Below are 40,485 nucleotides of genomic sequence, written 5' to 3'. Positions count from 1 at the left end.
CGTACTTCTCTCGTTTTCTTATACAATATTTTTTAATGCTCTTTATACGTTTCTTCTAAAAAAAGAATAGATTGCTGAATTAACTCTTTTAAAACGTCAACATCAATATCTGCTACTTTATTTATGTATACACATGCTTTTCCTGTAGTATGTTTTCCAAAGTTCTTTAATAATTCTTCCCTTTTTGTATCACCTGGAGCAAAGTACAAACTAATTTTCGCTTTTCTTGGGGAAAAACCTACAAGTGGTGCATCGCCTTCGTGACCTGTTTTATACTTATAATGATACTTACCAAATCCAATAATACTAGGCCCCCACATTTTTGCCATATAACCCGTCACTTCAGTAAAAATATCTAATAATCTATATGCATCCTCACGTTTTTTGACGCTTTCTACATTCTCAATAAATTCAATTACATTATTATCTGTTTCTTTCGTCTTTAGTTCGTACATGAATACCATCTCTCCTTTTCTATATTTTAGGTTATCATATTATGATTTAATCTATTTCTAAATAAAAAAAGCAAGCAAAAGAGACATCTCTTCGCTTGCTTATTTATTTAGACTACTTCTTTGGTGAACTAAATAGTGATGTAACAAATAGCCCAGCTACAAAAGTAATAATACAAATAATGATTGTTCCCGTACCTGTTGGTATCCCTGGGAAAACCACAAAAAGTGAACCAAGAATTAAACCAAGAATTACAGCATACGTCATGTACGGGAAATTCTCTAGTACATAACTAATTGCTTTACTACTTACAATAAAGCCAATTATTACACCCGCTCCAATTACAGCAATAATAGGTATATTGAAATCTGATAGTGCAGCAATTGCAGTTGAATAGGCACCTAGTATTAACAAAATAAAAGAACCACTAATGCCTGGTAATAACATTGCCATACTACCAAGCCATCCAGCAAAAAACAATCCAATTGTCGAACTAACCGTTAAGGTCGTAATTGGCTCAGATTCTTGTGGCTTTATAAATGCTAGAGATGCTAGTAAAACTCCGACAATCAGTAAAACAATAAAATGCTTCCCAGAAAAATGCGTTTTCACTTTCGCTTGCTTTGCAATAAAAGGTAACACACCAATAATTAATCCCATGAAAAAGAATTGAGTTGGTTCATAATGATGTTCTAATAAGTAATCAATTACACGACTAAATAATAGTAATGTGATTCCCATTCCTATTGCTAAAGGCATTAAGAATCCGATATGTTTCTTCCATTCACGGCTAAAAAACCCGCTAATTGATCGTAGTAATTTATCATATATGCCTAAAATAAAGGCAATTGTACCACCGCTAACACCAGGAATTAAATCGCTAATTCCCATTAAGATGCCACGATATATATTTCTCCATTCCACTATAACCTTCCTACCTCCTACTTCTACATCGCATTTTATTATGCATGCTCACAATTATAGTTTATTATCCTACAAAAGCAATAAAAAAACACACTCTAAATGATATCATTTAAAGTGTGTTTTCAACGAAGTTTTCTTTATTTCAATATAGTTATTATTTTTCTTCCATAGGTTTAGAACGTTTAATGAAAAATGCCAAAATAATCGCTACTACCATAATACCTACAGAAACTAAGAAAGAGTCATTAATACCCTCAATAGTTGCTTGTGTGATAATATGCTGTTTCATTTCAGCAGCTGCACTAGCTGTTGGCTGAGCAGTTAGATGACTCATTGCTGTTTCAGCTAAATCTTTTGCGTGCGTTTCTGTTCTATTTGACATAATTGTAACAAGTAATGCGCCACCAATCGCTCCTGATACTTGCTGTAATGTACTATTCATTGCCGTACCATGAGGCGTATATTTTAATGGTAACTGGTTAAGACCATTTGTCATAATCGGCATCATAACCATAGACATACCAAACATACGGAAAGTATACATTGTTATTAATGTTGCATAAGTAGTAGTTTCCGACAATTGACTAAAGAAATAACTTGTAATAATCGTAATTAAAATACCAATCAAAGCAAGTATTCTTGCCCCAAACTTATCAAATAGCTTACCAGTAATCGGAGACATAATCCCCATAACTAGGGCACCAGGTAACATTAATAAACCCGAATGCAAAGGTGAAATCCCTCTTATATTTTGCAAATAAATCGGCATTAAAATCATTGCTGAGAACATAGCCATATTCAATGTAATAGAAATACCGGATGAAAGTGCGAACATTGGATATTTATATACTCTGAAATCCAACATAGGTTTTTCTAATTGGAACTGGCGTAAAATAAATAATATTAAGGCAATTACACCTACAATGATTGTGCCATATACTTCAGGTGCACCCCATCCTTTATTACCAGCTGTACTAAATCCATAAAGAATACCACCAAAACCAATGCTTGATAGAATAATAGAAAGAACATCCAATTTAATCACAATTTTTTCTTTCTTATCATGCAATTTAACTAAAGCCAAAATAAAGACAAGTATAGCAATCGGTGAAATAATATGGAATAGCATTGGCCAATCATAATGCTCGATAACCCAACCTGATAGAGTTGGACCAATTGCTGGTGCAAAAATCATTACTAAACCAAACATCCCCATTGCTGATCCACGTTTGTCAACCGGAAATGATGTTAACATTACATTCATCAATAATGGCATCATAATTGCAGCGCCTGAAGCTTGAATCATTCTAGCCAATAATAAAATCCAAAATGCAGGTGCAAAACCACCTAAAAGTGTTCCAATTGCAAACAATCCTGTTGCAGTTAAAAATAATTGTCTAGCTGAAAATCTTTGAATAAGAAAGGCTGTCGATGGTATCATAATACCATTTACTAGCATATATCCATTCGTAAGCCACTGTACAGTTGATGGAGTTACATCAAATTCTTTCATAATAGACGGTAACGCAATGTTTAATAACGTATTACTTAATAACGCTACAAAGGCACCAATCATTAAAATAATTAAAACCCCATATTGAGGTTTAGGTTGTTGACCCGCTAACTTTGCTTCCATGAAAATCGCCTCCTGATGTGTATTACCATTAATAAACCGATATGTACCACGGTATATTCTTCTTAAACCTTTTAAAAAAGTCTAGTAAATGACAAAATAGTAATTGAACTAACCGTACGATAAATGAACACGGTGTTTACTATTAATCGAGAAGTCTATTATAATATAAGTAGAAATAATTGCAATAAACAAAAATCATTCAAATGTCATATACTCAACAGTACAAAGAATATTGTTGAATAACTTTTCAAAAAAAGAAAAAAGGTTGTGATTCTATGAAAAAACTTGCTAATGACCGAAGAGTTATCCGTACCAAGAAATTGCTCAGAAATTCACTAACTGAACTGATGAACGAGAAAAGCTTTGACGAAATAAAAGTTAGTGATATCACTGAAAAAGCTGATATTAATAGAGGTACGTTTTATCTACACTACCACGATAAGTATGATTTACTCGAACAAAACGAAAATGAAATTATCGAAGAAATCAAACAAATCAGAAGTAAAAAAGGGCCACGGAAAGAGGGTATTACCTCTAAAAGAGTGCTAGATCAACCATTTCCCTTTATGACTAAATTATTCGAATATATACAAGATAACGCTGATTTCATGAAGGTTATATTAGGACCTAAAGCTGGTACATCATTTCAAATAAAACTAAAAGAAGTAATGAGAGCTAATATGGCAAGTAATATATTGACTCATTTAAAAGAAGAGCATTTGCTCGTTCCTATCGAATATTTATCCGCCTATGCCGTATCCGCACAACTAGGCGTTATACAACACTGGTTAGACTCGGGTATGAAAGAAACACCTGAAGAAGTCTCGCTCATTATTTCTAGATTAGTATTTAATGATCCATATATATTAATTAAACATGAAGCCCATTAAATATTAATGAAAGAAGGCTGTTCCAAAAGAAATCTATCATCTCTTTTGGAATGCCTTTTTTTCATTAACTTTCTTTATCAACAGTACACGAAATATATCAATCCACTCATCTTTTATTCTCTAGCACTACTGTTGTATCCGCAAATAAGTCATGCAGACCTTGCTTCTTAGGGAGAATACCGACAAGCGCATACGTAATCCAAACTGTTTTACTAATGAAACGGCCAATAAACTCTCGGAATACAATTGTGCTCCACGTCAATGAATCTTGCTTTAAGCTTACCACCTTTAAACCAAACACCATTTTCCCTAGCGTCTGTTTAAAGAATTTCGTCATAAGAACAAAGTATAAGAAAAACACAACCGCATAACCAATATTATATGGAGAGAAGATTGCTATACCACTATAAGGCGAAACATCTAATGCAGCAAATAACGGTTTAACAATCATTCTGTTTATACTACTAATAACAATTAAATCAACTATATACGCCCAAAATCGCATCCAGAAGCCAGCGAAATGAAATTGTACGGCATCATTAGATATATTCGATACTACTTCCTTTGATTGGATTTCCTCTACATTCCGGTCCATTTGTTGTTCAGGGATCTGTTCATTTTGTACATCTACATTATCATTTGTAACTTCAGATTGTTGGTCTTTTTGATCTGTCATCTTTTCTCCCTCCCTACTCTGCATACAAATACATTAATCTAGGAGAATTAGGTTGCGAAACAACTTTCATAATACTTGAAAGGTCTAATTTCTCACCAAGTAGTTTTTGTGTAGTCATGGAGAATAATGATCCAAATCCTATATTATCTGTGTAACGCACAACTGATGCATCTTCATTTTTGATTGCTTTCTTCATTGCATCTGTAACATCTTCTAAATAACCAAACTCATCCACTAATCCTATTTCTTTCGCTTGACGACCATTATAGATTCTACCATCAGCAATTTTTCTTACTTGTGCTTCAGTCATCCCTCTACCTTCAGCAATAATTCGAACAAACTCACTATATGAACTATCAATCATATTTTGCAGAATTTTTCTTTCTTCAGCTGTCATTTCACGATTTCCAGACATAATGTCCTTATACGGGCCACTCTTAATCGTAACGGTTTCGATTCCAACTTTTTCAGCCAATTTCTCATAATTATAACCTTGCATAATAACGCCTAGTGAACCTGTTAAAGTTTCAGGATTTGCATATATTTTATCTGCCGGTGCCGAAATATAATAACCGCCAGATGCCGCTGTAGCTCCCATAGATACGTAAACTGGTTTCTTCGTTTCATTTTTCAATTCTTGAATCTTATCGTAAATCTCTGCACTTTCAACAACACCACCACCTGGTGAATTCACTCGAATAACTACACCTGCAACGCTATCGTCCTCTTTCACCATTTCTAACTTATTCATAAATGATCGGTGATTATACCCAACCGTTCCAAACAATGATGAGGCATCAGAAGAATCTGAAATAACACCATCAACATCTAAAACAGCAATTTTGTTTAATGGATTACCTTCTTCAATTACCTCCTCAGCAAATTCTCCACCAGCCATTGAGAAAAATTCATCAAGAGAATTAAAGTCATCATCGCTACTAAAAATAGCCCACGATGCTAAACTTGTAAAAATTGAAAAAACAAATAATCCAGCTGCAATACCCAAGGCAGCCCATCTCTTTCCATTCATATATGTATTTCCTCCTTTTTCTTGCTTCGTATTATATACGTGCAAAAGTTCAAAAAGCTTCAATAAAATGTTAAGATATAGATAAAATTAACTGTAATACATACTTCAAGGAGTGAAACTATGACAAATCGTCGAAATATTTTCTTTTATCACAATAATAGCCCTAAATTATTTGAAGTTATGAACTCTCTCTATGAATTAGCAAGAAAGTACGACTTCAATATTGTTGAAGACAGTAAAGACGCTTCTATTATTACAAGCGTTGGTGATGACGGAACCTTTCTTCAAGCTGTCCGAAAGACAGGATTCAGAGATGATTGCTTATACGCTGGTATTTCAACTACTGACAAACTAAATATGTATTGTGATTTTTCTATCCTTGATCCTGATAAAATTATAGAAGCCATTACCAATAAACAAATCGAAGTTCGCAAATATCCAACTATTGAAGCTTCACTAGACAATCATTCACCGTTTCTTTGTTTAAATGAACTAAGCATCCGCTCTTCTATTATTAAAGCATTTGTATTAGAAGTATTCATTGATGATTTCCATTTCGAAACCTTTCACGGAGATGGAATGATTATTTCAACACCTACAGGAAGTACAGCGTACAATAAATCCATACATGGTGCAATTGTTGATCCAAAGCTTCCTTGTTATCAAATAAGTGAACTCGCTTCCATAAATAATAACACATACAGAACATTAGGCTCACCATTTATACTAAGCGGCGAGCACAAGCTTACACTTCGTATTGGTGATACACGTAATGGTTATCCAATCGTTGGTATGGATAATGAAGCTCTTAGTATTGCTAATGTTGACAAGGTTCACGTGAAATTAGGAAGTAGAGTTATTAAAACAGTAAAACTTAAAGATAATTCTTTCTGGCAAAAAGTCCAAAGAACTTTTTTATAATGTAACTATACCCAAAATTATATACATAACACCTTACATTTATTTCAACCATCACTTGCTCTTACTTTTATACGCTCAAAATTGGAAGCGTCTAGAAATAAGAGCCTTTTCTTTTTAATCCTCCACACTGCAAAATAAATTTTTAAAAATGTCATTTGTTCATACATTCACAACTAATATACAGTGATATAATAATCTCTTGTTTACTATTGTTGGAGGAGATTTTATGGAATATTCTTTTTTAAGTATCATTCCCCCTATCATCATTATTGCTTTGGTGATTTTCACCAGAAAAATAGTGCTATCTTTAGGGATTGGTATTGGTATTGCTGCTATTATTATCGAACAAGGCAATATTTTCCAGGCGATAAAAACTATTCTACAAGCCATTTTTAATTTATTTTATAGTGATGGCGAATGGAGTTCAGGAAATTTATATGTACTTTCTTTCTTATTACTACTCGGTGCCTTAACAGGATTAATTTCAGCTCTTGGAGGAAACCGCGCTTTTGGTAATTGGATTGGTCGTCGTATACGCACAAAACGAGGCGCACAGCTTATGACCACAACTTGCGGAGTATCGTTATTTCCAGACGATGTTTTTAGTATGTTTGTGACAAGCCAAATTACAGGGCCAGTTATTGACTATGCAAAAGTACCTCGTACAAAATTAGCTTATCTTATACATTCAACCTCCGATCCGACATGCGTCATTTGTCCACTTTCCAGTTGGGGCGCATATATAATAGGTATTCTAACAAGTATTTTTGCAGCTTTACAAATTACAGACAATCCACTTATTGCATTTTTAATTATTGCAACTACTAATTTCTATGCATTGTCTACACTAATTTTTGTGTTCTCATCAGCTGCTTTTGATATTAATATTGGTAAAATGAAAAAACAGGTTGCCATTAATCAGCAACAAATCATACCTACTAGTACAATGAAAGGTACAGTTTGGGATTTAATTATTCCGATTGGAACATTAATCATCGGTGCTATCACAACAATGATTATTACTGGTTATATACATAGTGATACACCAACAATTATGGCTATTTTCTCAAACAGCCAAGTGAGTTTATCACTCGTTATAGGAGCAGGTTTAGCCACTTTCATCAGCTTCTTATTATATACACGCCAAGTAATAGCAAAAAAACAACACTTTAAACAGGTTGGCTCTATCTTAAAAAGAGGAATGAAGACAACAATACCAGCTGTTGAAATTTTGCTTTACGCTTGGGTTTTATCTAACTTTATCGATCAATTAGAAACAGGTGCTTATTTAGCAAGCTTAATTGAAAATATTACGCTACCACCTTCATTTTTACCGTTAATATTCTTTTTACTAACCGGAGCTATGGCATTTGCAACAGGAACATCATGGGGCACTTTCGCCATCATGCTACCTATCGCCGCTCAAATAGCTGAAGCTACTGACCCTTCATTAATGTTTTTCTTAATGAGTGCCGTGCTTTCAGGCTCTTTATTTGGAGACCATACTTCGCCAGTTTCAGATACTACAACGGTTGCTTCTGCAGCAGCAGGATGCTCCCAAATTGATCATGTTGTAACGCAACTTCCATACGCATTAATTTGTGCAAGCATTACAGCTATTTCATTCTTACTATTAGGAATTTCAGGTATGAGATGGATTCCATACGTATTCATAATCTTAACCATTGGTTTACTTATTTATTATTTCAAAAGAAAAACGGACTGTTCGAAAAGTGATTTTTAATCACTTTTCGAACGCCCGTTTTACAATTCAGCTTAATATTTCTCTAAAATAAAAATACTTTTCCTCAACACAAACTAGGCTCCATACCTCTCCTGATCAAAATTCTTCTTAATCCGTGTGCTCTTACGCAACTGAGACATCGAGTATAACACGAGAGCACTCCATATAAATAAAAACGCCACTAAATGTACCTTCGTAAACTCTTCGTGATACATAAATACACCAACTAATAAAGAAATAGTCGGAGCAATGTATTGTAAAAAGCCAAGCATAGAAAGTGGCATTTTCTTAGCACCCATTGCAAATAGCAAAAGTGGTAATGCTGTTGCAACCCCTCCACCAATCATTAATACAAATTCTTGACCTGACAAGCTAATGGATTCATGATGAAAAAACAAGTACACAAAATAACCGATCGCTATAGGAGTCACCATCATCGTTTCTAAAGTTAAGCCAATCGTAGCATCAGCATTGATTAATACTTTCGCTAAGCCATACAGACCAAACGTAATAGCTAACATTAATGAAATCCATGGAAAACTACCTAAATAAAACGTTAAGATAGCTACCCCGATTCCTGCCAAACAGACAGAAATAACCTGAATGTTACTTAATTTTTCTTTTAATACGGTAACACCTAATAACACACTTATTAAAGGATTAATATAATAGCCTAAACTTGTATCCAAAATTCTTCCGGCATTAACCGCCCAGATAAATATCCCCCAGTTCGCACTCACCAACAATGATGCAATGAACAATGCGAATAACTTCTTTTTATTTTTCGCAATTTCTTTCACATAATTAATAAATGATGCCCATTTTCGTGAAATCAACAATAATATAATCATAAAAACAAATGACCACAGTACGCGATGCCCCAATATTTGCGTAGAACTCACATGTTGCAAGAGTTTCCAATATATCGGAATAAATCCCCACATCACATAGGACAACGCACCGTAAAAAATACCTTCATACTGAACTTTCGTATTCATTTTACAACCGCCTATTTACAGAATATTCTCTTATCATATCATGAAATATAAAAAAACATGACCATTCCTTTCTAATAGATGAATTCATATCTCTATTCCACTACCTAAATCAAACAAAAAAAGCCAAATATCAGTTAGCGATAACATGAAATTTCTTTCGTATTACTAACTAATATTCAGCCTATATGCTAAAATAACTATTTTATTGTTTAATCGTTTGTTGTCTTAGCTCAATACGACGAATTTTCCCTGAAGTTGTTTTCGGTAATTCTTCAATAAATTCAATTGCTCTTGGATATTTATAAGGAGCCGTTAAATCCTTAACATGTTGTTGCAGATTCGGAATCAATTGTGGATCATTACTATCAATTCCATCCTTCAATACAACAAATGCTTTTACAATATGACCACGCACTTCATCAGGCCAAGCAACTACCGCACATTCTTTAACAGAAGCATGTTTAACTAGCGCATCTTCTACTTCAAATGGTCCAATTGTATAACCCGAACTAATGATAATATCATCACTACGCCCTTCAAACCAGAAGTAACCATCTTCATCCTTTTTCGCACGGTCACCAGTAATATAATAATTACCACGGAATTGTTTAGCCGTACGTTCTGGATCATTCAAATATTCTTTAAATAACGCAGGACTATCAACATGAACAGCGATGTCTCCGACAATACCTTCTTCACAAGGAATACCTTCATCATCAACTATTTCAACGATATTTCCTGGCGTTGGTTTCCCCATTGAGCCAGGTTTTAATTCCATACCTTTCGTAACACCTAGCAATAATGTATTTTCTGTTTGTCCATAGCCATCCCGAACGTCGATATTAAACTCTCTTCGGAAAGTATCAATTACTTCCTTATTTAGCGGTTCACCTGCTGATACAGCACTATGAAGCTCCTTTAATTTATAGTCCGATAAATTATCTACCTTCGCCATAATACGATATTCAGTCGGCGTACAGCATAATACATTTACCTTATATTCATCTAACAATGATAAATATTTATTCGGTTCAAATTTACCGTTGTAAACAAACCCTGTTACTCCCGTACCTAATACAGATAAGAATGGGCTCCAAATCCACTTTTGCCATCCTGGAGCTGCTGTTGCCCATACAATATCATTATCAGCAATACCTAACCAATGTTCTGGTGCTGTTTTCAAATGCGCATATGCCCAACCATGTGTATGTACAACACCTTTTGGATTGCCAGTAGTACCTGATGTATATGCAAGAAATGCCATGTCATCTCTTGTTGTATCAGCTGTTTCCAGCTCATCACTAGCTTGTCCCATTTTATCTTCTAAATTATACCACCCTTCTACACTTCCACCTACGCTAAATTTCGCAAGTTGACTCGCTTCAGGTACAGCATTAATTTCACTAACAAAATCTTTATAACAAACAATTGCTTTAACATTTCCATGATTAATTCGATATTGTAAATCTTTTGCTTTTAGCATTTCCGAACTTGGAATGACAACGATACCCGCTTTAAGAGCACCTAAATAGACTTGATAGGCTTCTATTAGTCTTGGAATGATTACTAAGACTGTATCACCTTTTTGTAATCCTTCTCCCAAGAAAACGTTTCCAACTTTGTTTGAACCTTTAATTAAATCACTATATGTGATTTGTTTTTTCTCCCCTTGTTCATTTTCCCAAAGTATAGCTATTTTTCCTTCTTCGCCTTGGTTCTTTTCTACCTCATTCATTAAATTGTACTTTAATGGCGCAATCATATCTTCTCTATTCATCTAAATTCCTCCCCCAAGAAATTACAATACTTTTTAATTATACTAAATTTTTTCAATATTGAGTATATTTTCATTAATTTTATTATTCTTGATTAAGTGTATTTTTTTAGAAGTTTATTCATTATTTCGCTTGTCTATCCAAATACATACACTTAACTCTTTGTATAAACATAAAGAAAAAAAGAAGAGGCTGCCGAAAAGGGATACTTTCCGGACAGCCTCTGTAGCCATATTATTCAATTATTTTTGGTAGCCACCTAATTGTTGTTCAGCCATTTGAACAAGACGCTTAGTAATCTCACCACCAACAGATCCGTTAGCACGAGCAGTTGCATCTGGTCCAAGTTGTACGCCAAACTCAGTAGCGATTTCATACTTCATTGAATCAAGAGCGTTTTGAACTCCTGGTACTAGAAGTTGGTTTGAACTATTGTTTGCCATGTGTTTTTCACCTCCTTGTGAGTATAGATTGTGTAAAAACACATGGCTATATACAAAAGTTCATTTGGTAATTGTTCACATTAAATTTTAATTTTAAAATAAATCTTCTTCGACATGTTGATTCACTTTTCGCTTACGACGAATAAGTACTTCCTCTGTTTGTTCAACAGCTCGTTCAATCAATTCCTCGAAATCAATATGACTTTCATATTGATTCACTTTGTCACGGCGAGGCATTGTTTTAGGATTAACTGGTGTAAATACCGTACAGCAATCTTCAAATGGACGATTTGAAATTTCTAATGTACCAATTTCCTGAGCCATACTAATAATTTCATTTTTGTCCATTGTGATTAAAGGACGAATAATAGGTGTATTTGTCACTTCATTAATTGCATACATGCTGTGTAATGTTTGGCTAGCAACCTGCCCTAAGCTTTCACCTGTAATAATTGCTAATGCTTCTCTCTTCTTCGTAATGCGATCAGCTACTTGTAGCATTAATCTTCTAGTTGTAGTCATAGAATAGTTTTCTGGAATTTGTTGTTGAATGACCTTTTGAATTTCCGTAAACGGAACAATATGAACAAGCATATGTCCTGCAGTCTCCGCTAACACCTCAGCCAAATCAATAACTTTTTGCTTTGAACGTTCACTTGTAAAAGGTGGGCTATAGAAATGAATACATTCTATTTCTAGGCCTCTTTTCATTGCCTGGAAGCCTGCTACAGGACTATCAATACCTCCTGAAAGCATCAATGTTGCTTTCCCATTTGAGTGTAGCGGCATACCACCTGCTCCTTGAATAACTTCGCCTGTTAAATAAACCGCTTCTTTTCTAATTTCCACGATTAAATTCAAATCTGGATTTTTCACATTTACTTTTAATCCATTTTCTTGATTATGCCAAAGAACATGTCCACCAACCGCATGGTTTATTTCATTTGTATCCATTGGGAAGTTTTTATCTGCTCGCTTTGTCGTTACTTTAAATGTTGCAATTTCTCTTGAAAGGCCCTTTACATACTGTAAAGCTGCATCTTTAATAGCATCGATATCCTTCTCAACAATCATAACAGGGCTAAACGATTGAATACCGAATACTTTAACTAATTTTTCAGAAACCGGCTTATAATCAACATCATTTAGAATGATATACATGCGATCTCTTGTAGATTGTACTTCTAATCCTTTGAACTCTCTTGTAGCGTATTTTACACTTCTTTTTAACTTTGTGATAAAGCCTTTTCTGTTCTTACCTTTTGTAGACAATTCTCCAAAACGTATCATAATTTGATCGTATTTCATTTTATTTACCTCATAACTTCTTCTAGTTTTTCAAGGACGTTTTTTAAAGAAATAATAAATTCCTTCGCCTCATTTATATCATTCTCATATGACAAACTAATACGAATACTACTTGAAGCCAGTGATTCATCTTGTGTCATAGCGAGTATTACTTCACTAACTGCTTTTCGCTTAGAGGAACACGCACTCGTAGTCGATACATAAATATCTTTGTCCTCTAAGGCATGTACTAATACCTCTGATTTAATCTTTGGAACAGAAAAATTTAAAATATGTGGAGCACAATGATGAGTTGGTGTATTTACAACAACACCTTTCATTTTCTCAAGCTCACTTCGTAAATACTCCTGAGTTTGCTTCATCTGTTGTTTTTCAGTATGTGTTGTTTCATACGTTAATCTCAGCGCTTTTGCTAATGAAACAGCACCAGCTACATTTTCTGTCCCACTACGAAGTCGTCTTTCTTGACTACCTCCTGAGAAGAGAGGAGAAAGATTTATGCCTTCGCGAACGAACAAGACACCAGTACCTTTTAATCCATGAAACTTATGTCCTGAAATCGTACATAAATCAATATTACTTGCTTTCAGTTGTAATGGAACTTTTCCAACACCTTGTACATAATCCACATGGAAGAATACTTTAGGAAATTCTCGAAGCATGTTACCAATATCTTCTATTGGCTGAATCGTTCCTATTTCATTATTCACATGCATAATTGAAACAAGAATTGTATCTTTTCGAATGGCATCAATAACATCTTTGGCACGAACCCTTCCAGATTCATTAACTGGCACATACGTTACTTCAAATCCAAGTGTCACTAATTGTTCACACGCTTCTATAACAGAAGGATGTTCAATTGAGGATACAACTAAATGCTTACCACGCGACCTAAAGCTCATAGCTATTCCTTTTATTGCCATATTATTCCCTTCTGTACCGCCCGATGTAAAATAAATTTCTTGCTCTTTTACATCTAAAATTTGCGCTACCTGTTTTCGAGCTTGACTTAATAATTGCTCTGCAGTAGCTCCTATTCCATGTAAGGACGAAGGATTACCGAAATATTTCGTAGAGACTATAGTAAAAGAATCAATAGCTTCTTTTCTAGGTAATGTTGTTGCACTGTTATCAAAATAAATCATGTTTACACCGTCCAATATATGCTATATGCAAATCTAAATTTTATCATATTTACCACAAAAAATTAACATACTTTTATTTACCATTTTAAAACATAAAAATACTTTTGCAAAATAATATATTTTTATGTACAATTTATGAAAGTGAAAGGTTGAACAAAGGAAAAGCTATCACTATTAGTGTTTTAATATAACGAATTTTTTGATTATTCACTTATTCAACAAAAATTCGCTATTGTGTCTTATTGTTGTAATAATTCAAAAAATTCAATTTTATGCATCAGGAGGAAACAAAATGAACAATGAATTCTCGAACAAACAAATATTCGCTATCGGATTAATGCTATTCGCATTATTCTTAGGAGCAGGTAATATTATTTTCCCCCCATTTTTAGGGCAACAAGCTGGTTCAAACATTTGGATTGCCGTAGCTGGTTTCCTAGTAACTGGTGTAGGACTACCGCTACTAGCTGTTATCGCAGTAGGTAAAGTTGGCAACCTACAAACGCTGGCTGGTCGCGTACACCCTGTCTTTGGTATTGTATTTACAATTATTATTTATTTAGCAATCGGACCTTTCTTTGGGATTCCTAGAACAGCAACTGTAACTTTTGAAGTAGGCGTTCTCCCATTCTTAAGTGAATCTGCTGCACAATCATTTTTACCATTAGCTATTCTTTCAGTAATATTCTTTGGTGTTTCAGCTTGGCTTGCTTTAAACCCTACTAAACTAGTAGATAGAATTGGTAAGATTATTACACCTATTCTTCTAACTGTATTAGTCATTTTAGTAGGTAAAAGTTTCTTGAGCCCACTTGGACCTATTTCTAACCCTGCAGAAGCTTACGAAACACATTCATTCTTTAACGGCTTTATCGAAGGATACTTAACTATGGATACAATCGGTGGTTTAGTATTTGGTATCGTTATTATTTCAGCCATTAAAGGACTTGGTATTACAAAGAAAGAAGCAGTTACAAGTGCTGTTGCAAAAGCTGGTATTATTGCAGCAATCGGATTAGCTTTAGTTTACTTATCATTAACATACATCGGCGCAACAAGTGTTAACGAAGTAGGTATGCTAGATAATGGTGGAGCCATTTTATCAGCTTCAACTAAAATTCTATTTGGTAACGTAGGATCTATCATTTTAGCTTTAACTATTACACTTGCATGTTTAACAACATCTGTAGGATTAATTTCATCTTGTGCTCAGTATTTCTCACAACAAGTACCTGCATTTTCTTACAAAGCCATTGTATTTATTCTAGCAATCTTTAGCACAATCATTGCAAACTTTGGCTTATCAAAATTAATCTCTATATCTTTACCAGTTTTAAGCTTTATTTATCCTTTAGCAATTACACTAATCGTTGTTTCTTTCTTCCATAAGTATTTTAATGGATATTCTGCAGTTTATGCAGGCTCTATGCTTGCAGCTGGAATTTTCAGCCTAATAGATGCTCTTACAGCAGCTGGCTTCAACCTTGGTGGAATTACAGAAATCACATCTCTATTACCTTTATCAGCACAAGGAATCGGTTGGCTTTTCCCAGCACTAATCGGTGCATTAATCGGATTCGCTTATGGTAAAGCTACTGAAAAGGTGTCACAAACAGATCGTTCAATGGTAGATATCGATATAGATTAATACTTAAGAAAAGCGCAAGCGCCCGTTTTGCGACGTATAGATTGGAGCACTTCGACTGAGATAAAGTCAACACGAAGAGGCGGTAGCCTTTTTCGTGTTGACTTATCGTAGGGAGATGTCCGAAATCTATACGTCGCTGGGTGATGGAGCTAGACACCGCACAACAAAAGAAGCAGTCATAATCAAACTTGTTAAGAACTGATTATGACTGCTTCTTTTGTTATATGTATTTTTCCGATTCAACTCGTTCAAATGATAAGAAAAGACCATCCCATATAGTCGGTAGCTTCGACTTACGAGACAGCCTCATCATTTCATTCACCTAGTTAATCGATATTCAATTCAACTTTTATATTTTTGATACTACCAGGTTCCATTTTTTCTAATACCGCAGCCGCTTCTTCAAGTGCTTCACCAAATTCATATGATCTGAACTTATTTTCCGCTTCTTGCAAAGCACTCTCAACAGAAGGGTAACGACTTCGATAACGATTTGCATATTGGATAACCTTTTCAGCAAGTAGCATTTGTTCAATTAACTCCCGCGTTAAATCCGTGAATTCATCAACTATTTCATTTGCTTTCTTCAAGAAAATCTGAACAGCAGTCATATCTAACGGTTTTTCTTCTAGCTTTTCATTTACATCTTTTAAAGCTTGTTGTGCTTCATTTAGAAAGCTTGCATACTCACTAGGAACACCAGGCATATTACTCTGAGTAATTTCTTTACTCGCTTGTATTAGTTTTTGACGTAGTTCTTTTATGCGATCACGTGCGACTAACTCATCCTTACGAAGAGCATGTAACTTACGAGCAAAAGCCTCTTGCTCTTTCTTCACTTTTTCGATTTGTTGTTCTACCTCTTTTAAACTTTCACTAAGAATGCTATACCCTAAATCATGCTGTTCAATTTTCAATTGCAGCTGTTCACATTGCTTAGTAATTGTAGCAATTTTCTTTTCTAATTGACGATGAACTTTCATTTCCGAATCCGATATATGATAACTATTTTGTATAGTGGAGATTTCTAACATCAACTTATCATTTTCGTATTTCATAACAGCCGCTTCTTCAGTTATTGCTTCTCTATGTTTGTTCACATATTGTCTCGATATCACTTCTTCTTCAAATAACTCATATAACACCGAAACTTTGTCTTTGAACTCTTCCATTTCCTTCTCAACTTCAATAACCTCTGATTTATCTAGCCTTTCAATAAAAGAAGCGAGCTGTTTTTCCATTTCTTCAATCGTTTTGGGAAAGTCAAAATGATTTAGTATGTATTCTTTCTCTAGCATCTCTTTGTAGCCTTCTTTTAGCTCTGACAATTGATTTGGTAAAGTAGTCATACATTCCATTAATAAAGTTGGGATTGACTCCATTTTATTAAGAATATCCTTCATAGATGCTTTACACTTTAAAACATATTCGCGTGCTTGAAGATAGTTCCCTTTTCCTGTAACTTCTTCATAAACTGAAATACTTTCAGCTATTTCTTCTAGTTGATGTTCTATTTGATCTGCAGCCTTACCATATGTATGTCTATGCGCCAAAAGTTGTTTCTTCGCAACTCGATAATTTTCTTGTAATTCTTTCATTTCCACACGATTCTTTTCTTCGCTACCTACTAGATCATTCAACTCATCGATGATACGATCAATATCATTTTCAATTCTTTTTAATTCTTGTGAAATTTTCCTTTGAACTTCCTTAGAGCTACTAAAACGATACTTATCAATAAATTCCTCAGCATCAAATAGCATTCCTTCTATTTCAGGAAGCTGAACCGTTACAATTTCATCCCATTCATTTCGCCATTTCTCAAACATCTCTTCAGTTTCACCATTCATATTTAGCTGTTTGACTTTCGATAACTCATCCAGAACAGGGCGATTCATCACATTCAATTTCCATTCTTCTAACTTATCAATATCTTTGTATCGCTTTTTTTTAAAAAAGAATCCAATAACAAAAAAAGCAAGAACTAAAACTAAACCTCCTAAAATAAACTCCACTTAAATAAAGCCTCCTGTCTGAACTATATATGTATAAATTCATTAAAAATCAATTCATTAAATTTAAAATCTAAATGTATACAAAAAGATTTTAAAAAATATCATTCATTTCTCTCAAACTTCTCTCAAAAATATGTTCATAGTACCATTCGCCAAAAACAGCCAAAAATCCCCTTTATTTTCGAAAAAAAAGAAGAAAAATGCTCTTTTTATTGATTTTATGATACCATGTAAACAATCATTTTTGACTAGTTATTTAAACTTTCCAACAAAATTCACTTATATTTTTTTATTGAGAGGAGAATTAACAAAATGCTAGCAGATGGACATATCCATACACCGTTTTGCCCACACGGATCATCCGATTCTTTTGAGGAATATATAGAGTGGTTCATTAAAAATAATGTAGAAGAAATATCATTTACAGAACATGCTCCACTACCAAACGATTTCGACGATACAACACCAACAAAAGATAGCGCGATGACCACAACTCAATTAACAGAATATATAGAACAATTAAAGAAACTCCAACAAAAGTACAAAAAACAAATTAAAATTAATATTGGTCTTGAAGTGGATTATATAGAAGGATACGACACAAGCATCACTTCATTCCTACAAGATGTAGGACCACTATTGGATGATAGTATTTTATCTGTTCATTTCATTAAGGATAATGACAACTACTATTGTATCGACTATAGTGATGATTATTTTAATAAAATGATTCAAATATTCGGGTCTGTATCAAATATTTATGAAAAATATTATGACACCGTAAAACAATCAATTAAAGCAGATTTAGGTCCCTTTAAACCAAAAAGAATCGGCCATATTACATTAGCGCATAAGTTTCAATTAAAATACCCTCCTGAACGTAACTTTAAACATCAGGAAGAAGCCTTACTTTCATTAGTAAGACATCACCAACTAGCACTCGATTATAACGGAGCCGGTATCGCTAAGAAATATTGTGCGGAACCCTACCCTCCAGAATATCTTGTAAAAAGAGCAATGGAGTTAGGAATTCCACTCGTATACGGTAGTGATGCACATTGTGCCAAAGATCTCGGACAAGGATTTAAATATCTCTATAATAATGCCAATCTAGTAAAACCATCTAGCTTGTAACGCCTACTTTAGATTGTAGAAGTGATTGATTTAAGAAGTCCATGCATTGTTCCTTATATTGCTCAATATAATATTGTTCTTGAGGCAATATATGTAATAATTGTTTAGCATAATCGACATGCGTAAAAGGAGCTGTTAACAGACCTTTTATAACTAGAATGAACGATTGAATACTTACTTTTCGAAATACATTGGTTTTTATACCTTGTTCAATCACATATTGAAGATAATAACGTTCTTTTGCCATATAAGTAGATAATACTTCACGATTCAGCATTGTATCTCTAGACATTTCTCGAGTAATAAAACGAGCAGCTAGAAAATTGTCACCTTGAAATTGAACTAAGTTGGATATAATGGATTTCATGCAAGAATCAGCTTTTGAATATTCCATTTCTTGCACAGCATTTTCTATAATTGCAGTATAACGTTCAAAATAATCTATAAAGCAGTATTCAAGCAAACCATTTTTATTCTTAAAATAATAAGCAATATTGGCGGAATTTATTTTAGCTTTTTGTGCTATATCACGAATAGATGTTCCATCATAACCATTTGTCTGAAATAAAAGTAGGGCCGCTTCAACAATCGCTTGTTTTGTTTTATTCTTATTTTTTTCCGTTTTCATCGCAATCACCTAACTTTTCATTTTTTGAAAGTATTCGTCGAAAATCTAAACTTTCCTTTAAAATAGTTTCGACACCTTAAGACAGCTCGAAAATAAACGAAAAAAATCGTGATGAATACAATAAAAGAAAGGAGTATCTTGATGTATAAAGTCGAAAATTACTCAGGTACATTAGAGGAAAAATACACATATTACAATCCGAAATCGTCATTCCTATCTTTAAAAACAATGAACTTATCGGTGTATTAGATATCGATAGCCCTGAATTAAACTACTTTTCAAAGGAAGAAGGTCAACTTTTACAGAATGTTGTAAAAGTTTTGGAAGAGCATATTAAATAACGACATAAAAAAAAACGTAGCACAGACCAATATCAAGGTTTGCACTACGTTTTTTTCAAAATGCTACTATATATTTCCTCTAAAATATCAATCAGTAAAAAAAGCGTAAAAGACTTATTCCACTAATCCAAGTACAACTTTATTTTTCCCAGTATTCTTCGCTTCATAAAGAGCAGAATCTGCACGTTTGAATAAATCTTTTGTAGTATCTTCTTGCGCATTGTTCCAGTATGATACACCACAGGAAATACTGATTTGGGGCATTGTTTCCAATTGAACTTTACTTCGAATACGTTCTGCAATGACCTCACCAACTGTTAAGGTCACCCGTGGCAAGTAGATTGCAAGCTCTTCGCCCCCCCACCTTGCACCAATATCCGTTCCTCGAATATTCTTCTGAATAATCGAAGAGACTTGAACCAATATCTCATCTCCAACTTGATGTCCATACGTATCATTAACCTTCTTGAAGTTATCGATATCAATTAAAATAAATGTACCTTCTTTTTCTGTATTCATAGATTCGTGTAGTTTTTTATCTAAATAACTTCTAGAGTACAATCTAGTTAAATGATCAGTTACAACCATTTTCTCTAATTCCTCACGCAAAATAGAATTTGTAAAAGCTAAGGTAGAATGGTGAATCAACGATTGTAATAATTTAAAGGCTTCAAAAGAAAAATAATATGCCTCACTATGCATCACTACTGCAAATCCTTTAACCACTCCACTCTGTACCATCGGAACTGCCATTACGGAACGATATAAAAACGATTCAGCACCTTTTAATTGTAAATCCCCTAAAAACAAAGATTCTTTTCGATCAATAATGGTTTCTTTAATATAACGGATATATATCCAAGCCTGCTGTTTCTTAAAAAAGTCCGAACTCCCTTGAAGAATTTCAACTTCGCCATTCTCCTCATATAAAACAAAACCAATTTCCTCAGCATTAAATGACTTGCTAATTTGATTTTTCATATATGTTATTGTTTCTGTTAAACGTAAGTTTGAATTTAATTGGTGTGAAGTTTCATTTATAAGTTGCAAATCGGCTATTAGCCGTTTAGATTGTGAATACAACTGAGCATTTTCAATCGCACTTCCAGCAGTATTAGCCAGTAAAGTAATAAACTCGATTTCCCCTTTTGGGAATATCATCATACATGGTGATGTTACTTGTAGAACACCATATACTCCTTGTTTCCCCTTCAAAGGTGCATATAAAACAGATTTTTGTTCAAGTATTAAATCTTCAAATTGAGCAGTTCCTGTAACATAAGCCTGCATTACCGATATATTTTCACTATCGTATTCCAAGTCTTTTATAGGGAGATCATTATGGTGATTATTATCATGTGATAAAAGTAAATAATAAGTAAAATTCGGAAATACTTCCCTAAGCGTATAAATAATTTCCCTGAGAACCTCATCCATATTCATAGATGAATGAAACTTTTCTGTTACTCTGAAAAGCTGTTTATATCGTTTTTCTTCAGCCACTATTCTAGAAATATTTGATACTGTCTGTATTAAACGTGTACATTCGGTTGAGAGAGCTTTATAAAAAGAAGAATCTTGAGGCATTAACGAATTTTGCTTATTTTCCATCATAGCAAGAAGACCTATTACTTGTTCATTTCTTTTCAGCGGAATAAGTAATTCATATTCTTCAAATTCACTTAACGGAAAATTCCGATAAAACAAATCATTATTCTGTATCTCTTTCATGTGTGCTTCACATATTTTAATGTAATCTACATTATTTTCATTCTTATTATGATTCGTCGATACTTTACAATATAATCGTTGCTTCTTTTCATTATATTGATAGAAAGTAATTTCTTTAGCCTCTAATCCTTGTATGAGTTGATTTAATATTTGTTGTACTACCTGTTCATATTGTAAATTTTCTTGTTCCATTTCTAAACATTGAATAGTAATACTTTTTAACTCACATAATAAAAAATATTTTTCTTGATCCATTCCCATCATCCCTATAAATTGTTGCAATCCCGTACTCATTTTATTTAAACTTGTAAAAGATAATTTATTTTTCACACAACGTACATCTTCCAATTGCTTAATTATATGATAACTTTTTATTGTTTATAGTAAAAAATACATACAATTTCTAATCTAATTATACCTTTTTTTTCTAAAAAAATCCCGAATAATTTATGTCCTTTTAACTATTTTTAGTGATAAACATAAATACTTCCCTTTAAAACAATTGATTTTGGCATAATTCTTGTCTTATCCTCCATACTTTCAGTTTCTACATACATAGAAAATCGTGACACCCTTGACATTACATTTCCTACATTATATAATGTCACTTGTGTAAAATATGCGGCTTGTGCAAACAGATTGTGAACACATTTTGTTCCTCATATAAGAGGTGTATCTTGTAACCCTTGGCTGCGAGGGCGAGGATACATGAAAACAAAATGGTCATGGTCATCGTTTTCACTACTGTTTTTATTTTACAAAATAAAAACAAAAAGAGGAGGAGTCATTCATGGCTCGTTATACAGGTCCAAGCTGGAAATTATCTCGTCGTCTTGGTATTTCATTATCAGGAACAGGTAAAGAATTAGAAAAACGCCCTTACGCTCCTGGACAACATGGTCCAAACCAACGTAAGAAATTAACTGAATATGGTCTTCAGTTACAAGAAAAACAAAAACTTCGTCATATGTATGGAGTTAACGAACGTCAATTCCGTACTATGTTTGATAGAGCGGCTAAAATGAAACAAGGTATCCTTGGTGAGAACTTCATGGCATTACTTGAGTCTCGTCTTGATAACGTTGTTTACCGTTTAGGTTTAGCACGTACTCGTCGTCAAGCTCGTCAATTAGTTAACCACGGTCACATCCTTGTTGATGGAAAACGCGTTGATATTCCTTCATACAAAGTATTACCTGGTCAAGTAATTGCAGTTCGTGAAAAATCACGTAACCTTGACATCATCAAAGAAGCTATCGAAGTGAACAACTTCACTCCAGATTACGTTACTTTTGATGCTGAAAAATTAGAAGGTACTTTCACTCGTTTACCAGAACGTTCTGAAATGCCAGCTGAAATTAACGAAGCACTTATCGTTGAGTGGTACTCTCGTTAGTTTATTGAAAAAACCATCTGCTTATGCGGATGGTTTTTCTATTTGATTCAGATTCACCTATATATAATTACTCGAATAAATCACATTCTCTTTTCAAGTGACTATATGTCTTCCAATACGAAAGAATTAATGGTAAAAATAAAAGAACTACAGCCCAATTGATAACAGAAATATATGCCAAAGATTTCACCATAATAAAAAAGCTGCCGACAAAGCCGACAGCTAGTAAAAAGTAATTTACTCTTATTAATATTGAATTAACGTATACTTCTTCTTACCACGACGAATAATTGTAAATTGGTCTTCTACACGATCATTTTGTGATAAAACATATTGTACGTCTGTTACTTTATCACCATTGATGCTAATTGCACCATTTGTAATATCTTCACGCGCTTGACGCTTAGATGGGGAAATCTTAGCATTTACAATCAAATCAACTAAAGTGATTTCTGCTCCATCTTCATGCTTGTATGACGGAACATCTTTAAAACCTTGCATAATTTCAGCGGCTGTTAAGCTCTTAATGTCTCCACTAAACAATGCTTGAGAAATGTTAATCGCTGTATCAAGAGCTTCTTGTCCATGAACTAAACGTGTCATTTCTTCCGCTAATGTTTTTTGTGCTTTACGTAAATGTGGTTCTGTTTGAACCGATTCTTCAAGAGCTTCAATTTCTTCTTTAGATAAGAACGTAAAGATTTTTAAATATTTAACTACATCTTGGTCAGCTGTATTAATCCAGAATTGATAGAACTCGTATGGTGTTGTCTTTTCAGCATCTAACCAAACTGCTCCACTTTCTGTTTTACCAAATTTCGTACCATCCGATTTTGTTACTAATGGAATCGTAAATCCAAATCCTTTTGCACCTTCACCTTGTACTTTACGAATCATTTCTAAACCAGTTGTAATGTTACCCCATTGGTCACTACCACCAATTTGAACTTTACAGTTGTAGTTTTCATATAAGTGATTGAAATCAATTGCTTGAAGAATTGTGTACGTAAATTCAGTGAATGAAATACCAGCTTCTAGTCTTGAAGAAACGATATCTTTCGAAAGCATATAGTTAATACCAATATGCTTTCCATAATCACGAAGGAAGGAAATCATATCTAAAGAACCAATCCAGTCATAGTTATTTGTCATGACTGCACCATTTTCTCCTTCAAAATTAAAAATACGCTCTAATTGCTTCTTCAAGCATTCTACGTTATGTTGAATTTTCTCAATAGATTGTAATTGACGCTCTTGTGTTTTACCACTTGGATCACCAATCATACCAGTTGCTCCACCAACAAGAATAATTGGTCTATGACCAGCTTCTTGGAAGCGACGTAATGTTAAGAAAGGTAATAAATGCCCAATATGCATACTATCAGCAGTTGGGTCAACTCCACAATATAAAGAAGTCATTTCTTTCTTTAATTGCTCTTTAAAACCTTCTTCATCTGTTTGTTGATATATAATGCCTCTCCATTGTAAATCTTGTAATAAATCCATACTGCTTACCTCCTGTGAAAAATCTTTTTTTAAAATACAAAAACGCCCCTTCAATATATGAAGGGGCGAAATAATCGCGGTACCACCCAACTTGAGGATTACAAATGACAATCCTCCACTCAAAGAAAATAACGGCTCCGTAAACCGTTCACTACTACTGACTGTATAAACAGCGTTCCTAGCAAATGCTCGAGGTAGTAATTCATGCGTTTATATGTTCCGGTTTTCACCAACCACCGGCTCTCTAAATACAGTGATAAACACACTACTAAGCACCTGTCATCGCAACTATATGAATCATATTCGTAAATCTCCCTGTATTCTATTATATCACCAATCAAAAGTCAATGTTCCCCCACTTTAAACATAAACCGCAACATGAATAGACATTTACCATGAAGTAATTTATTAAAATAATTCAATCCTTCGCTATTTACCTAGTGGATTATGATATAATAAATTCTGAATTTCAGGGGGTTAAAAATAATGAAAGAAACTAAAAAGCCGAATACACTATCACAATTCTTCAACAGGCTTCGAGACCCAAAGAAAAAGCGAACTTTTCGCATTACTTATCATGTAATTTGGAACTTAATCCTTTTATTTATCATTTTGGGTGGCATTGGTGCAGCTTTTGCTGGCGGTATCGGAGCAGGCTATTTCGCTTCCCTCGTCAAGGATGAACCTATTCGTTCGAAAGAGGAATTGTCGAAGGACATTTACAACTACGAAGAAACATCAGAGCTATACTTCGCAAATAACGTATATCTAGGAAAGCTTCGTACAGACCTAGAGCGTGAAGAAGTTCCTTTAGAGGAAATGTCGAAGTACTTACGAAATGCTGTAATTGCAACTGAGGACGAGTATTTTTATAAGCACGATGGTGTCGTGCCAAAAGCTGTCTTCCGTGCAGTTTTTCAAGAAATGACAAATTCAGCTGTTCAATCAGGTGGTAGTACATTAACACAGCAACTTATTAAGCAACAGGTGTTAACAAATGAAGTTTCATTTCAAAGAAAAGCTAATGAAATTTTACTAGCTTTACGTCTTGAAAAATTCTTCGATAAAGATGATATTCTTGAAGCTTACCTAAATATTTCTCCATTTGGAAGAAACTCTTCAGGTAGAAACATTGCAGGTGTTCAAGCTGCAGCAGAAGGAATCTTTGGTGTTGATGCAAAGGATTTAAACCTTGCACAATCTGCTTATATAGCTGGTTTACCTCAAAGCCCATTTGGATATACTCCGTTTACTAATCAAGGTAAACTAAAAGAAAATCTTGAGCCTGGATTGAACCGTCAGAAGATTGTACTTTCAAGAATGTATAGCGGTGGTTTCATAACAGAGAAAGAATATAATGAAGCTCTTGACTATGATGTAACAAAGGATTTCACTAACGCATTACCACCCGCATTTGAGAAATATCCATTCTTAACAACAGAGGTTGAGCAGCGTTCTATACAAATCCTCTCAGCCCATCTAGCGAAAGAAGATGGATATACAGAAGCGGATTTGAAAAAAGACAAAAATCTAGGTAACAAATATGTTGCGAAAGCAGATAAAGCTATTCGTCAAAACGGTTATAAAATTCATACTACAATTAATAAAGATATGTATGATGCTATGGATAATGTGACTAAGAATTTCTCTTATTATGGACCTACCAGACAAAGAGAAGTGACTGATCCTGAAACAAAAGAAACAAAAACAGTTCCAATGCCTGTTGAAACAGGTTCCATGTTAATTGAAAACAAAACAGGGAAAATATTAAGCTTTGTTGGAGGACGCGATTTCAATCGTATGCAACTTAACCATGCGACAGGCGCTTATCGTTCAAACGGCTCTACGATGAAACCTCTATTAGTTTATGCACCAGCAATAGAACTAGGGACGTTAGCTCCTGGTACATTAGCTATAGATGGTCCAATTAATATACATGGTTGGCAACCTAAAAACTATGGAGGCGGCTATAGTGGGTTAACAAGTGCTCGTAAAGCATTGAAATATTCACAAAATACACCTGCCGCACAGTTCTATATGGATATCATTAATCAACGACCAGCTAAGTTCCTTGAGAAAATGGGATTCACTTCATTAACACCAGGTGATTATGAGAATCCAGCTGCATCCATTGGTTCTTTAGGCAAAGGGGTAACAGTCGAAGAAAATACAAATGCCTATGCTACATTGGCTAATAATGGCCAATTCGTCGACGCTTATATGATTGAAAAGATTGAAACAAAAAAAGGTGAAATCGTCTATCAACATAAATCAGAGCCAGTTAAGGTATTTTCACCAACAACAGCTTACTTAACAATCGACATGATGCGTGACGTCGTTAATAGCGGTACAGCTGCATCAGTACGCGGACGCTTAAACTTCTATTCTGACTTCGCTGGTAAAACCGGGACAGGTAACCATTATAGTGATGCCTGGTTTGTAGCTTCGAATCCAAACGTTACACTTGGAGTATGGAATGGTTATGATTTAGAAAAGTCACTAGACATTGGTGGCGGTTTAAGCTACAGCAAACGAAATCAATATTTATGGGCAGATTACATGAATGCCTTGTATAAAGTTGACAAAGAATTAATTGGAACTAAGAAACGATTCCAAAGCCCTGGAGGTTTCGGAAGTCGCTCATACGCTTCCATGTATAATTTACCAAGTGATTTATTAGCTGCGGCGGGGATTAGCTCTTCTGATTTATTCCCATCCAACTATTCTGCGAAACTAGGAAATGCTACAACAGCAAATGGAAAATTTGTTGTCATTGGAGGTAAACGCTATTTAGCACTCCCAACAACTCCTGCTGAATTTACTGAATCAGGAGCGATACTATCACCTGATTTCGTTAAATTAATTGGTAGCCGTTGGCTCATAAGCAATAGCATAGATTTAGGTGGTTCTAATAGTGGTGCTGAACAGCTAAGTGACAATGGAAGAGCACCATATGCTTTATCGATTACAGCTTCAGGTAATACGATTTCATGGAATGGCCATGGAGATGGCGATGTTATTGGATATCGAGTGTACAAGGATAATAGAAAAGTAGCTTCGATAAAAGTTGGACAAGCACTAACCTTCTCTGGAGGAGCAGGTTCTTATATCGTAAAAGCAGTTGATATCGCTGGTAACGAGTCTCCTGCATCGAATGTCGTTACAATAGGTGGAGGAAAAACAGAAACGACACCACCAACTACTGATTCGACAAAACCCGATTCAAAACCAGGTACAGATACAAATCCGGGAACTGGTACAAAACCAAACCCGAATCCTGGTACAGGTACGAAACCGGATCCAAACCCAGGAACAAAGCCGGATCCGAATCCGAATCCGAATCCGAACCCACCAACAACTCCGGACCAAAAACCGGAGGAAAAACCTGAAACACCACCAACTCCACCAACTCCACCAGCTACACAAAATGGAACTGGTGGAGCTTAAAAAAAGAAGAGGTCGACAATGTCGACCTCTTCTTTTTTACTTCAATTAATCTTCAAGCGTAGATAAATCTCCAGTTGGTAAATCAAGCTCCCAAGCTTTCAATACTCTTCGCATGATTTTTCCGCTTCGTGTCTTTGGAAGTTTATCTTTAAATTCAATCTCTCTAGGAGCAGCATGAGCAGCCAGTCCATTTCTTACAAAGAGACGAATTTCTTCAATAAGTTCATCACTTGCTTCGTAGCCATCACGTAAAGCAATGAATGCTTTAATAATTTCTCCACGAACAGGATCAGGCTTTCCGATTACACCAGCTTCTGCAATTGCTGGATGCTCTACTAATTTACTCTCTACTTCAAAAGGACCTACACGCTCACCAGCCGTCATAATTACATCATCAATTCGACCTTGGAACCAAAAATAGCCATCTTCATCCATATAAGCAGAATCGCCAGATACATACCAATCACCAGGCATGAAATATGATTCATATTTCTCAGGATTATTCCAAATTTGGTTCATCATAGATGGCCAACCTTTTTTGATTGCCAAGTTACCCATTCTATAAGGTGGTAACTCAACTCCTTGGTCATCAACGATTGCAGCAACAACACCTGGAATTGGTTTGCCCATCGAACCTGGTTTAATTTCCATACAAGGATAATTACAGATTAACTGAGCACCTGTCTCTGTCATCCACCAAGTATCATGGATACGAAGATCGAATACTTTCATTCCCCAACGAACCACTTCAGGGTTCAATGGTTCACCAACACTTAAAATATGACGTAACGTACTTAAATCAAACTTCTTAACAACTTCATCACCAGCACCCATCAACATTCTAAATGAAGTAGGAGCGCTATACCAAACTGTTACACCGTACTCTTCAATTGTTTGATACCAAGCTTCTGGTTTAAAACGTCCACCAACTACAACATTAGAAACTCCATTTAACCATGGACCAAATATGCCATAAGAAGTACCAGTTACCCAACCTGGGTCAGCAGTACACCAATATACATCACTTTCTTTCAAATCCAATACCCATTTTGCTGTTTGATAATGTTGGATCATAGCATTATGTACATGCAATACTCCTTTTGGCTTTCCAGTTGATCCTGATGTGTAGTGTAATAATAAGCCATCATTACGGTCTACCCACTGAATATTTAATTTGTTGCTCGCAACTTGAAAATGTTTATTGTAGTCAATTACTTTACCTGCTTCGCTAACATTTTCACCGATAACTAAGACATGCTTTAAAGCAGGAAGCTCATCAACAGGAATTCTAGGTAATAACTCTGGGGTAGTAATGATTGTTTTCGCTTCACTATCTTCTAAGCGATCTCGAACTGCACCTTCCATGAAAGCTTCGAAAAGTGGTCCAACGATTGCTCCTAATTTAACAGCACCTAGTAATGCAAAATATAATTCAGGAGAACGAGGCATAAAGATAAATACTCTATCACCTTTTTCAACACCTGTAACACTCTTTAATACATTACCAGCTTTATTCGATTGTTCCTTCATTTCTTTAAAAGTATACTTTTCATTTCTGTCTGCATTTCTGTAATATAAGGCCACTTGGTTCTTTTTAACACCTTCTGCATGGCGGTCAATTGCTTCATAGGCCATATTAACTTGTCCAGTCTCATGCCAAGAGAAGTTCTTTTCTACCTGTGCCCAATCAAACTCCCTATACATCTCTTCATAGCTCTGTAAATTAAAATCCCCTTGAATTACTGATAGCGCTTCCACTTTCATCTGTCCATCCCCTTTTTTACAAGTTACAAATATATTATAAACTATTTATTATATATTCTCAATTTTTAAAAAAATAAACAAAATGGTATTTTTCTACCATTTCCTCCATTTATCATCCATTTTTCCAATGTTCACACAAAATATAATAATAATTCTTTATTTTGTATTTTTTTGTGCAATAATTAGAAAGATGAAATTGATAAGGCGGTGAAAGGATGGATCACAGGAAAACGTACAACGCAAAAGAATTTGAAACTGCGCAAGGTACTATTGTGATTGAAGGTCCCGTGTTACCAGAAAACCTAGAAAGATATGAATTCCATGAAGGTCTAGTTGCTTTTCGTCCTCCCCAACAACAACATAAAGCAATCGTTGAAATAGCCAAATTACCTGAGGGACGAATCATTGTTGCAAGGAAAGACAATGTTATCGTTGGATATGTAACTTATTTATATCCAGATGAGTTAGAAAGATGGTCTGAAGGTAAAATGGATGATTTAATAGAGTTGGGGGCAATTGAAGTTATTTCTGATTATCGTGGCAGTGGAGTAGGAAAGAACATGCTTCGCGTTGCTATGATGGATGATGCAATGGAAGACTATATTATCATTACTACAGAATATTACTGGCATTGGGACCTGAAAGGTACAGGTCTGAATGTATGGGAATATAGAAAAATTATGGAAAAAATGATGCAAGCTGGTGGACTTGAATATTTTGCCACAGATGATCCTGAGATCTGCTCACATCCAGCTAACTGTTTAATGGCGCGCATTGGTTCCAGGGTGCACGCTGATTCCGTAGAAAAGTTTGACCAGTTACGTTTTATGAATCGCTTTATGTACTAGATTGAACTAGCAATCAGTCAATCTAGATTCATATATAACTTTACTTCATGTGTTACCTAGTTTACTAAGAACTTCATTTTAAGGAGGCTATTCTTTTGATACTAGAAGAAATCATGAGTCAAGATGTTATTACTTTAACAGAGCAAGATTCCATAAAAAAAGCCATCGAAGTTATGAGAGAACACAAAATTAGACATATCCCTATCGTGAACGATCAATATCATTGTACTGGGTTAGTATCCAACCAAGACATTCGAGATGCAACACCATCCATTTTTCAAACGAATGAACACACGGAAATTCTTCAGAAACCATTACGTTCTATTATGAAAACAAATTTAATTACGGGGCACCCGCTTGATTTCGTTGAAGATGTGGCTGTTGTATTTTACGAGAATAAAATTGGCTGCATGCCTGTTTTAACTGACAAAAAACTAGTTGGAATTATTTCAGAGACTGATTTACTCCACACTTTTGTTGAATTAACCGGTTCTAATCAACCTGGTTCCCAAATTCAAGTGAGGGTACCTAACAAAACAGGTATGCTAAGTGATGTATCAGCGATTTTCAAAGCACAGAGAGTAAATATCCAAAGTGTTCTTGTCTATCCTGACCACTCTGATAAGGATTTTAAAATCCTTGCTATACGAGTACAAACGATGAACCCACTTCCCGTTGTCTCAAGTCTTAAAGGACATGGATATACTGTCCTCTGGCCTAAGGAACCGGAGTTTATATCATGAAAAAAGCAGTCTTCGTTTATTCAGATGAAATGTTAAAATATAAATTTAATGATAATCATCCTTTCAATCAATTACGACTTAAACTAACATTAGACTTACTTCAAATGAGTAATGCCATAAGTGATGAAGATATCATAAAACCTCGTATAGCAACAGATGAAGAACTTTGCTTGATTCATGATCCCAACTATGTTGACGCTGTTAAACTTGCTAGTGAAGGATTATTGTCTGAAGAACGGGCTGAAAACTATGGGCTAGGTACAGAAGATACACCCGCTTTCCCTAATATGCATGAAGCAAGTGCGATGTTGGTTGGTGGAACTTTAGCTGCTGTAGATGCAGTTATGACCGGAAAAGCAGAACACGCCTTAAGCTTAGGTGGTGGTCTTCATCACAGCTTTAGAGGTAAAGCTTCAGGATTTTGCGTATATAACGACAATTCTATTGCTATTAAATATTTACAAAAACATTATAATGCCAGAGTTCTCTATGTAGATACAGATGCACATCACGGTGATGGAGTACAGTGGTCCTTCTATGATGATGATCAAGCTTGTACATTCTCTATTCATGAAACAGGGAGATACTTATTTCCAGGTACAGGGAATATTAATGAACGCGGACAGGGAAAAGGATATGGCTATTCTTTTAATATTCCAATCGATGCTTTTACAGAAGATGAATCCTTTCTTCACGCCTATGAAACAGCATTTAAAGAAATTGTGGAATTTTTCAAACCTGATATTATTTTGACGCAAAACGGTGCAGACGCTCACTACCTTGACCCCCTCACACATTTATCTGCAACTATGAATATATACGAACGCATTCCAAAACTTGCACATGAACTTGCACACAAATACTGTAACGGACGTTGGGTTGCTGTCGGTGGTGGAGGCTACGATATTTGGCGAGTAGTTCCCCGAGCCTGGGCAAGAATTTGGTTAGAAATGACTGAATTATCAAATATAAAAGGGGATCTTCCAACCAATTGGATTGAAAAATGGCAATCTAAATCTCCTGTTACACTTCCAAATAGATGGCATGATCCTACACATATGTATGAACCCATTCCACGTAAGGCTGAAATAACTGAAAAGAATGCACAAATGCTAGAAAAAGCACTTTATCCAATCCGCTCAAGTAGAAAAACGGTTGATAAATAAAACGTAAAGAGGCGTATGAAAAGTAATTATACAATCACTTTTCATACGCCTCTTTTCTCATTTTATTCTTCTATCTTCTTAGTTGACTGACGTTCTTCAATTCTATGTGGAAGAACAACAATGTCATCACTAACTGATTCTTTATTCATTAATTTAGTAAGCAATCGCATTGCAACTGCACCAATATCATATAATGGTTGAACAATAGTAGTAATTTGTGGTCTAACCATTAGTGTTAATTTCGTATTATCGAAACTAATGACTTCTATATCATCTGGTACATTGAAGCCTTTATCTTGAATACCATGAACAACACCTACTGCCATTTCATCAGCCCCTACCAACACAGAAGTTGGTCGATCTGCTAATTCAAGTAAACGATCTGCCGCTTCAATTCCTGAATCATAAGAGAAATCTCCCTCGATTATATAATCTTCATTGTAAGCAATGTTATGCTCTTCTAAAGCTCTCTTATAACCAGCAATTTTCTTAATATTAATCGGTTCTTCAAAATTACCTAATACTAATGAAATCTTTGAATGCCCACGGTCAATAAAGCTCTTTACACTGTCATATGCCGCTGCTTCATAATCAATATTTACTGATGAAATTTGCTGACTATTTTCTAGTGAACCCGCAAGTACGATTGGTACAGGTGATTTTTTGAACTCACTAACATGCTCTTCAGTAATATTCGCACCCATGAAAATAAGACCATCTACTTGTTTCCCTAGCATTGTATTTAAGAGGTGTAACTCTTTGTCTTTATTCTCATCGGAGTTACTTAAAATAATATTATATTTATACATTGTTGCAATATCTTCTATTCCTCTAGCTAATTCAGCAAAAAAGATATTTGAAATGTCAGGAATAATAACCCCTACTGTTGTTGTTTTCTTACTAGCTAACCCTCTTGCAACGGCATTAGGACGATATCCTAATCGGTCAATTACTTCCATTACCTTTTTTCTAGTAGCTGGCTTAACATTCGGGTTTCCATTTACGACACGTGAAACCGTCGCCATAGAGACATTCGCTTCTCTTGCTACATCGTATATCGTTATGTTATTCATTACATTTGGCACTCCTTCAATTATTAAAATGGATTCTTTATTGTACGTTATAAAACTATATGAAATATGAAATTTTATACTTATTCATCATTTGCATTGCTCAAAATTACACAAAGAAAAGAACATAAACACATTGTAAATACTACTCTAATAATACTTTATATTACGATAAGGTGCAGATAACTGCAATGTTGTTTGTATAAATTTTTCCTTAAGTTATAATTTCTATCCTATTATATAATACCATTTCATCCCTACTAACTGACAGATTTTTCTGCAAGATAATTTAGTTAAAGGTACTATAAACTACTTTTAAGGATAAGTCCATCTATTCTCTCACTTATTTTTTACATTATATGTATTTTATTCAAAAAAACCGGCACCAGTCTTTTTGGATTGATGTTTATGCTCCCCGATTTACTCCCAATCGAAAAAGAGCTATGCGGTAGAAATAAGACGAGTTGTTCTTGAAAACCCACTAAAAAAGGGTTATCTCCTCTTAATAAGAGATAACCCTCAATTTAACAGATACTTATTGCTTCACTGTCACTTTCAACTGATTTTGGATGTTTTTCCAGAAAGAATCGAATTCTTGGAAGTCCATTTGTTGAGCTGAATCTGAAAGAGCTACACTTGGATCTGGATGAACCTCAGCCATTACACCATCCGCTCCAATAGCTAATGCTGCTTTAGCAGCTGGAAGTAATAAATCTTTACGTCCTGTAGAATGTGTCACGTCAACAAGAACTGGTAAATGTGTTTCTTGTTTTAGAATAGGTACAGCCGTAATATCTAGCGTATTTCTTGTCGCTTTCTCGTATGTGCGAATGCCTCGCTCACATAGAATAATATTGCCATTACCTTGAGACATAATGTATTCTGCTGCGTGGATAAACTCATCAATTGTAGCTGATAAACCACGTTTTAGAAGTACTGGTTTATCTACCGCACCAGCAGCTTTTAATAATTCGAAGTTATGCATATTACGTGCACCGATTTGAATAACATCAATGTAATCTAATGACTTTTCAATGTCGGATGGACTAACAATTTCAGTAATAACAGATAAACCGAACTCATCACTTACTCGTTTAAGAATTTGCAGACCTTCAAGCCCTAAACCTTGGAAATCATACGGAGATGTTCTTGGTTTGTATGCTCCACCTCTGATGAATTTCAATCCTTTAGCCTTTAATTCTTGTGCAACTGCCGCTACTTGCTCATACGATTCTACAGCACAAGGACCAAATATCATTGTAGGCGTTCCATTTCCTATTTGCTCATTATTAATTGTAATAATCGTATCTTCTGGTTTTCTCTTTCTAGAAACTAGTAATGCTTTCTTCTGATCATCTTTTTGAAGATCCAAACTCATTTTAAAGATTTCTTTAAAAATATGTTTGATAATGCTGTTATCTAAAGGACCTTGATTGTTCTCTTCAATAAGGTCTAACATAGCACGTTCTCTTAAAGGATCATATTTATTTACACCTTGCTTCTCTTTCACACGACCAATTTCTTGTACAACTGTAGCTCTTTCGTTAATAAGCTCTAATAAAGAAAGGTTAATATTATCTAGCTTGTCACGTAACTCATTCAGTTCGTTGTTGCTCATGTCCCACCCATTCCCTTCGAATATGTTTTTAATCTATGCATTAAAGTGTACTTTGATAATGTCAAAGGACCATTAATCCAACAACTTTAATGACTTTAGTATTTATAATACATTCTAATATAATTAGAAGTTATTATAAATCAATTTAAACTAAATGTCACGAAAAAACTTTAATAATTAAACGCTTTTAAGTGCTAAAGCAAAATATTTTTTCCAAATAGAACGAAAATTAAAGTATTATTAAAGTATATCTGAATTTAATATAGATACAAGAAATTTTTCGATATTTTCAGAATATATTTAAAGGTAATCTTTCATAAATAGTACAAGAAAAAGAAGGTGTTTAGATTGCAAGAGAAATTATTTGCATTAGATATAGGAACACGCTCAGTAGTTGGCATTATCCTAGAAAAATCGGAAAATAATTATCATGTTACTGACATTTTATCAATTGAACATACAGAAAGAGCAATGCTAGATGGACAAATTCACGATGTTCTCTCCGTATCTCAAATCATAGCTGAAATAAAAGAAAAAATGGAAATCGATCACGGTCCTTTAAAGAGCGTTTGTGTAGCTGCTGCAGGTAGAGCGTTAAAAACTGAACGGGCATCAGTCTCTGTTGCTATTAAAGGCAAGCCAATGATTAATAAACAGGATATTCTTCACCTTGAGCTAACAGCCGTCCAACAAGCTCAAACATTTGTTGCTGAGAAATATAACAACGAAAGAAGTTTTGATTATTATTGTGTAGGCTACTCTGTTTTATACTATCGTTTAGATGGAGTAGAAATAGGAAGCTTAATTGATCAAAGTGGAGAGGAAGCATCAGTAGAAATTATTGCAACATTTCTTCCTAAAGTAGTTGTTGAATCACTAATTGCAGCACTTAAGCGAGCAGACTTGGAAATGCAAGCACTTACTCTCGAACCTATAGCTGCAATAAATGTCCTTATTCCCCCTTCTATGCGTAGGTTAAATGTTGCTCTCATTGATATCGGGGCTGGAACATCCGACATTGCTCTAACAGATTCTGGAACCGTTATTGCGTACGGGATGGTACCGATTGCTGGTGATGAAATTACAGAAGCAATAAGTGATGCTCTTCTGCTCGATTTTCCTTTAGCCGAAAATACGAAACGACAAATAAATACGGAAGATACTATTACAGTTACAGATATATTAGGCTTTGAAGAGGAGATATCTAAGGAAGACATAGTTGAAAAGATATATCCTGCTTTAACGAAGCTAGCAGAATCAATCAGTACAGAGATTTTACAACTCAATAACAATCATTCACCTAAAGCGGTAATGCTAGTTGGTGGAGGTAGTCTTACGCCAGAGCTACCAAAGCTGCTTGCAGCTAATTTAAGTCTTCCAATTAACAGAGTAGCTGTTAGAGGAATAGATGCTATTCAAAACTTAACAATTGATTCTAAAATTCCAAAAGGACCCGAACTTGTGACACCAATTGGTATAGCATTAGCTGCACAAAAAAACCCTATTCAATATTTAACGGTTACTGTCAATAATATAGCAGTTCGTTTATTTGATATGAAACGCTTAACAATTGGAGATTGTTTGCTAGCCACAGGAATGAAAGTCAATAAATTATACGGTAAACCAGGAATGGCTACTATGGTTAATGTAAATGGGCAAAGTATTACCGTTCCAGGTATACACGGAGGAGCACCAACTATACTACTAAACGATCAACCCGCCTCATTAGACGATGAAATAGAAGCTAACGATCGAATTACTGTAGAACGCGGAAACGACGGAACACAACCTACCGTTTACATTAAAGACTTATTAGATGATATTCCAATAAAATCAGTCATTATCAACCAAACAAAATACGTTATTGAAGCCGTTATAAAGAAAAATGGGCAAATTGTAACAAACGAGGAAGAAGTACACGATCGTGATGAAATCATTTGCAAATTACCTGAAACAGTGGATGCATTACTGAAAGCATTAGGGCTTACTCCATTACTTTCCCAATTACAAGCCTTCACCGTTTACTTAAATGATAAAGCATATTCCTTGAATAAATATAGTGGTAAGGTAATCAAAAATGGAGTAGAAGCACGCTTATCTTCTCCGTTTGATGATGGGGATACCATTCAAATAGAACGTGCTACTGCACCAACACTTCAAGAGGTTGCTAACAGTCTAAATCTCGTCTTAACTCATTCGATTCCAGTAACATTTAACGGAAATCGAATTACCTTGAAGAAGACCGTTACAGAAGTATATCGAGGAGATTATCTCTTACAAGAAAAAGACATTCTTAAATATGGGGAAAAATTAAGGATTGTGCATAATAAGATACAACCATTTATTTTCCAAGATTTATTCCGTCATGTTGACATTGACTTGCCTAAAGTAGCAAATAGCCGATTTATTCTTGTGAAAAATAATAAAGAAATTGGTTTCCATGAAGAAATAGAACCTGGCGATGATCTACGTATAATGTGGCCAGCCTATGGAAATAAAACACAATAACTACGCAAACACAGAAGCCCTTCATATAAGTTAATATGAAGGGCTTCTTCTTTTATTTCTCTTCCAATACTTTTGTAAGTGCTGATTGTGTAATATTCCAATGTGAATCATGCCATGCAACATCACCGTTTTTAAATAGAATTGCTTGAGGCGATGCATGTTTAACATGAAAGTCTTGTGCAATTATATTAGAAAGCTCTCTGTCTTCTTGCACTACTAAATATACTGATGGGAATTCAGGGTGGCTTTCAGTAAATTTAGTGAATTCAGCATATGCTGCACCACTAACAGGACAAGTGGAGCTATGCTTAAATAAAACAATGGCTTCTTCTTTCAAGTATTCACGTAACTGTTCTTTATCATGTATATGTTCCAATGTCATTATTACCTCGCCCTTTCTTTATGATTTCACAAATAAGCGGTGAAGTCATCTTAACACTTCACCGCTTAAAAATCCAATATTTACCCTGTAGTTCTTTATTATTGTTTTAATTTATTTTCTGTTTCTGTTAGGGCATTTTCTGCTTCTTCTAACTTTTGCTTCACATGACTTTCATTAATAGCAATATAATCCGTAGTTGATGATGCTGCTTCAGAAGATGCCGTATTTGCACTAACTGTTTGTGGAACTTCTTTACGTTGTAACTTCTTCACGTTTTCTTTAAGAGTTTCCGTTTGTTTAGCAACAGTCTCTCCAAGAGTGCTTGTTTTAGCCTTCGCTACTTCTGTTAATTCAGCGCCTTTTTCCATTGCAGCTTTACGTATTTTTTCTGTCTTTTGAGATAACATCTTCGCGCTATCATTTAAATCATAACGAAGTTCTTTTCCTGATTTAGGAGCAAGGAATAGAGCAGTAGCTGCACCAACAATTCCTCCAATTAATGCACCAATCATAAAATCTTTAGAATTAATAGAGTCGCGATTATTATCATTTTTTGCACTATCTCTTGAAAGGTCTTTTTGGTATTCATTTGAATTCATATTGATCTCCTCTTTCCTATTTATATTGAAAAATTAGCCTCGTGAACGTAAATTTCTTCTTGCTTTCTTTTCTGGTTTTTCATTTTCTTCATAAGCTGCATCTGAAGTTGCTTGTGATTTTCTTTCAGACCTTTTCTTCCACATATCTCGCAGTTCAAAAAATGCATTTCCCCACTGCACAGCTTGAGCAATCTTATCTTGGTTTTCTACCAGTTCATTTTCAACTTTCGTTGTCACATTCTGTAATGAATTATTAAAACCCTTTACAGTTGTTCCAACCTCTTTAACCGCATCCACTACAGAATTTAAATTTTCCGATTTCTTCTGTAAATCCTCTGCTAAAGCATTTGTTTTATGTAATAGAAGAGTCGATTCAGTAGTAAGCCCTTGCAGTTGTTTCTCTAAACCAGTGAGTGTATGTGACACACTATCAAGCGTTACTTGAAGTGATTTTAACGTTTTTGTTAAATAAATGACTAAAATAAAAAACGCAATGGCCGCAACAGCTGCACTCAAATAAAGAATTATTTCCATCTTTACACCTCCGCACTTGCACTTTCTAGATAAATACCCTTATTCATCCATTATAAACTATTCTACACGGAAAGCTTTAAAAAAAGTAGTTTGTTTATCTTTTCTTTACGAAAAAAATCCACTACTAAAATTTTTTCAAAAATTCGGTTACAATAATAATGACTCTTTCATAAAACAAAACATTAAACCAATAGGAGGTTATGAAAAACATGAGAGATCCTAGAATAAGTAAATTAGCAAGTAATCTCATTAATTATTCCTTGAAACTAAGAAAAGGTGAAAAAGTACTAATTGAAAACTTCGGTATTCAGCGTGAATTAGTGAAGGCTATCATTGAAGAAGCTTATAAAGTCGGAGCATATCCTTTTGTGTCATTGAAGGACCATCAAATTGATCGTGCTCTTTTAATGGGTGCCGAGCAAGAACAATATGACATGATGGCTACTTTCGAGGCAACAGTTATGAAGGAGATGGATGCTTACATCGGTCTTCGATCTGGTGATAACATTAATGAACTAGCAGATGTACCAGCAGAACGAATGAAGATTCAAGGAGATACTGTAGGCAAAAAAGTACATAGTGAAATTCGAGTTCCTAAAACAAAATGGGTTGTAATGCGTTATCCTAATAGTGCCATGGCTCAACTTGCCAAAATGAGCACTGAAGCTTTTGAAGATTTCTATTTCAACGTATGTAATTTAGATTACAGCAAAATGAGTAAAGCAATGGACAATCTTGTTGAACTTATGAATAAAACTGACAAAGTACGATTAACTGGACCAGGTACAGACCTTTCTTTCTCTATCAAAGATATACCTGCTATTAAATGTGCAGGAGAAATGAACATTCCAGATGGTGAAGTATTTACAGCTCCAGTTAAAGATTCTGTTAACGGAATCATTACATATAACACACCATCACCATATCAAGGTTTTACATTTGAAAATGTGCAGCTAACATTTAAAGACGGAAAAATCGTTGATGCCAAAGCAAATGATACTGAACGTATTAATAAAATCTTCGATACGGATGAAGGTTCTCGTTATGTAGGTGAATTTGCAATTGGCGTAAATCCATATATTCTACACCCAATGCAAGATATACTTTTCGATGAAAAAATAGATGGTAGCTTCCACTTCACTCCTGGTCAATGCTATGATGAAGCTTTCAATGGTAATTCATCTAATATTCACTGGGATATGGTTAATATTCAAAGACCTGAATATGGTGGAGGAGAAATTTACTTCGACGATGTTCTAATCCGTAAAGATGGTCTATTTGTACTACCTGAGCTTGAAAGCTTGAATCCAGAAAATCTAAAATAAATAGAAAAACCGTCACCGATCTTTTTTGATTGATGTTTATACTCCTTGATTTACTTCCAATCAAACAGAGCTATGCGACAGAAATAAGACGAGCATAACAGGTGTAAGGTTAGACAATGCTCAAATAATAAAAAAA

At 34.7% G+C, this 40,485-nt stretch carries 33 protein-coding genes and 1 other annotated feature; of the genes, 13 read left to right on the top strand and 20 right to left on the bottom strand.

What is annotated here, in order from left to right:
- Positions 1-32 precede the first annotated feature (32 nt).
- From TX86_RS00675 to TX86_RS00665, 3 genes are all read right to left on the bottom strand, one after another.
- Positions 33-455, bottom strand: a complete 423-nt coding sequence (locus TX86_RS00675) for a DUF1801 domain-containing protein (RefSeq protein WP_042345331.1) — start codon at positions 453-455, stop codon at positions 33-35.
- 112 nt (positions 456-567) lie between these two features.
- On the bottom strand, positions 568-1,377 hold the full coding sequence (locus tag TX86_RS00670) for a DUF368 domain-containing protein (RefSeq protein ID WP_042345329.1): 810 nt from the start codon (positions 1,375-1,377) through the stop codon (positions 568-570).
- A 154-nt stretch (positions 1,378-1,531) separates the two neighbouring features.
- Positions 1,532-3,013: a DHA2 family efflux MFS transporter permease subunit gene (locus TX86_RS00665; RefSeq protein WP_042345327.1), complete on the bottom strand. Its 1,482-nt coding sequence runs from the start codon at positions 3,011-3,013 to the stop codon at positions 1,532-1,534.
- Between the two features lie 275 nt (positions 3,014-3,288).
- Here TX86_RS00665 and TX86_RS00660 point away from each other — a divergent pair, with 275 nt between their 5' ends.
- Positions 3,289-3,903: a TetR/AcrR family transcriptional regulator C-terminal domain-containing protein gene (locus TX86_RS00660; protein ID WP_042345324.1), complete on the top strand. Its 615-nt coding sequence runs from the start codon at positions 3,289-3,291 to the stop codon at positions 3,901-3,903.
- A gap of 106 nt (positions 3,904-4,009) precedes the next feature.
- Here the strand turns inward: TX86_RS00660 and TX86_RS00655 are convergent, their stop codons facing one another.
- Both TX86_RS00655 and sppA read right to left on the bottom strand, forming a co-directional pair.
- On the bottom strand, positions 4,010-4,579 hold the full coding sequence (locus TX86_RS00655; protein WP_042345322.1) for an RDD family protein: 570 nt from the start codon (positions 4,577-4,579) through the stop codon (positions 4,010-4,012).
- Positions 4,580-4,592: 13 nt separating this feature from the next.
- On the bottom strand, positions 4,593-5,609 hold the full coding sequence (gene sppA, locus TX86_RS00650; RefSeq protein ID WP_042345320.1) for a signal peptide peptidase SppA: 1,017 nt from the start codon (positions 5,607-5,609) through the stop codon (positions 4,593-4,595).
- 120 nt (positions 5,610-5,729) lie between these two features.
- Here sppA and TX86_RS00645 point away from each other — a divergent pair, with 120 nt between their 5' ends.
- On the top strand, positions 5,730-6,530 hold the full coding sequence (locus tag TX86_RS00645) for an NAD kinase (RefSeq protein ID WP_042345318.1): 801 nt from the start codon (positions 5,730-5,732) through the stop codon (positions 6,528-6,530).
- A 226-nt stretch (positions 6,531-6,756) separates the two neighbouring features.
- A complete protein-coding gene (locus TX86_RS00640; protein WP_042345316.1) occupies positions 6,757-8,274 on the top strand; it encodes a Na+/H+ antiporter NhaC family protein in 1,518 nt (505 codons plus the stop codon).
- A gap of 74 nt (positions 8,275-8,348) precedes the next feature.
- Here TX86_RS00640 and rarD read toward each other — a convergent pair whose 3' ends face one another.
- The 5 genes from rarD to TX86_RS00615 all read right to left on the bottom strand — a co-directional run bounded on the left by rarD (position 8,349) and on the right by TX86_RS00615 (position 13,946).
- Positions 8,349-9,272 (bottom strand): EamA family transporter RarD, encoded by a 924-nt coding sequence (gene rarD / locus TX86_RS00635; protein ID WP_042345314.1) that lies wholly within the window; start codon positions 9,270-9,272, stop codon positions 8,349-8,351.
- Between the two features lie 202 nt (positions 9,273-9,474).
- Positions 9,475-11,049, bottom strand: coding sequence for an acyl-CoA synthetase MbcS (gene mbcS, locus TX86_RS00630; protein ID WP_042345312.1), 1,575 nt, complete (start codon positions 11,047-11,049; stop codon positions 9,475-9,477).
- A 240-nt stretch (positions 11,050-11,289) separates the two neighbouring features.
- A complete protein-coding gene (locus TX86_RS00625) occupies positions 11,290-11,490 on the bottom strand; it encodes an alpha/beta-type small acid-soluble spore protein (protein ID WP_042345310.1) in 201 nt (66 codons plus the stop codon).
- A gap of 93 nt (positions 11,491-11,583) precedes the next feature.
- Positions 11,584-12,798, bottom strand: coding sequence for a tRNA uracil 4-sulfurtransferase ThiI (thiI, locus tag TX86_RS00620; RefSeq protein ID WP_042345308.1), 1,215 nt, complete (start codon positions 12,796-12,798; stop codon positions 11,584-11,586).
- A 5-nt stretch (positions 12,799-12,803) separates the two neighbouring features.
- A complete protein-coding gene (locus tag TX86_RS00615; RefSeq protein ID WP_042345306.1) occupies positions 12,804-13,946 on the bottom strand; it encodes a cysteine desulfurase family protein in 1,143 nt (380 codons plus the stop codon).
- 292 nt (positions 13,947-14,238) lie between these two features.
- Here TX86_RS00615 and brnQ point away from each other — a divergent pair, with 292 nt between their 5' ends.
- Positions 14,239-15,594 (top strand): branched-chain amino acid transport system II carrier protein, encoded by a 1,356-nt coding sequence (gene brnQ / locus TX86_RS00610; RefSeq protein ID WP_042345304.1) that lies wholly within the window; start codon positions 14,239-14,241, stop codon positions 15,592-15,594.
- Positions 15,595-15,920: 326 nt separating this feature from the next.
- Here brnQ and ezrA read toward each other — a convergent pair whose 3' ends face one another.
- The gene (ezrA, locus tag TX86_RS00605; RefSeq protein WP_042345302.1) at positions 15,921-17,609 is read right to left on the bottom strand and encodes a septation ring formation regulator EzrA; all 1,689 of its coding nucleotides are present in this window, start codon (positions 17,607-17,609) and stop codon (positions 15,921-15,923) included.
- A 312-nt stretch (positions 17,610-17,921) separates the two neighbouring features.
- Here ezrA and hisJ point away from each other — a divergent pair, with 312 nt between their 5' ends.
- Positions 17,922-18,743: a histidinol-phosphatase HisJ gene (gene hisJ / locus TX86_RS00600; protein WP_042345300.1), complete on the top strand. Its 822-nt coding sequence runs from the start codon at positions 17,922-17,924 to the stop codon at positions 18,741-18,743.
- Here the strand turns inward: hisJ and refZ are convergent.
- Positions 18,733-19,371 (bottom strand): forespore capture DNA-binding protein RefZ, encoded by a 639-nt coding sequence (gene refZ, locus TX86_RS00595; protein WP_042345298.1) that lies wholly within the window; start codon positions 19,369-19,371, stop codon positions 18,733-18,735. The genes hisJ and refZ overlap by 11 nt on opposite strands.
- Positions 19,372-19,574: 203 nt before the next feature.
- Here refZ and TX86_RS27545 point away from each other — a divergent pair, with 203 nt between their 5' ends.
- Complete coding sequence (locus tag TX86_RS27545; protein WP_336469861.1) at positions 19,575-19,712, top strand: GAF domain-containing protein; 138 nt, start codon at positions 19,575-19,577, stop codon at positions 19,710-19,712.
- Positions 19,713-19,826: 114 nt separating this feature from the next.
- Here TX86_RS27545 and TX86_RS00590 read toward each other — a convergent pair whose 3' ends face one another.
- Positions 19,827-21,698 carry a sensor domain-containing diguanylate cyclase gene (locus tag TX86_RS00590; protein ID WP_042349994.1) on the bottom strand — a complete coding sequence of 624 codons (1,872 nt, stop codon included), beginning with the start codon at positions 21,696-21,698 and terminating at the stop codon, positions 19,827-19,829.
- Between the two features lie 535 nt (positions 21,699-22,233).
- On the opposite strand from TX86_RS00590, the gene rpsD reads away from it, so the two are divergent.
- Positions 22,234-22,839, top strand: a complete 606-nt coding sequence (gene rpsD / locus TX86_RS00585; RefSeq protein WP_042345295.1) for a 30S ribosomal protein S4 — start codon at positions 22,234-22,236, stop codon at positions 22,837-22,839.
- A 246-nt stretch (positions 22,840-23,085) separates the two neighbouring features.
- On the opposite strand, the gene tyrS is transcribed toward rpsD, so the two are convergent.
- Positions 23,086-24,345, bottom strand: coding sequence for a tyrosine--tRNA ligase (tyrS, locus tag TX86_RS00580; RefSeq protein ID WP_042345292.1), 1,260 nt, complete (start codon positions 24,343-24,345; stop codon positions 23,086-23,088).
- 58 nt (positions 24,346-24,403) lie between these two features.
- Positions 24,404-24,637 (bottom strand) — a binding site (T-box leader).
- Between the two features lie 194 nt (positions 24,638-24,831).
- Between tyrS and TX86_RS00575 the strand changes: the two genes are divergently transcribed.
- The gene (locus tag TX86_RS00575) at positions 24,832-27,792 is read left to right on the top strand and encodes a transglycosylase domain-containing protein (RefSeq protein WP_081707515.1); all 2,961 of its coding nucleotides are present in this window, start codon (positions 24,832-24,834) and stop codon (positions 27,790-27,792) included.
- 45 nt (positions 27,793-27,837) lie between these two features.
- Here TX86_RS00575 and acsA read toward each other — a convergent pair whose 3' ends face one another.
- On the bottom strand, positions 27,838-29,556 hold the full coding sequence (gene acsA / locus TX86_RS00570; RefSeq protein WP_042345290.1) for an acetate--CoA ligase: 1,719 nt from the start codon (positions 29,554-29,556) through the stop codon (positions 27,838-27,840).
- A gap of 215 nt (positions 29,557-29,771) precedes the next feature.
- Between acsA and TX86_RS00565 the strand changes: the two genes are divergently transcribed.
- The 3 genes from TX86_RS00565 to TX86_RS00555 all read left to right on the top strand — a co-directional run bounded on the left by TX86_RS00565 (position 29,772) and on the right by TX86_RS00555 (position 32,313).
- The gene (locus tag TX86_RS00565; protein ID WP_042345288.1) at positions 29,772-30,404 is read left to right on the top strand and encodes a GNAT family N-acetyltransferase; all 633 of its coding nucleotides are present in this window, start codon (positions 29,772-29,774) and stop codon (positions 30,402-30,404) included.
- Between the two features lie 95 nt (positions 30,405-30,499).
- Positions 30,500-31,147, top strand: a complete 648-nt coding sequence (locus tag TX86_RS00560) for an acetoin utilization AcuB family protein (RefSeq protein ID WP_042345286.1) — start codon at positions 30,500-30,502, stop codon at positions 31,145-31,147.
- Positions 31,141-32,313: an acetoin utilization protein AcuC gene (locus TX86_RS00555; protein ID WP_042345284.1), complete on the top strand. Its 1,173-nt coding sequence runs from the start codon at positions 31,141-31,143 to the stop codon at positions 32,311-32,313. Before TX86_RS00560 ends, TX86_RS00555 begins: the two co-directional genes overlap by 7 nt.
- Positions 32,314-32,375: 62 nt before the next feature.
- On the opposite strand, the gene ccpA is transcribed toward TX86_RS00555, so the two are convergent.
- Positions 32,376-33,386, bottom strand: a complete 1,011-nt coding sequence (gene ccpA, locus TX86_RS00550) for a catabolite control protein A (RefSeq protein ID WP_042345282.1) — start codon at positions 33,384-33,386, stop codon at positions 32,376-32,378.
- A 532-nt stretch (positions 33,387-33,918) separates the two neighbouring features.
- Positions 33,919-35,001: a bifunctional 3-deoxy-7-phosphoheptulonate synthase/chorismate mutase gene (locus TX86_RS00545; protein ID WP_042345280.1), complete on the bottom strand. Its 1,083-nt coding sequence runs from the start codon at positions 34,999-35,001 to the stop codon at positions 33,919-33,921.
- Between the two features lie 348 nt (positions 35,002-35,349).
- Here TX86_RS00545 and TX86_RS00540 point away from each other — a divergent pair, with 348 nt between their 5' ends.
- Positions 35,350-37,509, top strand: coding sequence for a cell division protein FtsA (locus tag TX86_RS00540; RefSeq protein WP_042345278.1), 2,160 nt, complete (start codon positions 35,350-35,352; stop codon positions 37,507-37,509).
- Positions 37,510-37,561: 52 nt separating this feature from the next.
- On the opposite strand, the gene ytxJ is transcribed toward TX86_RS00540, so the two are convergent.
- The 3 genes from ytxJ to TX86_RS00525 all read right to left on the bottom strand — a co-directional run bounded on the left by ytxJ (position 37,562) and on the right by TX86_RS00525 (position 39,024).
- A complete protein-coding gene (ytxJ, locus tag TX86_RS00535) occupies positions 37,562-37,891 on the bottom strand; it encodes a bacillithiol system redox-active protein YtxJ (RefSeq protein ID WP_042345276.1) in 330 nt (109 codons plus the stop codon).
- Between the two features lie 98 nt (positions 37,892-37,989).
- Positions 37,990-38,490: a YtxH domain-containing protein gene (locus TX86_RS00530; protein ID WP_042345274.1), complete on the bottom strand. Its 501-nt coding sequence runs from the start codon at positions 38,488-38,490 to the stop codon at positions 37,990-37,992.
- Between the two features lie 33 nt (positions 38,491-38,523).
- On the bottom strand, positions 38,524-39,024 hold the full coding sequence (locus TX86_RS00525) for a DUF948 domain-containing protein (protein WP_042345272.1): 501 nt from the start codon (positions 39,022-39,024) through the stop codon (positions 38,524-38,526).
- A 209-nt stretch (positions 39,025-39,233) separates the two neighbouring features.
- Between TX86_RS00525 and TX86_RS00520 the strand changes: the two genes are divergently transcribed.
- Positions 39,234-40,349 carry an aminopeptidase gene (locus TX86_RS00520; RefSeq protein ID WP_042345270.1) on the top strand — a complete coding sequence of 372 codons (1,116 nt, stop codon included), beginning with the start codon at positions 39,234-39,236 and terminating at the stop codon, positions 40,347-40,349.
- The last annotated feature ends 136 nt before the right edge of the window (positions 40,350-40,485 follow it).

The sequence above is a fragment of the Bacillus massiliigorillae genome (assembly GCF_000380245.2).
GTDB lineage: Bacteria > Bacillota > Bacilli > Bacillales > DSM-1321 > Bacillus_AD > Bacillus_AD massiliigorillae.
The sequence above is the reverse complement of the archived record's forward strand: the minus strand, read 5'-3'. Positions and strand labels throughout refer to the sequence as shown.

Bases quoted from the DNA above. Each gene is read 5' to 3' on its own strand.
- TX86_RS00675 (WP_042345331.1), bottom strand. From the start codon at position 455: ATGTACGAACTAAAGACGAAAGAAACAGATAATAATGTAATTGAATTT.
- TX86_RS00665 (WP_042345327.1), bottom strand. From the start codon at position 3,013: ATGGAAGCAAAGTTAGCGGGTCAACAACCTAAACCTCAATATGGGGTT.
- TX86_RS00660 (WP_042345324.1), top strand. From the start codon at position 3,289: ATGAAAAAACTTGCTAATGACCGAAGAGTTATCCGTACCAAGAAATTG.
- TX86_RS00655 (WP_042345322.1), bottom strand. From the start codon at position 4,579: ATGACAGATCAAAAAGACCAACAATCTGAAGTTACAAATGATAATGTA.
- sppA (WP_042345320.1), bottom strand. From the start codon at position 5,609: ATGAATGGAAAGAGATGGGCTGCCTTGGGTATTGCAGCTGGATTATTT.
- TX86_RS00645 (WP_042345318.1), top strand. From the start codon at position 5,730: ATGACAAATCGTCGAAATATTTTCTTTTATCACAATAATAGCCCTAAA.
- TX86_RS00640 (WP_042345316.1), top strand. From the start codon at position 6,757: ATGGAATATTCTTTTTTAAGTATCATTCCCCCTATCATCATTATTGCT.
- rarD (WP_042345314.1), bottom strand. From the start codon at position 9,272: ATGAATACGAAAGTTCAGTATGAAGGTATTTTTTACGGTGCGTTGTCC.
- mbcS (WP_042345312.1), bottom strand. From the start codon at position 11,049: ATGAATAGAGAAGATATGATTGCGCCATTAAAGTACAATTTAATGAAT.
- TX86_RS00625 (WP_042345310.1), bottom strand. From the start codon at position 11,490: ATGGCAAACAATAGTTCAAACCAACTTCTAGTACCAGGAGTTCAAAAC.
- thiI (WP_042345308.1), bottom strand. From the start codon at position 12,798: ATGAAATACGATCAAATTATGATACGTTTTGGAGAATTGTCTACAAAA.
- TX86_RS00615 (WP_042345306.1), bottom strand. From the start codon at position 13,946: ATGATTTATTTTGATAACAGTGCAACAACATTACCTAGAAAAGAAGCT.
- brnQ (WP_042345304.1), top strand. From the start codon at position 14,239: ATGAACAATGAATTCTCGAACAAACAAATATTCGCTATCGGATTAATG.
- hisJ (WP_042345300.1), top strand. From the start codon at position 17,922: ATGCTAGCAGATGGACATATCCATACACCGTTTTGCCCACACGGATCA.
- refZ (WP_042345298.1), bottom strand. From the start codon at position 19,371: ATGAAAACGGAAAAAAATAAGAATAAAACAAAACAAGCGATTGTTGAA.
- TX86_RS00590 (WP_042349994.1), bottom strand. From the start codon at position 21,698: ATGGATCAAGAAAAATATTTTTTATTATGTGAGTTAAAAAGTATTACT.
- rpsD (WP_042345295.1), top strand. From the start codon at position 22,234: ATGGCTCGTTATACAGGTCCAAGCTGGAAATTATCTCGTCGTCTTGGT.
- tyrS (WP_042345292.1), bottom strand. From the start codon at position 24,345: ATGGATTTATTACAAGATTTACAATGGAGAGGCATTATATATCAACAA.
- TX86_RS00575 (WP_081707515.1), top strand. From the start codon at position 24,832: ATGAAAGAAACTAAAAAGCCGAATACACTATCACAATTCTTCAACAGG.
- acsA (WP_042345290.1), bottom strand. From the start codon at position 29,556: ATGAAAGTGGAAGCGCTATCAGTAATTCAAGGGGATTTTAATTTACAG.
- TX86_RS00565 (WP_042345288.1), top strand. From the start codon at position 29,772: ATGGATCACAGGAAAACGTACAACGCAAAAGAATTTGAAACTGCGCAA.
- ccpA (WP_042345282.1), bottom strand. From the start codon at position 33,386: ATGAATAACATAACGATATACGATGTAGCAAGAGAAGCGAATGTCTCT.
- TX86_RS00545 (WP_042345280.1), bottom strand. From the start codon at position 35,001: ATGAGCAACAACGAACTGAATGAGTTACGTGACAAGCTAGATAATATT.
- ytxJ (WP_042345276.1), bottom strand. From the start codon at position 37,891: ATGACATTGGAACATATACATGATAAAGAACAGTTACGTGAATACTTG.
- TX86_RS00530 (WP_042345274.1), bottom strand. From the start codon at position 38,490: ATGAATTCAAATGAATACCAAAAAGACCTTTCAAGAGATAGTGCAAAA.
- TX86_RS00525 (WP_042345272.1), bottom strand. From the start codon at position 39,024: ATGGAAATAATTCTTTATTTGAGTGCAGCTGTTGCGGCCATTGCGTTT.
- TX86_RS00520 (WP_042345270.1), top strand. From the start codon at position 39,234: ATGAGAGATCCTAGAATAAGTAAATTAGCAAGTAATCTCATTAATTAT.